This is a genomic window from Marinilactibacillus sp. XAAS-LB27, assembly GCF_036039175.1.
Classification (GTDB): domain Bacteria; phylum Bacillota; class Bacilli; order Lactobacillales; family Carnobacteriaceae_A; genus Marinilactibacillus.
This window is the reverse complement of sequence record NZ_JAYXKP010000008.1, coordinates 1-57,671: the sequence shown is the minus strand read 5'-3', so window position 1 is coordinate 57,671 and position 57,671 is coordinate 1. Positions and strand designations below refer to the sequence as shown.

General features: G+C 37.8%; 52 protein-coding genes, 1 riboswitch and 1 other annotated feature (1 of these 54 running past the window's edge). Of the genes, 2 read left to right on the top strand and 50 right to left on the bottom strand.

Translation table 11 applies throughout. The annotated features are described in order from the left end of the window. The 11 genes from VXN63_RS10350 to VXN63_RS10300 form a co-directional block, all read right to left on the bottom strand. A protein-coding gene (locus tag VXN63_RS10350) for a phosphoglycerate kinase (RefSeq protein ID WP_327758000.1) crosses the window boundary here: on the bottom strand, nt 1-683 show its 5' portion. 505 nt of this gene lie to the left of the window's left edge; the window shows 683 of its 1,188 coding nt (coding positions 1-683); it begins with the start codon at nt 681-683; its stop codon lies beyond the left edge, outside the window. Nucleotides 684-980: 297 nt separating this feature from the next. Further along, nucleotides 981-1,982, bottom strand: a complete 1,002-nt coding sequence (gap, locus tag VXN63_RS10345) for a type I glyceraldehyde-3-phosphate dehydrogenase (RefSeq protein ID WP_327757999.1) — start codon at nt 1,980-1,982, stop codon at nt 981-983. Nucleotides 1,983-2,079: 97 nt separating this feature from the next. Then, on the bottom strand, nt 2,080-3,072 hold the full coding sequence (gene gap, locus VXN63_RS10340) for a type I glyceraldehyde-3-phosphate dehydrogenase (RefSeq protein ID WP_327757998.1): 993 nt from the start codon (nt 3,070-3,072) through the stop codon (nt 2,080-2,082). A 29-nt stretch (nt 3,073-3,101) separates the two neighbouring features. After that, entirely contained in the window at nt 3,102-4,139 is a 1,038-nt protein-coding gene (locus VXN63_RS10335) for a sugar-binding transcriptional regulator (RefSeq protein WP_327757996.1), read from the bottom strand. Nucleotides 4,140-4,408: 269 nt separating this feature from the next. Continuing rightward, nucleotides 4,409-4,960, bottom strand: coding sequence for a DsbA family protein (locus tag VXN63_RS10330; protein ID WP_327757995.1), 552 nt, complete (start codon nt 4,958-4,960; stop codon nt 4,409-4,411). Nucleotides 4,961-5,166: 206 nt separating this feature from the next. Further along, entirely contained in the window at nt 5,167-5,763 is a 597-nt protein-coding gene (gene clpP, locus VXN63_RS10325; protein ID WP_327757994.1) for an ATP-dependent Clp endopeptidase proteolytic subunit ClpP, read from the bottom strand. A gap of 126 nt (nt 5,764-5,889) precedes the next feature. Continuing rightward, nucleotides 5,890-6,228, bottom strand: coding sequence for a hypothetical protein (locus VXN63_RS10320; protein WP_327757992.1), 339 nt, complete (start codon nt 6,226-6,228; stop codon nt 5,890-5,892). Nucleotides 6,229-6,238: 10 nt separating this feature from the next. Then, nucleotides 6,239-6,727 (bottom strand): nucleoside 2-deoxyribosyltransferase, encoded by a 489-nt coding sequence (locus tag VXN63_RS10315; RefSeq protein WP_327757990.1) that lies wholly within the window; start codon nt 6,725-6,727, stop codon nt 6,239-6,241. Between the two features lie 142 nt (nt 6,728-6,869). Then, entirely contained in the window at nt 6,870-8,030 is a 1,161-nt protein-coding gene (locus VXN63_RS10310) for a MalY/PatB family protein (RefSeq protein WP_327757989.1), read from the bottom strand. Nucleotides 8,031-8,043: 13 nt separating this feature from the next. Next, nucleotides 8,044-9,615 (bottom strand): maltose/glucose-specific PTS transporter subunit IIBC, encoded by a 1,572-nt coding sequence (gene malX, locus VXN63_RS10305; protein WP_327757987.1) that lies wholly within the window; start codon nt 9,613-9,615, stop codon nt 8,044-8,046. A 120-nt stretch (nt 9,616-9,735) separates the two neighbouring features. Then, complete coding sequence (locus VXN63_RS10300; RefSeq protein WP_327757986.1) at nt 9,736-10,506, bottom strand: MurR/RpiR family transcriptional regulator; 771 nt, start codon at nt 10,504-10,506, stop codon at nt 9,736-9,738. 162 nt (nt 10,507-10,668) lie between these two features. On the opposite strand from VXN63_RS10300, the gene VXN63_RS10295 reads away from it, so the two are divergent. Beyond that, nucleotides 10,669-10,881 (top strand): glycine zipper family protein, encoded by a 213-nt coding sequence (locus VXN63_RS10295; RefSeq protein WP_327757985.1) that lies wholly within the window; start codon nt 10,669-10,671, stop codon nt 10,879-10,881. A gap of 49 nt (nt 10,882-10,930) precedes the next feature. Here VXN63_RS10295 and VXN63_RS10290 read toward each other — a convergent pair whose 3' ends face one another. The 11 genes from VXN63_RS10290 to VXN63_RS10240 all read right to left on the bottom strand — a co-directional run bounded on the left by VXN63_RS10290 (nt 10,931) and on the right by VXN63_RS10240 (nt 22,834). Continuing rightward, nucleotides 10,931-12,553 carry a Mur ligase family protein gene (locus VXN63_RS10290; protein WP_327757984.1) on the bottom strand — a complete coding sequence of 541 codons (1,623 nt, stop codon included), beginning with the start codon at nt 12,551-12,553 and terminating at the stop codon, nt 10,931-10,933. Between the two features lie 181 nt (nt 12,554-12,734). Then, complete coding sequence (rbsK, locus tag VXN63_RS10285; protein WP_327757983.1) at nt 12,735-13,625, bottom strand: ribokinase; 891 nt, start codon at nt 13,623-13,625, stop codon at nt 12,735-12,737. Nucleotides 13,626-13,641: 16 nt separating this feature from the next. After that, on the bottom strand, nt 13,642-14,238 hold the full coding sequence (locus VXN63_RS10280) for a TraX family protein (protein ID WP_327757982.1): 597 nt from the start codon (nt 14,236-14,238) through the stop codon (nt 13,642-13,644). Between the two features lie 152 nt (nt 14,239-14,390). Further along, the gene (locus VXN63_RS10275) at nt 14,391-14,990 is read right to left on the bottom strand and encodes a class I SAM-dependent DNA methyltransferase (protein WP_327757981.1); all 600 of its coding nucleotides are present in this window, start codon (nt 14,988-14,990) and stop codon (nt 14,391-14,393) included. Between the two features lie 12 nt (nt 14,991-15,002). Next, the gene (locus tag VXN63_RS10270; protein WP_327757980.1) at nt 15,003-15,908 is read right to left on the bottom strand and encodes an NAD(P)/FAD-dependent oxidoreductase; all 906 of its coding nucleotides are present in this window, start codon (nt 15,906-15,908) and stop codon (nt 15,003-15,005) included. A 70-nt stretch (nt 15,909-15,978) separates the two neighbouring features. Next, nucleotides 15,979-16,392 carry an RrF2 family transcriptional regulator gene (locus VXN63_RS10265; RefSeq protein ID WP_327757979.1) on the bottom strand — a complete coding sequence of 138 codons (414 nt, stop codon included), beginning with the start codon at nt 16,390-16,392 and terminating at the stop codon, nt 15,979-15,981. A 231-nt stretch (nt 16,393-16,623) separates the two neighbouring features. Continuing rightward, entirely contained in the window at nt 16,624-18,405 is a 1,782-nt protein-coding gene (gene spxB / locus VXN63_RS10260; protein ID WP_327757978.1) for a pyruvate oxidase, read from the bottom strand. 641 nt (nt 18,406-19,046) lie between these two features. Continuing rightward, entirely contained in the window at nt 19,047-19,406 is a 360-nt protein-coding gene (locus VXN63_RS10255) for a DUF2200 domain-containing protein (RefSeq protein ID WP_327757977.1), read from the bottom strand. Nucleotides 19,407-19,426: 20 nt separating this feature from the next. Beyond that, a complete protein-coding gene (locus tag VXN63_RS10250) occupies nt 19,427-20,875 on the bottom strand; it encodes an amidase family protein (RefSeq protein ID WP_327757975.1) in 1,449 nt (482 codons plus the stop codon). Between the two features lie 13 nt (nt 20,876-20,888). Then, a complete protein-coding gene (locus VXN63_RS10245; RefSeq protein ID WP_327757973.1) occupies nt 20,889-21,278 on the bottom strand; it encodes a GFA family protein in 390 nt (129 codons plus the stop codon). A gap of 122 nt (nt 21,279-21,400) precedes the next feature. Continuing rightward, nucleotides 21,401-22,834, bottom strand: coding sequence for a 6-phospho-beta-glucosidase (locus tag VXN63_RS10240; RefSeq protein WP_225744552.1), 1,434 nt, complete (start codon nt 22,832-22,834; stop codon nt 21,401-21,403). 306 nt (nt 22,835-23,140) lie between these two features. Here VXN63_RS10240 and VXN63_RS10235 point away from each other — a divergent pair, with 306 nt between their 5' ends. Beyond that, on the top strand, nt 23,141-24,418 hold the full coding sequence (locus VXN63_RS10235; protein ID WP_327757972.1) for an NAD(P)/FAD-dependent oxidoreductase: 1,278 nt from the start codon (nt 23,141-23,143) through the stop codon (nt 24,416-24,418). A gap of 56 nt (nt 24,419-24,474) precedes the next feature. On the opposite strand, the gene recQ is transcribed toward VXN63_RS10235, so the two are convergent. The 28 genes from recQ to tmk all read right to left on the bottom strand — a co-directional run bounded on the left by recQ (nt 24,475) and on the right by tmk (nt 57,505). Then, complete coding sequence (gene recQ / locus VXN63_RS10230; protein WP_327757970.1) at nt 24,475-26,622, bottom strand: DNA helicase RecQ; 2,148 nt, start codon at nt 26,620-26,622, stop codon at nt 24,475-24,477. 132 nt (nt 26,623-26,754) lie between these two features. Next, nucleotides 26,755-28,389 (bottom strand): ribosomal protection-like ABC-F family protein, encoded by a 1,635-nt coding sequence (gene abc-f / locus VXN63_RS10225; protein ID WP_327757968.1) that lies wholly within the window; start codon nt 28,387-28,389, stop codon nt 26,755-26,757. A gap of 434 nt (nt 28,390-28,823) precedes the next feature. Then, nucleotides 28,824-30,629: an oligoendopeptidase F gene (gene pepF, locus VXN63_RS10220; RefSeq protein ID WP_327757967.1), complete on the bottom strand. Its 1,806-nt coding sequence runs from the start codon at nt 30,627-30,629 to the stop codon at nt 28,824-28,826. A gap of 324 nt (nt 30,630-30,953) precedes the next feature. Next, nucleotides 30,954-32,342, bottom strand: a complete 1,389-nt coding sequence (gene argH, locus VXN63_RS10215; protein ID WP_327757966.1) for an argininosuccinate lyase — start codon at nt 32,340-32,342, stop codon at nt 30,954-30,956. Next, nucleotides 32,332-33,255: an ornithine carbamoyltransferase gene (gene argF, locus VXN63_RS10210; protein WP_327757965.1), complete on the bottom strand. Its 924-nt coding sequence runs from the start codon at nt 33,253-33,255 to the stop codon at nt 32,332-32,334. Before argF ends, argH begins: the two co-directional genes overlap by 11 nt. Further along, entirely contained in the window at nt 33,255-34,430 is a 1,176-nt protein-coding gene (locus VXN63_RS10205) for an aspartate aminotransferase family protein (protein ID WP_327757964.1), read from the bottom strand. Before VXN63_RS10205 ends, argF begins: the two co-directional genes overlap by 1 nt. A 38-nt stretch (nt 34,431-34,468) precedes the next feature. Continuing rightward, the gene (argB, locus tag VXN63_RS10200) at nt 34,469-35,377 is read right to left on the bottom strand and encodes an acetylglutamate kinase (RefSeq protein ID WP_327757963.1); all 909 of its coding nucleotides are present in this window, start codon (nt 35,375-35,377) and stop codon (nt 34,469-34,471) included. Continuing rightward, nucleotides 35,340-36,590 (bottom strand): bifunctional glutamate N-acetyltransferase/amino-acid acetyltransferase ArgJ, encoded by a 1,251-nt coding sequence (gene argJ / locus VXN63_RS10195; protein ID WP_327757962.1) that lies wholly within the window; start codon nt 36,588-36,590, stop codon nt 35,340-35,342. The genes argB and argJ overlap by 38 nt, the downstream gene beginning before the upstream one ends. Nucleotides 36,591-36,606: 16 nt before the next feature. Further along, the gene (gene argC / locus VXN63_RS10190; protein ID WP_327757961.1) at nt 36,607-37,647 is read right to left on the bottom strand and encodes an N-acetyl-gamma-glutamyl-phosphate reductase; all 1,041 of its coding nucleotides are present in this window, start codon (nt 37,645-37,647) and stop codon (nt 36,607-36,609) included. Next, complete coding sequence (locus VXN63_RS10185) at nt 37,644-38,915, bottom strand: argininosuccinate synthase (protein ID WP_327757960.1); 1,272 nt, start codon at nt 38,913-38,915, stop codon at nt 37,644-37,646. The genes argC and VXN63_RS10185 overlap by 4 nt, the downstream gene beginning before the upstream one ends. A gap of 63 nt (nt 38,916-38,978) precedes the next feature. Further along, nucleotides 38,979-39,235, bottom strand: a binding site (T-box leader). A gap of 221 nt (nt 39,236-39,456) precedes the next feature. Beyond that, a complete protein-coding gene (locus VXN63_RS10180; protein WP_327757958.1) occupies nt 39,457-40,407 on the bottom strand; it encodes an NAD(P)-dependent oxidoreductase in 951 nt (316 codons plus the stop codon). Nucleotides 40,408-40,549: 142 nt separating this feature from the next. After that, nucleotides 40,550-41,398: a hypothetical protein gene (locus VXN63_RS10175; protein WP_327757957.1), complete on the bottom strand. Its 849-nt coding sequence runs from the start codon at nt 41,396-41,398 to the stop codon at nt 40,550-40,552. 63 nt (nt 41,399-41,461) lie between these two features. Further along, nucleotides 41,462-42,337, bottom strand: coding sequence for a 16S rRNA (cytidine(1402)-2'-O)-methyltransferase (rsmI, locus tag VXN63_RS10170; protein WP_327757956.1), 876 nt, complete (start codon nt 42,335-42,337; stop codon nt 41,462-41,464). Next, on the bottom strand, nt 42,315-42,668 hold the full coding sequence (locus VXN63_RS10165) for a GIY-YIG nuclease family protein (RefSeq protein ID WP_327757955.1): 354 nt from the start codon (nt 42,666-42,668) through the stop codon (nt 42,315-42,317). Before VXN63_RS10165 ends, rsmI begins: the two co-directional genes overlap by 23 nt. Then, nucleotides 42,643-43,365, bottom strand: coding sequence for a tRNA1(Val) (adenine(37)-N6)-methyltransferase (locus tag VXN63_RS10160; protein ID WP_327758078.1), 723 nt, complete (start codon nt 43,363-43,365; stop codon nt 42,643-42,645). The genes VXN63_RS10165 and VXN63_RS10160 overlap by 26 nt, the downstream gene beginning before the upstream one ends. A 197-nt stretch (nt 43,366-43,562) precedes the next feature. Next, nucleotides 43,563-44,321: a 3-oxoacyl-ACP reductase gene (locus tag VXN63_RS10155; protein ID WP_327757954.1), complete on the bottom strand. Its 759-nt coding sequence runs from the start codon at nt 44,319-44,321 to the stop codon at nt 43,563-43,565. A gap of 129 nt (nt 44,322-44,450) precedes the next feature. After that, nucleotides 44,451-44,564, bottom strand: a riboswitch (TPP riboswitch). Nucleotides 44,565-45,107: 543 nt separating this feature from the next. Further along, entirely contained in the window at nt 45,108-45,983 is an 876-nt protein-coding gene (locus VXN63_RS10150) for a YtnP family quorum-quenching lactonase (protein ID WP_327757953.1), read from the bottom strand. A 316-nt stretch (nt 45,984-46,299) separates the two neighbouring features. Beyond that, nucleotides 46,300-47,664 carry an APC family permease gene (locus VXN63_RS10145; protein WP_327757952.1) on the bottom strand — a complete coding sequence of 455 codons (1,365 nt, stop codon included), beginning with the start codon at nt 47,662-47,664 and terminating at the stop codon, nt 46,300-46,302. Between the two features lie 179 nt (nt 47,665-47,843). Further along, nucleotides 47,844-48,404 (bottom strand): anaerobic ribonucleoside-triphosphate reductase activating protein, encoded by a 561-nt coding sequence (nrdG, locus tag VXN63_RS10140; protein WP_327757950.1) that lies wholly within the window; start codon nt 48,402-48,404, stop codon nt 47,844-47,846. Next, the gene (gene nrdD, locus VXN63_RS10135) at nt 48,394-50,586 is read right to left on the bottom strand and encodes an anaerobic ribonucleoside-triphosphate reductase (RefSeq protein WP_327757949.1); all 2,193 of its coding nucleotides are present in this window, start codon (nt 50,584-50,586) and stop codon (nt 48,394-48,396) included. The genes nrdG and nrdD overlap by 11 nt, the downstream gene beginning before the upstream one ends. A gap of 98 nt (nt 50,587-50,684) precedes the next feature. Next, complete coding sequence (gene nrdF, locus VXN63_RS10130; RefSeq protein WP_327757948.1) at nt 50,685-51,647, bottom strand: class 1b ribonucleoside-diphosphate reductase subunit beta; 963 nt, start codon at nt 51,645-51,647, stop codon at nt 50,685-50,687. A 123-nt stretch (nt 51,648-51,770) separates the two neighbouring features. Continuing rightward, a complete protein-coding gene (gene nrdE / locus VXN63_RS10125; RefSeq protein ID WP_327757947.1) occupies nt 51,771-53,957 on the bottom strand; it encodes a class 1b ribonucleoside-diphosphate reductase subunit alpha in 2,187 nt (728 codons plus the stop codon). Beyond that, nucleotides 53,947-54,315: a class Ib ribonucleoside-diphosphate reductase assembly flavoprotein NrdI gene (gene nrdI, locus VXN63_RS10120; RefSeq protein ID WP_225744577.1), complete on the bottom strand. Its 369-nt coding sequence runs from the start codon at nt 54,313-54,315 to the stop codon at nt 53,947-53,949. The genes nrdE and nrdI overlap by 11 nt, the downstream gene beginning before the upstream one ends. A 5-nt stretch (nt 54,316-54,320) precedes the next feature. Then, nucleotides 54,321-54,554 carry a glutaredoxin-like protein NrdH gene (gene nrdH / locus VXN63_RS10115; RefSeq protein ID WP_327757946.1) on the bottom strand — a complete coding sequence of 78 codons (234 nt, stop codon included), beginning with the start codon at nt 54,552-54,554 and terminating at the stop codon, nt 54,321-54,323. Nucleotides 54,555-54,966: 412 nt separating this feature from the next. After that, the gene (locus tag VXN63_RS10110; RefSeq protein WP_327757945.1) at nt 54,967-55,311 is read right to left on the bottom strand and encodes an initiation-control protein YabA; all 345 of its coding nucleotides are present in this window, start codon (nt 55,309-55,311) and stop codon (nt 54,967-54,969) included. A 196-nt stretch (nt 55,312-55,507) separates the two neighbouring features. After that, a complete protein-coding gene (holB, locus tag VXN63_RS10105) occupies nt 55,508-56,491 on the bottom strand; it encodes a DNA polymerase III subunit delta' (protein ID WP_327757943.1) in 984 nt (327 codons plus the stop codon). An 18-nt stretch (nt 56,492-56,509) separates the two neighbouring features. Then, nucleotides 56,510-56,839 carry a cyclic-di-AMP receptor gene (locus tag VXN63_RS10100; RefSeq protein WP_208560255.1) on the bottom strand — a complete coding sequence of 110 codons (330 nt, stop codon included), beginning with the start codon at nt 56,837-56,839 and terminating at the stop codon, nt 56,510-56,512. Between the two features lie 6 nt (nt 56,840-56,845). Continuing rightward, the gene (gene tmk / locus VXN63_RS10095; protein ID WP_442915310.1) at nt 56,846-57,505 is read right to left on the bottom strand and encodes a dTMP kinase; all 660 of its coding nucleotides are present in this window, start codon (nt 57,503-57,505) and stop codon (nt 56,846-56,848) included. Nucleotides 57,506-57,671 lie beyond the last annotated feature (166 nt).

The following is a 57,671-nucleotide window of genomic DNA, read 5'->3' as shown; positions in this document are numbered from 1 at the left end:
TAAGTCATTCCGCCACCGATTAATACTTTATCTGCTTTAGACAGTAAGTTTTCGATTACGCCGATTTTATCTGAAACTTTTGCTCCACCTAAAATCGCTACGAAAGGACGTTTCGGTTCATCAACAGCTCCACCAATAAAGTTGATTTCTTTTTCTACTAAGAAACCAGCTGCCGATTCAACGTTAGAAGCGATTCCTACGTTAGATGCGTGTGCACGGTGAGCTGTACCGAATGCATCGTTTACGAATACATCGCCAAGACTTGCCCAGTATTTACCTAATTCAGGATCATTTTTACTTTCTTTTTTGCCGTCAACGTCTTCAAAACGAGTGTTTTCAAACATCAAAACGTCGCCGTCAGATAAATTGTTTACAGCAGTTTCTAGTTCTTCTCCACGAGTTTGAGCTACGAATGTTACATCTTTTTTCAACAATTCGCCTAAACGCTCAGCAACAGGTGCTAAAGATAAACCAGCTTTGTCTTCTTCCGTTTTAACACGTCCAAGGTGAGAAAATACAATTGCTTTTCCGCCTTGTTCAAGTACGTATTGAATCGTTGGAAGTGCTGCTTGGATACGGTTATCGTTAGAGATTTTACCGTCTTTCATTGGTACGTTAAAGTCAGCACGAACCAATACTTTTTTTCCTTTAAGATCTAAATCTTTTACAGTTTTCTTAGGCATCGTTACTCTACCTTCCTTTAATACAAGATTTTGTCGTTCATTAATATTTAAAATAAGAGTTAAAAGTTTCGTAATTACGTCAATAAAAGAAATATGAACCAATCTTTTTACAAAATAAAAAACGGGGAAGCGCGATACTCTAGCTGATAGAGATCTGAAAAGAATCCGTGCTAAAACGATTGTAATCGTTAACCCGTTTCTTACATAGTCTACCGCATAGAGTGAGAGCTCCCCCGCTTATTCATTCTTGTTCTGTTTGATTAAAAATCAGTTTACTATTTGAATTTTAACTTCTTATTATAGAGAAGCGAAGTATTCAAGAGTACGAACTAATTGTGCAGTGTATGACATTTCGTTATCATACCAAGCAACAGTTTTAACCATTTGTTTTCCGTTTGCAGAAATTACTTTGGTTTGAGTTGCATCGAATAATGAACCAAAAGTCATTCCTAAGATATCAGAAGAAACGATTGGGTCTTCAGTGTAACCGTAAGACTCGTTAGCTGCTTCTGCCATTGCTGCGTTAACTTCTTCAGCAGTAACTTCTTTAGAAAGAAGAACTTGTAATTCAGTTAATGATCCAGCTGCTACAGGTACACGTTGAGCTGATCCATCTAATACACCTTTAAGTTCAGGTAATACTTCACCGATTGCTTTAGCAGCACCAGTAGAGTTTGGTACGATGTTTGCTGCAGCTGCACGAGCACGACGGAAGTCACCTTTAGGGTGTGGTCCATCAAGAGTCATTTGATCTCCAGTGTAAGCGTGGATAGTAGTCATTAAACCAGTTTCGATTCCAAACTTGTCGTTTAATACTTTAGCCATCGGAGCCAAGCAGTTAGTCGTACATGAAGCACCAGAAATTACAGTTTCAGAACCATCTAAAACTTCGTGGTTAGTGTTGAAAACAACAGTTTTGATGTCACCAGTTGCAGGTGCAGAAACAACAACACGTTTCGCTCCAGCTTTAAGGTGTAATTCTGCTTTTTCTTGAGTAGTGAAGAATCCAGTACATTCAAGAACGATATCTACTCCAAGGTCTCCCCATGGAAGATCTTCTGGATTACGTTCGCTTAATACTTTAACTTCACGACCATTTGCAGTGAAGCTGTTGTCTCCAACAGTTACTTCTCCGTTGAAACGTCCTTGAGTTGTATCATATTTAAGCAAGTGAACCAACATGTTAGGATCTGTTAAGTCGTTTACTGCAACAACTTCCAAACCTTCTACTTCGTTAATACGACGGAATGCTAAACGTCCAATACGTCCAAATCCGTTAATAGCTACTTTTACTGACATAATACGATTTCCTCCTGTGAAAATCAAAATTTTTTATTTTAAATCTTAATCGAAACCAATCAATTAAGTCTTAAACACGTTATGATAGACCGACTTATTATAAGTTAGCCATGTAATCTAATGTTCTCACCATGTTACCAGTGAAACCATATTCATTGTCGTACCAAGCGACAGTTTTAACCAGTTGTCCTGAATTACCTTCGATGATTTTAGTTTGAGTAGCATCGAATACAGAACCAGCAGGGATACCAATAATGTCAGAGGAAACAATCTCGTCTTCATTATATAGATAAGCATCTGAAGCATAATCTTTCATTGCTGCATTAACCTGTTCAACTGATACTTCTTTATCCAAAACAGAGTATAACTCAACCATAGATCCCGTTACAACTGGAATTCTTACAGCAGTTCCGTCTACTTTCCCATCAACTTCAGGTATAACTTTACCTACTGCTTTAGCAGCACCTGTTGAAGCAGGAATGGCATTTTGAGCTCCAGCACGACTTTTACGTCCGCCTGGTGAATCTTGCAGTGTTTGCGTTGAAGTATATGCATGTACTGTACTCATTAATCCGTGGTCAAGTCCAAATTCTTTATTCAATACATTAACCATCGGTGCCAAGCAGTTAGTCGTACATGAAGCTGCTGAGACGATTTTATCATCTGATTCTATTGATTCGTGATTAACACCGAATACGATTGTCTTAAGATCACCTTTAGCTGGTGCTGAAATCAACACGCGCTTAGCTCCAGCATCAATATGTGCTTGAGATTTTTCTGGTGAAGTGTAAAATCCTGTACATTCCAAGACGATATCAATACCGAGGTCACCCCATGGCAATTGGCTAGCATCTTTTTCAGCGTAAGCTTTAATCTCTTTTCCTGCGACAGTTATTGCATCTTCCTTCGCTTCTACTTCATGCGGGAATCTGCCTTGTGCAGTGTCATACTTCAATAAATAAGCTAGATCATTATTATCCGTTAAGTCGTTAATTGCCACAACTTCTAGTCCTGTATCTGCCTCTAAAATACGACGAAGTGCTAAGCGTCCAATACGTCCGAATCCGTTAATTGCTACTTTCTTTGCCATTAATGATTTCCTCCTTGGAATTTTTATTTCTAATTTTTTAAAGGGTTGCCCCCATTTAAAATCTCGTTTGCGGCTGCCTCATCCGTCACTAACCATGTGTGAGGAGGGACAGTTTTTACGTAAGACTCAATTGCCTTGGCTTTATTTCTGCCACCAGCTACTGCGACCACATGTGGAATACGTCCCATTTGACTTGATTGCAAGCCAATACGAGAGAGTTTGTAAACAATCTCTCCTTCAGGGTTAACGAATTCTCCAAATGCTTCTGCTACAGCGTTCTGATTTTTCAGTAATTGAAGCGTCTCTCTATTCATGCCTCGTCTTTCTGCCATTTCGAAAGCACTACCTATACTGTACAAGACTAAGGAAGCATTTTCAACTAATTGAAGTGTTTCTTTAATTTCTGGCTCCTCTGATAGTAATGAATACGTATCAGAACGGACATGTTCAGGAGCATATAACGCTCTACTTTTTCCACCGGATTTTCGAGCCATTGTTTCTGCGATCACGTTAGCTTGGATATCAACTGATTCTCCGAGCCCACCGCGTGCAGGTACAAACAGCAACTGCCTTTTCTCACCAAACTTTTCGTCCATTGCGTGGGCAACTTCGACCATTGTCGTTCCACCCATTACTGCAACAACGTTTTTTCCTTCTGGAAGAAGAAAGTCCAGTGCTTTAACCGCAGCTAAACCAATATCTTCTAATATCGCGGGGTCTTCGTCTGAGTTTCCAGGTACAATCACACAATGGCTGATTCTCAATCTGTTCGCCAATATTGTTTCCTGGTCTTTTGATCTGACATGATGCCCCATCATACGTTCAAGCTGACGAAAAACTTCTAATCCTGTAGACGTACATTCCATTCCCGCAGAAGATATGTCTATCAATCCTTGGTTCCGTAATATATCAACTTCGCTTCTCAAAACACGTTCAGTAAATCCTAGTCTTCCTGCAAGAGATCTTCTTCCGATTGGACTGGATTTTTGGATTTGCTTTAAGATATGATATCTTCTCTTCAGCGTTTGAAACATATCGGGTGCAACTTTTTCAATAACTGACAGCATCCTAGACCCTCTCTCTCGACTACTTTTACGCGTATTCAACTGAGAATATCATCTCGACCGAAAGCGCAAAGGTTCGCAGCGAAAAAGTGCCAGCGTTTAAACTGCATAATATCGAAATCTTTTTTCATAGTTGACAAAAGATTTCAACTGCTCGCGATCTTGTGAACACTTCTTATCTGATTGCATATTTAGTTTAACAAGATGCGGGGCAATTTTCAACCCATAATATCAAATTAGAGGGACGTTTTTTGTCCACTATTTACGAAAACTTACTGGTCAATGTTTCCACGATTTAATTTTGTTTCAATGATTTCTATTAGCTCTTCATTTGTAATATGCTCATCGAAAATGTAGTCTTCAATAAAGACAGAAGGAACTAGTGTTACATTAGCTCTTTTAGCTTCAGCAATCACCTGCTCAGCTTCTTTTTCACTTGTCTGCTTGTTTAAACCTCTTCTGAGGTTAGCATAGTCCACGATATCATTCTCTTCAAGATTACCCCATTCGTCTTGGCGTGATAGGAAGTAGGAAATATCTTCTTTTACTTTTTCCCCAGCTGTATAATCTAAGTGATGATGAATAACATTTCCTCTTTTCAAGCTTGGTTTTTCCTTGTCAAAGAGTTTAACAATTCGTTCTACTTTTCCTTCTGATACATATTTATCGAGTACAGGAGCAGACTCTTCCCACCATTGCTTACAAAACGGACATCTTAAATTCATAAATTCTACGATTTTGATTGGAGCATTCTTATCCCCAATGTGTATACCGCCTTCAGTCGTCACTTCTGATGCCTTGATCGTTGAAGTATCCAATAACATCTCTCCTTTTCTTCATTCTTACCCGTACAGTATAACGCTAGATGTCTTAGATAACCAGCCAAACGGTTGTATTATACCAGTTTATTGAATCTTACTTTGTATATCAGAAGTAAGACCAGAATAACTAGATTTCCTTTTTTTAGTTTCCTATGTACAAAAAAGGACATCCTGTTTTGGATGTCCTCGTTTCTATTAAAATTTTAAAATTATTTGTTTAAGTCAGCAGCGCTATCCATGATTTGGTCAACCAAACCATAATTTTTAGCATCTTCAGCCATCATGAAGTTATCGCGATCTGTGTCTCGCTCAATCACTTCTAGAGGTTGTCCAGTACGTTCAACTAAAATATCATTTAATCTTGAACGTGTTCTTAAGATGTGTTTAGCAGCAATTTCAATTTCAGTTGCTTGTCCTTGAGCGCCACCTAGTGGTTGGTGAATCATAATTTCTGCATTTGGAAGTGCAAAACGTTTCCCTTTTTGACCTGCTGCAAGTAAGAAGCTCCCCATTGAAGCAGCTAATCCGATTGCGATAGTCTGAACGTCAGATTTGATGAAGTTCATTGTATCGTAAATTGCTAGTCCTGCTGTAACACTACCACCTGGAGAGTTGATATATAGATAGATATCTTTCTCAGGGTCTTGTGCGTCCAAGAATAATAATTGGGCAATGACTGAGTTGGCAACTTGATCATCAATTGGTCCGCCAAGCATAATAATACGGTCTTTCAATAAACGAGAGTAAATATCATAAGCACGTTCACCACGTGGTGATTGCTCAATAACTGTTGGTACTAAATTCATTTTTATTGTCCTCCTCTAATTCTGTCAAACTTATTTTATCATGTTTACTTAATTTCGTGAAACTATTGATATTGTACTCCAAAGGTCAAGAAAGGTCAAATAGTAAGTTTGATCTTTTAACTTATTTTAAGAAGTCACTATTTCCCAAAACCCTATGAGTAAAATAACAGCCATTACGAGCGCAACGATACCTTGAAAAACAACTGAGATCGCATGAATCGATACTTGAAATACTAAAGTGAAAATCAAAATATAGAGAATCAATTTCTTAAACATCTGATCATTGACCACTTTTTTGATATTAAATAACGCATAAACAAACAGGACTATCGCAATGATTACTATGCTTATATTAAGAAAATGGTCATTTGTATCTACTACATATATCCAGATAGAACCAATCAATGCAGCAAATAGCGGAAAAAGACATTTTTTGTAGATGAAATCATTTGATTTATTGAACATATCTTCCTTTCTAAGCATCTAACTCGTTTAAATTTATTTTTAAAACGTCTAATAGATCTTTTTTCGACTGTACGATTTTACCACGTTTCTTGATGAGTCCAACGATATACAGATTTACATAAGAAAATTGAGACTCTGCAACTTCGTCGACTGCATCTAGTTTTTGTTGATTACCGAAACTTCCTTGTCTAGAGTCCGTGTACAATCCAATAATCGGTTTGTTCATTGAATAGAAGTAGCCAATTTCTGCTGCGAGGCCTGGATCAATGACCGGGCCATCTAGTAAAGCTACTAAGATGTCTGAAGCCTCAAGATGTGCATTATCACCTTCTGCGATCATGATGCTATCTGCGTAACCTGACTTATCATTAATGGCTTCATTTTCAACAGGATTATATACCTCGATATTAAATGCCTTTCTCATTTCAGTTGCTAATTGTTTGTTGTATTTAGCTTCCATTTCACTAAAAAGGGGGCCGCCTAAGTAGATTTTCTTCATATGTATTCTCCTTCGGTATATGCAATACTTTTATTTATCTTAACACGCATACTTGTATTTCAATAGATACAATCGCTATAATTTTATACGAAAAAGTCTAACTACCCTAAAGTTTGGATAGTTAGACTCTTTCCTAAATGATTTAGCTTAAACTAGTGACCAATCGTTCTAAGCCTTTTTCCAACTTTGAACTTGGGCAACCTATATTTAATCTTAAAAAATGTTTCCCGTTCCCTCCATATATTCCACCGTCCATAATCGCTACTTTACCAATACTCCTTAATCTGTTTTGTATCTCGTTCATCTGTTCGGGATAAGCTGTCATATCTAACCACATCAGATAAGTAGACTCTGATTCAATAATTTTTATCGCAGGAAAAGCTAATTCTAGTCTTCTTTTAACGTAATAACTATTTTGATCAATATAATTATTTAATTCTTCCACCCAACTTCCACACTCATTGTATGCTGTTATTGTAGCTTCCAAACCTAGTATACTCGCCGAAGATAAACCATCTTGATCTTTTAGTTGGTCTAAAAACATTTCGCGATCATACTCGTTCGGAATGAGTGTATAAGAAAAAATGAGCCCTGGAAAATTAAAGGTTTTAGAACCTGATGTAACTATAGCCACTTGATCTTCACCAAATTTCAAAAGTGGATTGTGCTTTAATCCCTTTCTAACGACATCCATGTGAATCTCATCAGATATAATAAAAACATCATTCTTTCTACAAAGATGAATTAAAGTTGTTAGCTCCTTTTCACTCCAGACACGTCCCGTAGGATTATGTGGTGAACAAAAAAGTAAAATCTTATTGCTTTTATTCGATAGTTTTTCCTCAAGATCATCAAAATCAATTTGATATTCTCCTTCTTTATACAGTAATTGATTTTCAACAAGCTTCCGCTCATTTCCTTTTATTGTTTTAAAAAATGCATCATAAGCAGGTGTTTGGACAATTACACCTTCTCCTTTTTTTGAATGCATTTTGATTAAAGCTGAAACACTATATATGACAGACGGACTATATTGTATCCATTCTTTATTTATCTTGAATCCAAATCGATTTATATACCAATTTTCTACAGCTTCTTTGAAATCGTCATGATTCCAGCGTGTGTAACCAAAAACACCATGATTCAGCCTTTCAGAAAGTGCATGAATAACTTGGTGTGGCAAAGCGAAATCTGTATCTGAAATCGTAAATGGTAATAAATCTTTCTCTCCGAATCGATCTTCGACATAGTCCCATTGAGTACAATGTGTTCCTCTGCGATCAATAACTTGGTTGAAATCCATTTCTTCTCACAACCTATCCATACAGTAATGTATCCAATTCATTTCTAACACTGGTTACTTTAGTTCCTATAATGACCTGTACATTATTTTCTCCTAAGTGAATGACCCCTAATGCACCTAACTCCTTCAGTCTATCGTCATTAACGATTTTTCCATTTTTTAAAACTAATCTTAATCGAGTGATACAATTGTCAACCACTTCAATATTTTCAGAACCCCCGAGCGCATTAATCATACCGTTTATATCGTAATGCCCTTTTTTTGAATAACTGACTTCTTCCTCAGTGTAGTCAGTATCTGTTGTTAACTTTTCTCTTCCTGGTGTTTTCAAGTTAAATTTTAGAATAACTGTTTTAAATACAAAGTAATAAATTGTAAACCACATAGCTCCAATAACAATGACCATCCACCATCTTGTGTAGCTACCTTGCATAATTCCAAAAATCAAGAAATCTAACAATCCACCATCTGTATTCCCGATAACAACTCCAACTAATGGCATTACCATAAACCCTAAACCTGTCATAATCACGTGAAAGATCCATAGGAGCGGACTGACAAATAGAAAAAGAAATTCAACAGGCTCCGTAATTCCTGTAACAGCTGTTGCAACTACTCCTGATATTAATAAGCCTTTTATTTTATGCCTATTTTCAGGAGTCGCTACATGATACATAGCTAGTGCTGCTGCAGGTAAACCAAAAATGAAAGTAGGCATTTTACCTTGAGATAAGAAAGCTGTAGCATCCCCAGATATTGGTAGTCCTTGTTGCAATTCAGCATAAAAAATATTTAAAGCACCAAATACTTGATTCCCATCAATGATCGCTGATCCTCCTGCTTCTGTGAATCTAACCATCGCTACAAGAATATGATGCAGTCCAAAAGGAAGTAAAAGTCGCTCTCCTGCTCCAAATAAAAAAGGTCCAAAAATCCCGGCACTCTGTATCAACGTACCTATACCTGTTATAACCACTGCAAAGATTGGCCAAATAATTGGTATAATCAATCCCACAATGGCTAGGACTAGAGACGTAACGATTGGAACAAATCTTACCCCTGAGAAGAAAGAGAAGCTATCTGGCAATTGCACTTTATAGAACCGCTTGTGGAGTTGATAAACGATTAATCCCGCAATAATGCCTCCTAAGACGCCCATTTCAATCGTTTGAATACCAAATACCATTCCCTGACCGGCTTCTCTAAGCGCTTCTGGATCAGCTAAGGCATTATTCTCTGTTAAATAGAAATTAATTGCTAAATTCATAATTGTATAGCCGACAAAGCCAGAAAAAGCAGCAATTCCTTTTTCTTTTCTAACTAAGCCTAACGGAATGGCCATAGCAAACATAACTGGTAAATAACTAAAAGCAAACGAACCAATAGTCGACATAAATCTGAATAATATCTGTAAAATAGGATTTCCTAAAAATGGCAAAGCTTCAATAGTCGACTCTGTTGAAAAAGAACTCCCAATCCCTAACAACAATCCCATAAATGCTAGTAGAGCTACCGGCAACATAAAAGTCTTTCCTAATCCTTGAAAAAATTCCCAGAAGCTCACTTTTTTCTTGTTATCCATCATTTATCCCTTCCTTTACTTCTTATTGTGCCTACTCTTGAAGTATAAGGGGATAACACCGTAATTGCTACCGCTTACATTATTCTGTATTTCCTTACAGCTTTTTGTATAGCTTTACAAGTTTCACTTTTTTTCTTCAGCCATTCTAATTAATATGAAATCTAATATACTGTTCAAGGCAGCTCTAGAACTTAGATCTACATCTTGAAAGTACACTGGCTCCACAAAAGCTTTTAAAGTATATGTGGCAATTTTTTCTAGAGTGCTGTCTGAGACACCTACTACAGCAATGATTGGAACACCTCTTTCCATATAGTTTGTTGCGTACTCAATAATGTGAATTGTCTCTCCACTTAAACTAACTAATATTGCTAAATCATTTTTGTTCAAAGATTTGGATATTGCTCTAAGTTCATCCCAGTCTGTTCGAGCTGTCGCTTTTTTACCCAAAGCCATTAATTTTTTTGATACATCTATACAAGCTGGTAAGCTTCCTCCTACGCCAACTACCTCAATCGTATTGGTCTGGAGCAGAATTGAAACAATTTCGTCTACCTGACTTTCGCTTAAAGATTCAAATGACTTTTCAATTTGCTTTGATATATTACCTCCAAATACAGTAGCTTCCTTTGCTAGCTTAGTAGTATTCTGTTCTCCCCGCTCGACATCATAATAATTCAATATAGCGTATTTCAATTCTTGAAACCCTTTAAACCCTAAGTGTTTAGCTGTTCTAGAGATTGTAGCTGTAGAAATGAACAGCGTCTCTGCTAATTGCTCAATAGTACTTTCAGAGACTTCTTTTGGATTTGCAAGAATATATTCAAGTACTTGGTTTTCTAAATTACTCAAAGTTGATTTCCGTTTTTGTAATTTGCTAATCAATGCGTCCATATATGCCTCTCTCTTCTATTTATTATAAAATGAATGATACCATATTTGTCTCAGAAAAATTCTCTTTACTCTTTCAATTTACTTTCATCTATTCTTATTCTATACTTCAATTATTATAATCGTGACTGTTCTTAAAACAAGAGTTGAAGGAGGTTAGATGTAGTGAGCGTTAATGACCAAAAACCAGATAAAGATGAAGATACTAACAAGAAGAACGCTACCGAGGCTGGCTCGTATCTCGGTATTGGTTTAGCAATTGGTACTGCACTTGGTATACTAACGGACAACTTGGCCATTGGAATCGCGCTTGGCATAACGTTTGGTTCAGCCTTTGGCGCATTCAGTTATTCAAAAAAAGAAAAAGAAGATAAGTAAAAAATAAGCCTAATCTACAATTTACGTAGATTAGGCTTATTTTGTGTATCTAGCTATTTTCTCGTTCAGAACTATATTGTAGAAGTTTCTTAGTAACATCCTCAGGATCCATGCCGATCAATTTACGATCGAGGACTTGATTAATTGCTTCGCGGTCTACATTGGGATGTATTTCTTTTAGTAGTTCAAGCGTTTTTCTTGCGCCTTGATCCATTGAATGTGCCCCAGAAATTAATAAAATGTCATCTGGTTTCACTTGTTCAACACCGAAGCGTAACGTTTCGTCCAATTCTTCATAAAATGTAATATCAATGTTATTTTGTTTCATTACTTTTAAGAAGGCATCCAATTCCTCTTCTGATACTTTATCTTTTTTTTCTACATGCGAAGGTGCCGTCGTCAGAATGATTTTGCTGACTTTCATTTTATTAAACCATTCTACCAAAGAAGTCGCAATTTCTGTACTATGTTCTGGGCCATTGCTTCCTCGGATTGCATGCACAAGATGCAAGTTGTTGTAGTCTAGATGACTAATGGTTTCCATACATGAATCAATATTATTTTGGTTTAATAACAAATCATCTATGACTTTAAATTCCTCGTCATAAAGCATTTGAAAACGTCTTTCGACGCCCGTGAAATTTTTGATACCTATTTGAATCACATCAACGGGTATATCGTTGACTAGTCCTGTAACGACCGCCGTCAGTGCATTAAAAATAGAATGGTATCCTTGAACCGACATCTCCAAATCGAAACTCATCTTATCAATTTCTTTCCCCGTTAAAGAAGTAAAAGATTTCATAATATTCACTTTGAATTTAGGCTTTCCAGAGACAAAGCTGAGATCTGAAACTGTGATTGTACCCGATTGATTTTCAACTCCAAATGTTACCACTTGTGCTTTCGTTTGTTTTTCTAAAGGGACCAGTAAGGGTTCATCAATATTTAAAATAGCTGTGCTTTGCTCAGAAGCCTCTCTGATTAAGGCAGCTTTCGCATTAAAATACGCATCAAAAGATTCATGCAGTCGAATATGTTCGGGGCTGATGTTCATAAATGCCACTACATCAAACTCAGTATTATAAACTCGCTTCAGTTCAAGCGCTGAAGATGAAACTTCCATAGATACATGGGAAATTTGACGGTCTCTCATCTTTGCAAAATGCTGCTGCAAATCATAGGATTCAGGCGTTGTTAGCCGACTCATTTCAATCTCTTTATCCATTTTCACTAAAATTGTTCCGATCAGACCCGATTTCAGCTGTTGTGCTTTAAAGATTTCTTCTGTCATATAAGTAATCGTTGTTTTACCATTGGTCGCTGTAATCCCAAATATACTTAAAGATTTAGATGGATTCCCAAAAAAATTGCTGGATATAATCGCTAATGCTTCACGGCTATCTTTAACTTTAATCTGTAGTACATCTAAGTCTTCAAGAAACTGTTCGACAATTACGACTTTTGCGCCTTTTTTTACGGCATCTCTTGCATACTGATGACCATCTGCTTGGTGCCCTTTTATACAGACAAATAGTGTCTGTGGCTTTACTTCTTTTGAATGATAAGCTATTTTCTCAATGTGAATATCGTTTTTTTCTGTTTCAAGCTGAGCTGGACGGCTAGAGTCGATCTCTACCGAGGTCAATAGGTCAGTTAGGTTCATGTTCATGTTGATCTTGACTCCTCCAATGAATGCATACAGTGTCTAATAGTAAGGTGTTCGTTCATTTTATGTCTTTACGTAACTTCAAGTTTACTATCTTTTCTATTTTATGTCATATCATTTGCTCACGGATGTCAGAAAATAAACCTTGTTATAATTTTTTATTTAGTCCCTATAATTCAATATGTTACAAAAGTTTTTTAATCTCTTCTTTAGTAGGCATGCCGTTTTGTGCCCCTGGCTTCTGTATTGAAATCGCGGCGGCTTTATTTGCAAATCGTACACACTCTTCTACTGTCCGACCCTCCATATACGCTACTGCAAAGGCTCCATTAAACGTATCTCCGGCTCCAGTAGTATCCACTACATGTTCTATTTCGACCGCAGGCACTGTTATGATTTTATTTCCATCATGAAATTGTGCTCCGTTTTGTCCCAGCGTAACGATCAGCTTATTGGGATATTTCTTAATCATCTCGCTTATTGACTGTCCAGGAAACATTTCTTGAAATTCTGTTTCATTTGGTGTCAGGAAAGTAATGAATTCCATCAAATTCTCTGGTAGCTTTCTAGCCGGAGCTGGGTTGTACAATACAGGGATACGATTTTGATAGCTTTGATTAATCAATTTTTCAATCGTAGCTTGTGGTAATTCATTTTGGACTATGACCATATCCCTTTGTTTCAGCATATCTAGTTGTTGTTGATTTTGAAATAGACATTCAACCGTATAGGCATCATTTGCTCCTGCTACATAAATAATCGTGTTATTTCCATTCATTACGGTTATAACTGCCGACCCTGATGGAGATTCCTTAACGATTTGCACGTGGTCGACTCCGATACCATTACATTTCAGGTTGTTCAAAAGTCTTTTTCCAAACTCATCTGAACCAACAGATCCAAACATTTCTACTTCAGCTCCTAGTTTAGCAGCTGCAACTGCCTGATTAGCGCCTTTACCTCCAAAATTGGTTTGAAAAGTTTCCCCAAAAATCGTTTCACCTACTTTGGGCTCTCTTTTTGTTTCTACGACAAAGTCCGTTGATATACTGCCGACTACTAATAATTTTGACATATCATTTTATTCCTTTCTAGTAAATCATCCACATGGATAAGAGGATAAGGGTAACTTGATGTAATGGGTAATACCAATAGAAAAAATATTTGGGTAATCTAGGCAACTTGATGGCCTTTTCTGATAAAAATAGTGGAATAGACAGTACAGAATAAGCTTGTAAAGAAATCCCTATAATAAACTGGACAATTCCAGCAGCCACTATGCCTTGCACTACATTATGTTCTTTTATCCAGTAAATACTCCAGCCAAACAAAAATCCATACACACTGTACTCAGTTGGTACGCTTAGTAATAAAAACACTAAAAAATACCGTTGATACTTTATGGAAAGTGAGAAGACGGCTAATAAAAATACAACATTAATGGTATTAGGCGTAATCGGCATAGAGATAACCCCTAGCAGTAATAATCTTGTGATGTACTTTTTATAATCTCTGGTTCGCAAGGTTCCTTCTACTGTGCTATATAAAAAACAAGGAAAAGCGATTCGTCCAATTAATCTTAACCATAAATATTGAGGGAAAAGAAAAGCGCCAGCGTGGTCTATTGTCATTGTGATGATCCCAATCCACTTGATCATATTCAGTTTATAATCAAAAGTTTTCTGCATCGTTTAAGTCCCTCCTATGTATATTCTTCTAGTCCACATTATACCAGTTTAATTGTTGAAACGGTTTTTCATCGCGCACAAAAAAGCTTAAAAGGATGATTTGATGCTATCATCCTTTTAAGTATTTGACTCTATTAGAAATCAGTCAGAAGTTACACTTTCTCAGCACTAATAATATAAAGAGAAATAGAGTTTCCTCCGTTTTCGTTAACAGTTTGATAAAAAGTTTCCGTATAAATATTTTTGAACTTGTAATCGGGAAGTTTTTCTACGAGTTCTGTTTGAGAACATGTTTGATGATGGCGACTTGAACCTTCGCTTCTTTCCATCTCAATAATCATCAATTGTCCACCTGAATAAATTGCGTCAGATAGTTTCACTAATAGGCTTTCTCGATCAGCGATATGGTGTAAGACTAAGGACATAAAAATTGTATCTACTTTTTGGGGAAGTACATGGTTTGTTTCGATATTCAAGTATTTTGTAGTTAAATGACTAAATGACGGATCTTTGATCTTCTTTTCTACTACGTTAATCATTTCAGCTGATGAATCAATCATTAATATCGATTCAAAATCTTTTGATAACTCTAGGCTTAGTAATCCTGTTCCGCAGCCAAAATCAATTGCTGTTTTAGATGTTTTTTGATTCAATAGTCGATGAATTGCTTCTGCAGAGTGTTTAGCCACTATTTTTCTATCAGGTGTATCATAAGTGGCTGCCATTTTATCGAATGCTTCAATATGTCCCATTAGGTTCTCCTTTTATTTTGTTTTTTTGTAAGAGGCTGCGCTTGAATCTGCTATGATGCCTATTCCAGCCATGTGCCCTTGACTAGCGGATACAATCAACTGAGAAGGTCCAGTGATTTCTCCTGCGGCATAGACTCCTTTTATATTGGTGTGTCCCATAGTATCTGTTACTACAAATCCTGTCTCGCTGACTTCGATACCTAACTGTTTAATAAAAGGGAAGTTTCTATCCATTGTTGGTGTACAAAATCCGCCCGTTCTATTGATTTCTTCTCCGTCTTCAAAGACAACACTTTGTAATAGACCATTGTCGCCTCTAAGCTCTGCAACTTCTTTTTCAATCAGTAAAATCTGGTTCAATTCTAATGCCTTTTTCTGCTGATGGTCAAAAATGTCTACACCGTTCGTTGCAACGATTAAGTCATCTGTCCAGTTTTTAAGTAATATCGGTAGATGAGCGCCTTCTTTTGAGTCAATAATCAAAATCAGTGATTGGTCTTTCATTTCCCAGCCATCACAAAATGGACAAGAGAAAAGACTTTTCCCATAATAAGCTTCAATATTGTTAACAACTGGTAACGTTTCTTTGAATCCTGTTGCTAATACGATTGATTGCGTCATCACAATTTCACCAGATAATTTTGTAAGTTCAAAGGAATGATCAGGTTTAGGATTAATGGATATAATTTTAGTATTTTCTACTTTGATTGTTGGATATCTCGACAAATCTCTTCTTCCTTTTTCTCTAAACTGTTCAGGTGACACACCGTCTCTTGTCAAAAAAGCATGGGATTCTTGAGTCACTCTATTTCTAGGTTGTTCTTCATCAATTAGTAAAACTTGCTTCCTACCTCTTCCAGCAACTAGTGCTGCACTCATTCCTGCTGGACCTCCACCAATTACTACAACATCTAACATATTAACCTCTCCCTATCAAATCTATTAAAGACCTTTAATATCTATAATTAAAGTAAAAATTAGTGATTTACTAATTTTTTTCAGGCATTTGTGAAAGAATTCCTGCGATTGTTTTGCTCGCTAATTCTTCTTTCATTTTATCTTCTACTTCTGACATTGTACGCTCAATTAAACACGTTTGACTCCATTTTCCGTCATGTGACATTGTGCAATTAAGTAAAGATTCATATCCTTCTGTAGCTTGAATTACGTCCAAAAATGAACAGTTCTCAGGTGACCTTACTAAACGATAACCACCTTTCACTCCAGGAGTCGATTCGATCAAACCGGCTTTAGATAGTTTTGTTAAAATCTTTGATAAATATGTTGGAGATAATTTCTGGCGCTGTGCTAGTGTATCAACCCCCACCGCTTCATTCGTATTATCCATAGCTAAGTGGACCATAGAATGTAGCGCATAGTTCGTCGCTTTAGAGAACTTCATAACCGTCACCCTTTAATTATAGATTCATTTTATCTTTAATTGAATAGTAAAGATATCTCGAAGTAAAGTCAACAAAAATATGAGGATGATCCGAAAGCCCCAGTAAAATAAGAAAAACCCCTAAAAGGATTGTACAAGTACAACTCTTTTAGGGATTCTCTGTAATTTAGGATCTTCAAAAGACTTCTATTTCAGTCTTTTAATATTAAGCGATACGTTATAAGTCAAAAATTACTTAGCTACTTTAGATTCAAGACCTTCAGCTTTTAAGAATTCACTGAATGGTACTAATTCTTCAGCTTCATATTTCGCTTTATAATCGTTAATTACTTCTTCACTATACAATGTTGAGTCTAATTTCAGTGTCTCAACTGGAATTGGACGGTCTTTTGTAATTTTACAATCTACAACGACTGTTTTGCCTTCTTTATAAGCTTTAACAGCATCAGCCATTACTTGGTCCATATCTTCAATACGGCTTACTGTGAAACCAACTGCACCTTGAGCTTCCCCAATTTTCGCGTAGTCTACATCAGTAAAATCAGTACCGAAAGTATTTGTATTTGTATCTTCATATTTGTTCTTGATAAATGCATATTCAGTGTTCGTGAATACGATGTTGATAACAGGCATGTTGTAACGTACGTTAGTGACAATATCTTGATAGTTCATTGAAAACGCACCATCACCCATGATGTTAAAGACTTGACGATCAGGATATACATTCTTAGCACCAATACCACCAGGAAGTCCGATTCCCATAGTCGCAAATAATGGAGAAGTTCTCCACATATTTTTAGGTGTCATGTGTAAGTGACGGATAGATGTTTGAGTAGAGTTCCCAACATCGATTGAATAAATTGCATCTTCATCAGCGTATTTGTTGATTGCATTGTATACTTGATAAAGTTGTAACGCGCCACTTTCTTTTGTTTCCAACTTAGTCATGTAGTCACGCCAGTTTTGAATATTTTTCAAGTTAGCATTCCACCAAGCTGATTCTGGAACAGCTGTTACTTTTTCAAGTAATGAGTGAACTGCTTCGCCTGCATCTCCAAGAATCGCAACATCTGCATTGTGACGTTTACCAAGCATTGTTGGGTTGTTATCAATTTGGATGAAGGTTTCAGTGTTTGAGAACGTACCTTCAATTTCAGCAAACGGGAAGTTTGATCCAACGAATAAAATTGTATCTGCTTCTTTAACTGTTTCGTTAGCTGGTTTCCAACCTACACGGTATGTTGAACCAGTCAACGCTTCAAAATCATACTCAAAAGTTTCAAAGTTTTTACCAGTTGTAATGACTGGCGCTTTAAGTTTACGAGATAATTCTTGAACAGCTGGACCGTGTCCCATCGTTCCAACACCCGCATAAATCGCAGGACGTTTAGCATTGTTTAATAATTCAACTGCAGCGTCAACATCCGCTTCGTTAAGTGCTGGGGATACATAATCACGGTAGCTGTGACCTGAAGAGTAGAATGCATCGTTATCGATTTCGTGGTAACCGAAATCACCAGGTAGTTCGATTACCGATACACCGCGTTTAGAGATAGCAGTACGGATTGCATCGTCAATCATTTTTGGTACTTGTTCAGCATAAGCCGCACGACGGTTGTATACTGCAATACTTGCGAACATTGGATTTTGGTTCAATTCTTGGAACGCATCCATATTCAACTCTTTTTGAGGACGAGAGCCTAAGATAGCTAAAACAGGCGTGTTATCCATTGCTGCATCATAAAGACCATTAATTAAGTGAGAAGCACCAGGACCACCAGATCCAACACATACAGCGATGTTTCCGCCGAATTTGCGTTGCATTACGGCTGCCATTGAGCCAACTTCTTCATGTTTTACTTGAATAAATTTAATATCAGTATCTTTTTGTTCACCTAAAGATTCCATTAAAGGAGCTAGTGTTCCTGAAGGAATTCCATAAATTGTATCAATTCCCCATCCTTCTAAAACTTTTAGTGAAGCTGTACTGACTTTAGTTTTTCCACTTGTCATTTAAAAATCCTCCTAAAATAAATACACAAATAAATCCTTAGACATTTTAGCACGATTATATTAAAAATCAAAGTTCGTATTTTAATGAAAAACATAATTCAGCAATTAATCAAAAAATAACGTCACTTATTGTACATATTTTCTGTTAAAAACGATAACCAATTTAACTTTTACAGATAAACATGAGTTTATTTTTAAAGTGATACGTTGTATACCATTAGGAAATATTGTTGGAGATATGCTTAAAAGAAGGTTGATTTGCTCCAAAAACCAACATTCCCTAGTGGAGCAACACCTTATTTAGTTAAAAAAATCGGTTTTATAATTCATGACGTAAATGTTTTCTCACTAGCGGTATATATTATAAAAACGATTTAAGCTAACCTAAAATATTAACTAGATACTTCTATTAAACAATATTGTTTTTTTGAAAGATTCCTGGTACGTCTACGTTCGGATAAACTAGAAGCTCAAACACTTCATACCCATTTCGTTTTATAAAAATCTTCACCTAGATAATTGAATGTTTCTAGACGAATAATGTTGCATCTAAATTTTTTCAGAAGTGTTCATTGACCCATAATATATTGATATATCCAATTTTATAGTAGGATGGATATCCGAATATTCCGCGCTTTAAATTAAGATTCTGAATTACGCAATATCTTTTCCATCTTCTTACCTTTCGCCAATTCATCTATCAGCTTGTCCATATATCTGATTTCTTGCATCAGCGGTTCTTCGATTTCTTCTACCCTAATACCACAGATGACACCTTTGATGAGTTCTCTATTTGGGTTTAGCTGAGGGGCATCTTTGAAGAATGTTCTAAAGTCTTTTTCTTCATCTATGATCTGTTTTAGTTCCTGATCGTCATATCCCGTTAACCAAAAAATAATCTGATCAACTTCTTCTTTGGTTTTTCCTTTTCGTTCTACTTTTTGTATATACAGTGGATAGACTTTCCCAAAACTCATCGAATAAATTTTATGTTCAGTCATGATGATTCCCCACTTCAGATTTAGATTTTTGGTACCTTTCTGTTATTCGTTGCTTGTTCATAAGCATAGGCACATTCAAACAGTGTAGGTTCAGAAAAAGCATTTGCTGTAAAGGTCAAACCAACTGGTTCTCCTTCTGCAGTATATCCAGCTGGAACTGTAATGGACGGATACCCAGCCTTAGCAGGGATCATCGCACCTGAGTTATTAGGTGTAATGATTGCATCCAAGTTGTTCTTTGAAAGCACTGCATCGATTCCTTTTTCTCTGGAGTGCTCCTGATCAAAAATCAGACTATCCAAATACGCCGTTTCTGTTAATCGTCCACTTGTTGCAGCAGATTGATGAAATAAAGCTTGTCCATACTTTAGAGCCTTGCTACCTAGATTTCGATTCTCATTAATCAAATCTGCTAATGTTCTCATTCCTAAACTAGAATCCACAGTCTTCAAATATGCTTCAAGTGCTGGTTTAAATTCATATAGCATGACATTGATATTCCAATCTTCTGCTACTGAAGGCATTTCAATATGCTCAATTACTTCTGCACCTTGAGCGGTTAAAATCTCTATTGCTTTATCAATCAGATCTTGCTTCTCTTTTTCTACATAATCAAAATAAGGTTTTCGGGTAACACCGATTCTTTTACCTTTTAGACCGTCTATTTTGAGATAATCTGTATAGTTTATCTCCTTTGAAGAACTCGTGTAGGTCACTGAATCTTTTTCATCTATTCCTTTCATTACTGAAAGTAAGATTGCCGCATCTTCTACTGTTCTTGTCATTGGTCCAGCAGTATCTTGAGTGTGAGAAATCGGAATAATACCGCTACGACTAATCAAACCAACAGTTGGTTTGACACCAACTAGTGAATTCTGACTTGCCGGGCTTAAAATGGACCCTGAAGTTTCTGTCCCAATTCCTACGACTGCCAAGTTGGATGCAATAGCGGCTCCTGTACCTGCACTAGATCCTCCAACCATAAAGTCTTTTCCATAAGGATTCAACGTTTGTCCCCCGCGTGAACTATAGCCCGTTGGCATATCTTCTGCAATAAAATTTGCCCACTCCGTCATATTGGCTTTTCCTATTATGATGGCACCTGCTGCTCGCAATTGCTTGACGATAAACGCATCTTCTTTTGCAATATGATCTTTCAACAGTAAAGAACCTGCTGAGGTATGCATTTTGTCATTTGTATCAACGTTATCCTTTATGACTACTGGTAGCCCGTGTAAAGGTCCTCTGGTTTTACCTTCTCGTCTTTCTACATCCAGTTTATCTGCAAGATACAATGCATCTGGGTTCACTTCCAACATACTATTCAATGTTGGACCTGACGAATCAAGTTTTGAAATACGTTTAAGATAGTTCAGAACAAGTTTTCTAGAAGTAATTTCTCCCGATTCTAATGCTGCCTGTAATTGTTTGATTGTTTTTTCTTCGATCCAGTTCATTAGCTCTGTCATCTAGTATCCTCCATTAAAAATGTTTTTCTGTCGTGTTTGCAAATTCATAATAGTCCGGTTTATTTCCATAAAAGATTTGTTCTCTAAAATGCGCCTCTTTTAACCAGTCATCAAAGAGTTCAACATTCAAATGAGCCTGTTTTTCTTTGCGGTAACGATAGAATAAAAACGTACCGCATCGATTACAGAACCCCCTCTCTGCCCACTCTGAAGAAGGATACACACTGATTGTGTCTTCTTGGTTGAATGTTAGATTTTCTGCTGCTACTTCTTCAGTAAAAAAAGCCGCAGAAGCGTTTTGTTTTCTACACATTTTACAGTGACAGGCGGTTATGTGATTCCCAAGTTCTGTAACAGTCATGATCGTCTCCCCACATAGACAAGTTCCTTTGACCTGTTTCATCTTAATCACTCCTTAGCTATCTCTTTACTGATAGTTTATCTAAAAGCCATTACTGATACAATAAGAAAAAGCCTATCAACTCAAGAATCGTTGATAGGCTCGATCGTTCATTTAATAAAGAATTAACCGTTACTAACGTCTTCACCATTAGAGGCAATGACTTTTTTGTACCAGTCAAATGATTTTTTCTTCGTACGTTTTAAAGTTCCATTACCATCGTTATCACGATCAACGTAGATAAAGCCGTAACGTTTTTTCATTTCACCGGTTCCAGCACTTACAAGGTCAATACAACCCCAAGAAGTGTAACCCATCAAATCAATACCATCTAATTCGACAGCATCTTTCATTGCTTTGATGTGTTCCGCCATGTAAGAGATACGGTAATCATCTTCAACGTATCCATTTTCATCTGGCTCATCCACAGCACCTAATCCATTTTCTACAATGAATAATGGTTTTTGATAACGATCATAAATATCGTTCATTGTAATACGTAGTCCAAGTGGATCGATTTGCCATCCCCATTCACTTGCTTCCAAGTATGGGTTTTTGATTGAAGCAAAAATATTTCCGGCCGTTTTTTCATTTACTTTCGGGTCACCTGAAGCTACACGAGAAGAGTAATATGAGAATGAAATAAAGTCTACTGTGTTTTCCATCAACAGTTCTTTGTCGCCTTCTTCAAATGGAATTTCAATCCCTTCACGTTCAAGTTCTTTGATCGCATACGCAGGATATTGTCCACGAGACTGTACATCAATAAAGAAATAGTTTTCGTGATCTTCTTGCTGCGCCGCAAATACATCTTCTGGGTTCGGTGTATTTGGATAGTATTTACCAGCTGCTAACATACAACCGACTTGGTTATTAGGATCTACTTCGTGCGCAATTTTAGTTGCTAAAGCACTAGCCACTAACTCATGGTGCGCTGCTTGATATTTCACTTGTTTCTGGTTTTCGCCTTCTTCAAACGCTAATCCAGCGCCCATGAATGGTGCGTGTAAGATCATGTTGATTTCATTGAATGTTAACCAGTATTTTACTAGACCTTTATAACGAGAGAAAATGGCACGACAAAGGTTCTCGTAGAAGCCAACCATCTTACGGTTACGCCATCCACCATACTCTTTGATCAAGTGCATTGGACAGTCAAAGTGAGTAATGGTAACTAATGGTTCGATTCCATATTTATGACACTCTTTAAATAAGTCTTCATAGAATTTTAGCCCTGCTTCATTAGGCTCTGTTTCGTCACCGTTCGGGAAAATACGAGTCCATGCGATTGAAAGACGATAAGTTTTGAAGCCCATTTCTCCAAACAATGCGATATCTTCTTTATAACGATTGTAATGATCAATTGCACCTTTTGCTGGATAGAAATGTTCATCATCAAAATCAAAATGCTTTACTTGTCCAGTAATGATCGGTCCACGGTCTTCTCCGACAGGCACAACATCTACGTTTGCTAGTCCACGTCCGTCTTGATCGTATCCACCTTCAAGTTGATTGGCTGCAGTAGCGCCGCCCCATAAAAAGTCTTCTCTAAATCCCATTATTGATTTTCCTCCTTGAGTCTATTGTATTCGGTTTCCTCATGTTCTACTCTTATTGTATAGAGTGTAATCCATTACATACAAGCGCTTTATTGTAAAATTTGTAAAGTATTTTTAAGCTAGCTTTAAAAATGCATTCAGCTTATCATTTTATAAATTCTAGGTATCCGCTAAAAATGATCTAATTATTGACTTTTTGACATATTTTCATTAAATACCTGCTAACAAATCGCTGATTATCTGGTTTAACGCTACTAATTGTGATACAGTTACGGATAGCTTAATGAACAAGTAGGAGGAAATTACATGGCTCACTACGATGTACTCGTCGTTGGAGGCGGAACAAGCGGTATGATGGCTGCCATCTCAGCTGCAGAAGCCGGTGCCAAAGTCGCTGTCGTTGAAAAAAATAAATTACTAGGTAGAAAACTTTTAGTAACGGGAAATGGTCGCTGTAATGTGACGAATAACCGCGATAAAGAGGAAATCATCACCCATATCCCTGGAAACGGACGCTTTTTATACAGCGCGTTCTACCAATATGACAATTATGATATTATGAAATTTTTCCGATCAAATGGTATTGCTTTAAAAGAAGAAGATCATGGAAGAATGTTTCCAACAACTGATAAATCAAGAACGATTGTGGATGCTTTGAAACGAATCATGGATGAACAGGAAATCGAAGTCTTTTTGAATGCTCCTGTAGAAACGGTCTTATATGAAGATGGACAAGCAACTGGTGTGCTATTAAAAGATGGACGGACACTTTTATCAAGAAGCGTCATCTTGTCTACTGGCGGACGTGCCATGCCAAAAACAGGTTCAACTGGAGACGGTTATCAATGGGCTAAAAAAGCTGGACATACATTGAAACCTTTGTATCCAACTGAAGTCCCCATCACATCAGACGAACCATTTATAGAAGAGAGAGTCTTACAAGGGCTTGCTTTAAGAGACGCGGATATGAGTGTCTTGAACAAAAAGGGTAAACCCGCGATTTCACACCGTATGGATATGATTTTTACCCACTTTGGAATATCTGGACCTGCCGTTCTTCGTTGTTCTATGTTCGTTCATCAAGTTATGAAGAGAGACAAAACGGACCATGCCACTATCAAGATCGATGCATTACCGGATCAATCTGTTGGTGAGTTGAAGCAAGATATGGCTAAACTCATCAAAGACGCTGGAGATAGAAGTGTGAAAAACTCACTTAAAGGACTCGTTCCTGAGCGTTATCTCTTGTTTGGATTAGAACGACTTAATATAGAAGACAACATGCCTTTAAAACAATTAACGCCGACTCAAATCGATTCTATTATTACCTTTTTCAAAGACTTCCAGTTCACAGTAAATGGCTCTCTTCCGATAGAGAAAGCCTTTGTTACAGGTGGTGGAGTGGATACGAAAGAAGTGAATCCTAAAACTCTGGAAAGTAAAAAGATGCAGAATCTTTACTTTACTGGAGAGATTCTTGACTATAACGGCTACACTGGTGGCTATAACATCACCGGTGCCTTTATTACTGGACGTGTTGCAGGAATGCATGCGGCTAAAGCCACTATGGCAGTTGCTCAATAATCACAAAAAGACAGTAGAATGATAGAAGTTACCTTCTATCCTCTCTACTGTCTTTTTTACTCACTTTTAATTTTAGCAAGTACAAACTTGATTTCGTCATAAGTGACAGAATCCGCTACAGCTTCTTTGATTGGCTTTAGAAATTCATCACCTACTTGGTCGATGGCTTCTCTGATTTCCTTGTCTGATTGTTTGGAAACAAGTTGATTATAGTCTATCTGTTTGTGTTCTTCAATCGCTTTACACAGATGATTAATAATCGTATTGGTCGACAACCCTCTCATTTCAGAAATCGCCTCAACGTCTTCCCCTTCATTAAACAATCGCAGTGTTTCTTCAACTGTATTCTTGCTCGATGACTTAGTCGGTTTCGTGACTTCCTTGACGGAAATGTTTTGTTCTACTTGTTGTTCTGTATCGATATCCTGTTCTTTTACGTACTCTTTGATCACCGAAAGGAACTGTTCTCCGTATTCAGCCAGCTTCGCTTCCCCAACACCATTCGTTGCCAGAAAAGCTTCATCCGTTTGTGGAAACTTAGCCGACATATCGATCAAACTTCTATCCGTAAAAACGACAAATGGTGGTTTCCCAATTTCTTGAGCAATCCTCGTTCTCAAGCCTCTTAATTTTTCAAACAGTTGTGCATCGTAATTTTCAATATTTTCCATTGCTTTGGTTTTATGCGTGGGCTCTTGCTTTAATTGTTTTCGAATAGCTAGAGTAGTTTGACCTTTGAGTAATTCTGAGGTCTTCCCCGTAAATTCCAGTATAGGATACTGATCCCCACCAACTTTCAAATAATCCTCACTGATCATGATCGAAATCATATCTTTGATATCACTATCCGTATAATCAGACATAATTCCATACGTACTCAACTCATCAAAATTCATCTGCTCAATTCGACTCGTCTTCTTCCCTCTCAAGACATCCGTAATCAAACCTGTTCCATATAGTTGATTCATTCGGTAAATACAAGACAAAATTTTCTGGCATTCAACAGTAATATCTGTTGTAACCGTTTCTTCATCACAGTTAGTACAATAATCGCATGCTTGCCAATCTACTTCTTGATTAAAGTATTTTAAAATGCTTTTACGAAGACAGTTACCGGTTTTACAATACGTAATCATGGAATTCAGATTTTTCTTAGCATGAGGTGAATTCCCTCGTTCAATCAGCATGGTATTCGTGATGATATCTTGCGCTGAATAAAATAGGATCGCTTCTGCAGAAGCACCATCTCTCCCAGCACGCCCAGCTTTTTGATAATAACTTTCCATATCAAGTGGCATATTGTAATGAATCACACGACGAACATTGGATTTATCTATCCCCATACCAAATGCATTTGTAGCTACCATAATCGGTTTTTCATCATATAGAAATTGAACTTGGTTGGCAGCACGCGTTTCTGGTTCAATACCTGCATGGTAATAAGTGACCGGGAAGCCTTTCTTATTCAAGTTTTTATAAACGGTATCGACATTTTTTCTTGTATTACAATAGATGATACTCGACTCTTTTTTATCTAAAATCCGGCTCAGCTCATTCAACTTTTTATCAGGCTTGATCACTGAAAAATAAAGATTCGGACGATCAAAACTCGCGATATGCTGGAAAGGTTGCTCCAGATTCAATTGTTGAATCATATCTTCTTGAACAATATTTGTAGCCGTTGCTGTGAAAGCCGCAAACGGTGGTCTATTGGTCAAAGCATTCATAATTTGTGGAATGGCCTGATAACTTGGTCTAAAATCGTGTCCCCACTGAGACACGCAATGCGCTTCATCTACTGCAACTAAGTTTACATTCATCTGTCTCACAGCATAAAGAAACTGATCATTTCCTAGTCGTTCTGGAGAAACATACAGTAGATCCAAATCTCCTCTGATGGCTTCATCTATAATGGCTTGTTGTTCAAAATAAGACAACTGACTATTAATATAAGCTGCACGCACACCCATTGTTTGTAATGTATCGACTTGATCTTTCATCAACGAAATTAGTGGAGAGATAACTAGCGTCACGCCTTCCATACATATGGCTGGAATCTGGTAACAAAGAGATTTCCCGCCTCCAGTAGGCATAACGCCGAGCACATCTCTTCCTTCCATAATGGCATCAATTAGTTCTTGCTGCCCTGGACGAAAAGCTTCATATCCATAATACTGTTTCAATGTTTTAAAGATGGTTTCCATACTGCCTCCAACACTCTTCTTCCAATTCTATAGTCAAAATTCCTTTGGTTCTTTTTTCTGCTTCATAATTGTAACATAGTTGTTCATTCTTTTTTCAGTCGATTCAAAGGTCAAATATCTCTATATTTATAATCATTCCTTTAAGCGTTCTGCTTTCTTACTTTTAGCCCAAGAGTAGCCTCCATCGAATGCTTCTACCTGATGATTCTCTACCCAATAAATTTTTTTAAAGGTTTTATCCAAAAAATAGCGATCATGAGAAACGGCTATAATCGTCCCCTGAAAACGTTCTAACGTTTCTTCTACTAGTTCTCTGGACTCAATATCCAAATGATTTGTTGGTTCATCCAAGACTAAGAAATTAATATCTTCGAGCATGAGTTGAGCTAGCCTTAACCTCATTTTTTCTCCACCACTTAATCCGGATATACGGTTAAACACTTCATTTCCATAAAACATGAAGTTTGCTAGATGATTTCTAGACTGACCTTCATCAATTTGAAGTGGTTCTCTAAAAACATCGATCAGTCTTTCTTCTCTGTTTTCAGTAAATAAGTGTTGCGAAAGGTAGCCTATCTTTAAATTCTCTCCTCTTTTAATGTAACCAGAGTCCGGTAATTCATCTTCAAGTAACAACTTCAACAAGGTCGATTTCCCTGCTCCATTATTTCCGATTAGTCCAATCTTTTCTCCGAATCGAATGTGTATATCTACTTCTTCTATAATCAAACGACCGTTGTAGTTTTTAGATACTGCCTTAGCCAGCACGACATCTTTACCACTACGTTCTGAAGCTTTGATCTCTAAATTCATTTGTTTATGCTGAATGGGTTTCTTTACTTTTTCCATTCTCTCAATCATTCGTTCCATATGTCGCGCTTTTTTGTGCAATCCTGGATTAGGAGGAACAGCTCGATTAGCCCATTCCCTGAGGGTTTTTGCTCGTTCTTTCATTTTCTTTATTTTCCGCTGCTGTTCTTCGTACTCTTGAAATTCTTTCAGCACTTTTTCTTCTTTTTCTTTTACATATTTAGAAAAGTTTGCGTGATAAACTGTGCACTCACCATCTTCTATGTCTATTACCTTATGAATCGCCTCATCTAGAAAATAGCGATCATGAGAAATGATAACGACCGTCCCTTTATAATTAGAAATAAATTGTTCTAGCCATTCAGTCGCAGCAAAGTCTAAGTGATTTGTTGGTTCATCTAGTAATAACAAATCTGGATTTTTCAAAAGCGTCATGGCTAATCCAACCTTCGTTTGCTCGCCACCACTTAAAAAAGTGAATTTCGAATCCATCAAATGGTCTATATTCAATCCCTGCGATACTTGATGGATACGGGCATCGATTTCATAACCGCCATCTTGAAGATACTGCTCTTGAACTTGTCCGTATTGATCCATCAGTTGCTGGAGGTTATTTTCGTTCTCTTTTTGACTCATCTCTATTTCTAATTGTTTCATCATTGCTTCTTTTTCCATTAATGTTTTGAAAACTGTACGCAAAACATCTTTGACATTCATTTTATCTGAGTAAACTGGAATTTGTTCTAGATATCCGATTGAACAGCCTTTTTTCCAGTAAACACTTCCGCTACTTGGAGATTCAGTTTGTGCGAGTAGTTTCATTAAAGTCGTTTTACCGCTTCCGTTTCTTCCAACAAGTCCGATTTTTTCTCCTTGTTTTATTTCCAATGTGACGTTTTCAAAAATTGTTGTTCCTCCATATTGTTGAGAAACTGTGTTTAAATTACATATAATCATTTTCGAGCTCCTTTTGTCTTACACCCTATTCTTCAGACAAAGTTGAAGCATACAAAAATAGCCATAGAAAAGAGTCTTCTCCTATGACTATTTTTCAACAAATTTGAAGGTAATGGATTACTCTCAAATTTGTTTATAAATGGTAGGGGTAAGATGTTTTTTCTGCGATTCTACTATTCGATTGCTAAAAATGGACAGACTGATCCAATTATGCAATAACAGTAGAAAATTCAGCACGGCATATATATAAATATAATTCTTCTTTTCCGTGCTCTTTCGCAGTTAGAAACATCTAACCTCCACCTCCGTTCGTTTAAGATATTCTTATTTTATATTCTTTTGACATTAAAAACAATACATGATTTTGTTTAGTAATCTAACTATTAAAAAGATCTCCACGCTATGAACGTGGAGACCTTCTTCGAATCATTTAGTTATTTATCTAGTTCACCAGTCAACTCAATAATACGGTCTACGGATTCATCTAGATATTTGATCGTATCCGATAACGGACGATCTGTTGTAATGTCAACACCCGCTACTAGTGTTGCTTCAGCTGGAACTTTCTGTCCACCTAATGCAAGGAACTCTAACCAGCCATCCACTTTTTCTTCTCCACTTTTGATTTTAAGGAATGCTTGTGTCGCAATCGTTAAACCAGCAGAGTAAGTGTATGGATACAATCCCATGTAGTAGTGAATTTGACGCATCCAAGTCAATTCTGCTCCTGCTTCAAGTTCAACAGAATCACCCCAGAATTGTTCTAGTACGCTTAGTTTCAGTTCGCTCAATTTCTTAGCATCGAAACTTTTACCTGCATCGATCAGTTTGTATACTTCACGCTGATATGCTGCTTCAAGTAAATGCGTTACAAAGTTATGGAAGTACGTACGAGAAATCATTTTAGAAAGAATAGAACGCTCCATACGTGGATCGTCCGTTTTATTTTTCAAGTAGTCTGTTAATAATAACTCGTTAAATGTAGAAGGACCTTCAATTAAATAAAGGGATGGACGTGCACTGGTTAATGGATTATTTTCATTTGATAATACACCTTGTCCAGCGTGTCCTAGTTCATGGAATAGTGTGTATGCATCTGTTAATTGCCCTGTCCACGTTACCATAACATAAGGATGTTTTCCGTAAGTCGTTGAGCAGAATGCACCCGAGCGTTTACCAATGTTTTGTGCAAAGTCAGTCCAGCGCTCAGGATAAGAGCGCATAATCATGCTCACATATTCGTCTCCAAGAGGCGCCAAGGCTTCTTGAACAAGATCTTTAGACTCTTCAATGGTAACCGGCATTGTATACTCAGGATCTAAGTCCACTTTCAGATCCGCATAAGTCATTTTTTCTAAGCCATGAACGTCTTTCAAGTGAGTGATGAATTTACGCATAACCGGCGCGAAGTCATTCATGATCATATCAATTTGGCGGTGGTATAGCTCTTGGTCTACTTCTTGACTTTCCAATAAGTAATCAAAGATAGAATCATATCCACGCATGGTCGCTAGCGTTTTTTCGCTTTGTAGGTGTGTATAATAAGCTGTTGCGACAACATTTTGATATTTTGATAGAACTTCATTAAATTTATCGTAGGCTGCACGACGAATTTTTGGATTCTCGTGATACATATAAACTTCTTCATATAGTACGAAGCTTAGTTCATATTCTTCACCATCCACTTCGAACGTTCCATAATCAGCATCGGCAGAACGAGCTTGCTCAAAAATTTCTGACGGGGCTTCAAAGACAGGGTCTAGTTGCGCTAAAGCTTTTTCAACTTCAGGAGCTAGCTTCGCTTTTTTAGCTGCTTTGACTTCTCTAATGAATGGTCCAAATTGCGCTTCTTTTTCAACCACTTCGTTTAGCGTTGATTCGTCTACTTCTTGGATTTGAGAATTAAAGAAACTCATCCCCGCACCAAAACTAGCAAGCACGTTGGATACGTGACGAGCTTGTTGTTGAGCTTCACTATCTGAAATATCTACAGATACGGGTAACATGCCGTATTGTCCTAAATGAGAGCCTTTAGCCATCAAACTTTCGTATTCTTTGATTGCTGCAATCAAAGTATCTACGCTGTCTAACTTTCCATCAAACTGATCTGCGAAAGCTTGAACATCTTTTGGAAGTTGTTCTGCTGCTGCTTCAAAACCTTCCTGCGTTTCAAAGATTGCAGATAAGTCCCATGTTAATTCTTCAGGTATTTCTGTACGTGGTTTCAATTGTTCAGCCATTCTGTTCTCCCCTTTAATTTCATAAGTATATCGTGATTAGGTCTAGTTATAAAAATATAACTATTTAAGATCTATTAAAGACATGATCAAGATAACTTCTACATTTCAATAAGTTATTTATCTATCCTCATTAAACTAATCACTATTTCTGACTATTATAGCATTCTTTTTAATAGTTGTGTGAGAAATTTCGCGATTTTTCAAATTAAATACTTAGAATCAATTTATCATAACAGAGTTAAGTTATTACTTTAAGTTATAATCTTCTCCATAATAAACAAGTATCCGTCACTTCTCCCCATTTGAGAAATAGCGGATACTTGTCTAAAGATCGATTTGATTTTTAAGTCTTGAGATTTGTTTTTTGACCGCTTCTGGCGCAGGCCCACCTTCAATACTTCTTTTAATGACACATTCGTCTAGATCAATCGCTTCGTAAATATCAGCTTCAAATACCGGATGTAACGTTTGATAGATTTCTAAAGAAACGTCTTCTAGCGTTTGATTTTTTTCAATACAGGCTTGTACGAGTGAGCCAATCACCTCATAAGCCTCTCTAAAAGGCACACCTTTTTTAGTTAAATAATCTGCGCAGTCCGTAGCATTGATAAAGCCTTTTGAAGCGGCTGTCCGCATCCGCTCTCTATTCACTTGCATCGTTTTTACCATCGGAATCATAGCCGATAATGCAATATCGACTGTACGGATGCTATCGAATAGGGCTTCTTTATCTTCTTGCATATCTTTATTGTAAGCCAACGGAATACCTTTCATCATGGTAAGTAGCGTCTGAAGATTCCCGTAAGCTCTACCCGTTTTGCCACGAACGAGTTCAGCTACATCAGGATTTTTCTTCTGCGGCATGATCGATGACCCAGTCGCAAAAGCATCATCTAACTCAACAAAGTGAAATTCCTGTGTACACCAAAGAATGATTTCTTCTGATAATCGAGAAAGATGCATCATAACCATACTTAATGCATAGGCTGTATCCAGTACAAAATCACGATCAGAAACCCCGTCCAGACTATTCGCGGTCACTTCCTTAAATCCTAACTGTTCCGCGACAAATTGACGGTCTAATGGATACGTTGTTCCAGCTAATGCACCATTTCCCAGTGGCATCGAATCTGTATGTTCGCTGGCTTCATCTAGTCGCTTTATATCTCTTGCAATCATTTGAGCGTAAGCTAGAATTTGATGTGCAAATGTAATGGGCTGAGCAATTTGAAGATGGGTATAACCTGGCATTACGGTATTGAGGTGCTGTTCAGCTTGTTGGATGATCACTTGTTCAAACTGAATCAATTTTGCTTTAATCTCAGCAATTTGCTTTTTAACGTATAGTCTTAAATCCAAAGCTACTTGGTCATTTCGGCTTCTTCCTGTGTGAAGTCGTTTCCCAGCATCTCCTATCCGATTCGTAAGCTCTGCTTCAATAAACATATGAATATCTTCAGCTTGTTCATCAAATAGGAGTTGCCCACTTTTCAAGTCTTTTAAAATCGTCTCTAAACCCTCAACGATTTTCTGTGTATCTTCACTGGAAATAATTTTTTGCTGTCCAAGCATCTTGGCATGAGCGATACTTCCAGCGATATCCTCTTCAAATAAGACATAATCAAAACTGATCGAAGAATTAAAGACATCAACTTCTTGGGCACTCTCGCCGCTGAAGCGACCTCTCCAAACTTTATTTGTATTAGCTGACATATGCGGGCACTCCCATCAAATGAACGAGGACGGCTTTTTGAACATGGAGACGATTCTCAGCTTCTTCAAAGATATAAGCCGCATGCTGTTCAAAAACTTCTGTCGAGATTTCTTCTTCTTTATGCGCTGGAAGACAATGCTGAACCATCACTTGAGAATCTGCAACAGCTAGAAGATCATGATTAACTTGATAGATATTCTGGAAAACTTTTTTTCTGATCTCAGCTTCTGCTTCATCTCCCATACTCGCCCACACATCGGTAAAAACGACATCCGCATCTTTTACTGCTTCGTAAGGATCTTCCGTCAACAGAAATCCTGGATGATCAATGTAGCGCTCTAAAAGATCGTCATTTGGTCGATAGCCTTTTGGTGATGCAACAGCGATTGAAGCACCTACGAGTAATGAACCAACGATCAATGAGTTCGCCATGTTATTACCATCTCCGACAAAAGCGAATTTTAAGCCTTCAAGCGATCCTTTCACTTCTTGAATGGTCATGAGATCTGCGAGAATTTGGCAGGGATGATAAAGATCCGTCAAACCATTGATGATCGGCACCGTTCCGTACTCCGCAAGCGTTTCAACGTCTGCTTGGTCGAAGGTACGAATCATAATGGCATCTAAGTAGCGTGACAGTACTTGCGCCGTATCTTCAATCGATTCCCCACGGCCCATCTGAAGATCGCTCGCACTTAAGTAAAGAGGATGTCCACCTAACTGATTCATTCCCACTTCAAAAGAGACACGCGTACGTGTAGAAGCTTTCTGGAAGATCATTCCTAAGGTCTTCCCTTTCAAATAAGGGGTTTCAATACCAGATTTGAGTTTCTTTTTCAAATCGTGTCCAGTTTCAAGAATGGAAAGCAGCTCTTCTTTTGTCAAATCTGATAGTTTCAGTAAATGTTCCATTAACTGACCCCCACTTCTACTTTTAATATATTTTTGATACAGTTTACCGCTTCATCAATCGCTTGTTCGTCGATTATAAGGGGTGGCAATAATCTCACTTTTTCTTTAGCCGTTAGAAATAGTACCCCTTCCTCTTTAGCCTTAGCGACTACTTCCTTGGCTGATAATGATTTGAAAGTCACACCAATCATCAACCCTAAACCTGAAACAGACTCAACGCCATCTAGTGCCAGCAGTTTTTCTTTCAGCCAGTCACCGTTCTCTGTAATCTGAGTCAGAAAGTTGTCGGTCATCGTATCTAAAACCACATTAGCTCCTGCTGCTACAACTGGATTCCCTCCAAATGTCGACCCATGATCTCCTGGCTCCAAAACATGTTCTACCTTTTCTCCAAGTAAGGCCGCTCCAATCGGTAGTCCATTCCCTAAACCTTTCGCACTTGTCACCACATCTGGTTTCAGTCCAAAGTGTTCATAGGCAAATAGTTTCCCCGTACGACCAATCCCCGTTTGAACTTCATCGATAATCAATAAACAATCATTCTGTTCGCAGACTTCTACGACTGCCTCCACAAATGTCTGATCTAGGGGTACGACACCGCCTTCTCCCTGAACAAGTTCAATCATGATTGCGCAGACGGATTGGTCGATTTTTGTACGAAGATCTTCTAGATTGTTCGTTTGAACAAACTCGAAACCTTCTGTGAATGGATCAAAATACTGATGAAAAACATCCTGACCAGTTGCCGACAATGTGGTCACGGTACGCCCATGAAAGGAATTGCTCAGTGTAAGAATTTTATGTTTATTGGGATCCTTTTGATGACCATATTTTCTGGCCACCTTGATAGCCACTTCGTTTGACTCTGCTCCAGAGTTGACGAATAAAACATGTTTCATCCCTGTTCTTGTACACAACTTTTGCGCCAGTTGAGCACCTGGATTTGTATAGAAAAGATTTGAGGTATGCTGAAGCAAGTTGAGCTGACTTTGAGTAGCTGATAGCCATTCTTTATGTTGATAGCCTAATGAGTTAACACCAATACCGGCTGTGAAATCTAAATACCGATTTCCTTCTTCATCGAACACATAATATCCGTTTCCTTTTTCGAGTGCGATTTCTATACGCGAATATGTCGGCGTGATGTACTCGTTGGTCCAAGTTATACTGGTCATTTTTTTGCACACTCCCTTTCTTATTTGATCCGTTCAATTTATTTGTAGAATAATGTCCCAATTCCACTATCTGTTAAAAATTCTACGATCAGAGAATGTGGGATACGTCCGTCTAAAATAACCGCTTGTCTAACAGATTCTTTGACCGCATCTACGCAGCATTGAACCTTTGGAATCATGCCACCACTAATGATTTGTTGTTCGTTTAATGACTCGATATTCTCAATATCGATTTGTCTGATTAAGGTACTTGGATCTGTAGAATCTTCCAGTACACCCGCAACATCTGACATCAATACAAAGTTATCTGCCCCTAGTGCCTTGGCAATTCCGCTAGCCATTTCATCTCCATTTATATTACAGCTTTCCCCGTTCTCATCTGTTCCAATACAAGCAATGACAGGTATATAGCCTTTATATACAAGATCTTTGATAACTTGTGTATTGACTCCTTTAATTTCTCCTACTGAACCTAAGTGTTCTGGGTCTTTTAACGTTGCTGAAATCATTCCGCCATCGATTCCGCTGATCCCTATGGCTTTACCTCCCAAACTATGAATCATGCGTGTTAGATCCTTATTGATCTTACCGGCTAGAACCATCTGAGCAATCTCCATCGTATCCGCATCAGTTTTTCTTAATCCATTCACAAAGGTACTCTGAACATTTGCTTTATCTAGCCAATGATTGATATCTGGACCACCACCATGAACAATGACCACATTGATTCCTACTTTTGCTAGCAATAAAATATCTGAAAGTACGGCTTGTTTTAATGTTTCATCTTGCATTGCCGATCCACCATATTTGATGACGACCATTTTCTGATCATAGCGTTGGATATAAGGAAGTGCATTTGTCAGGATCTCTGCTACTTTAAATGAATCTAAATGATCTGACTGTAATTGATCATGTCCTGTAAGCACTGTTGATTTTGACATAGTCATAAGTAAGGTCACACCCCCAAGCCGTCGCTTTTTCCTGCCCTTGGTAAAGATAAATATCGATACTAAGCTGATCTGTGCCTAATATTTCGAAAGCTTTGTCTTCATCAAAGGAAAGAATCGATCCTGCTTCACATACGCAGATACTCTGATAGTTTTGGGCACGCAAGTAGATGTCTATGATCTGCTGATCAAAATCTGCTTCACTATAGCCAATCGCGCACAGCAAACGTCCTACATTAGCATCTCTTCCATGAACAGCGGTTTTGACCAAGCTGCTACTGATGACTTCCTTTGCCATAAATTTTGCATCTTGTTCTGTATTCGCTTCAAATACATTGCAAGTGATCAAGGTGCTTGCCCCTTCCCCATCTTCAGCTATTGCAATCGCAAGTTCTTTGCAAACTTGATGAAGTGCCGCTTTAAACACCGCATAACTAGGATGAAATTCTGAATCGATGATGGCATTACCAGCTTCACCATTTGCCAAAACGCTTACCATATCGTTTGTAGAGGTATCCCCATCTACACTAATCATATTGAAGGTATCTTTAACGACCGATTTCAATGCAATAGATAACATTTCTGGTTCGATAGCCACGTCGGTTGTAACAAAACCGAGCATTGTAGCCATATTCGGATGGATCATGCCACTGCCTTTAGACATTCCGCCGATTGTAACAAGTGTATCTTCTAATTCAAAAGCCACAGCACTCTCTTTAATATCCGTGTCCGTCGTTAATATCGCTTCGGCAGCTGCTTGATCGCCTGCGAAATTTAGTTGATCGACCAACTCCGGTATCCCGTATTTAAATGGTTCTATATCAAGCGGTTGTCCAATCACACCCGTTGAGGCAACGATGATATTTTGGCTTGAAATATCCAGAGACTCTCCTAATAGATCACAGACTTGATTCGCAATCTCAATACCATTCGTATTACACGTGTTCGCATTGCCGCTATTACAGATGATGGCTTGTGCATAACCATTCGCGCTATGTTCTTGCGTTACAATAATTGGTGCGCCCTTGACCTTGTTTTGTGTATAAACACTGGCTGTCGAACAGAGTTGCTTACTGTAAATCAGTGCAAGATCTTTTCGTTTACGCTTGAATCCTGCATGTAACCCTGATGCCATAAATCCTTTAGGTGCACAAACATTCCCTTCGATCCATTTCCATTGCTGTTCAGTCTTCTGTTTCGTACTAATTTGCATCCTATCACCTCTCCTTTCAAAACGATGGTGCAACCATCGCAAGACCTTTCGTTTCATCTAGACCTATCATCAAATTAAAGTTCTGTACAGCTTGTCCAGCTGCACCTTTTTGCATATTGTCGATCACACTAACGATGATTAATCGATTGGTTCTTGTATCTACCGTCAGTCCAATATGACACTGGTTGGAATGACTAACGTGACTGATATCGGGCAGCTTCCCTTTTTCAAGCACCGTAACAAAAGGCTCCTGTTCGTAGAATGTTTCATAGGCGGTATAGATATCTTCTGGGGTTACGTCAGGATTGATATCCGCATACAGTGTGGATAAAATCCCTCGATTGACCGGTAGCAGATGCGGTACAAAAGAACATTGGATCTGTTCTCCACTTATTAACTGAATGATCTCTTCAATTTCTGGGGTATGCCTATGACTAGCTATTTTGTACGCATTAAATCCTTCATTTTTTAAAGCAAAATGTGTTACTTCCGATAAAGTTTTTCCAGCTCCTGTTACGCCCGATTTAGAATCTATAATCAAATTGCTCGGATCAACCAGCTGATTTGCAATTGCTGGATATAGTCCTAGTAAAATACTGGTCGGATAACACCCTGGATTAGCAACAAGTTGGCTTTCTTTGATTTGTTCGCGGTTCAACTCCGGTAAGCCATAGACCGCTTCATTTCGTAACTCTGGATATTCTACGGAAACGTCATACCATTCCTGATAAGCATCTAGATTTTTCAGTCTAAAATCTGCTCCAATATCAATCACTTTTTTACCTTGATCGATACATTGTTTAACCAAAGCTTCACTCTTACCATGTGGTAAACAAAGGAACAGCACATCTGCCTTTTCAATAACCGTTTCATTATTTAAAAAAACTTGATCAAATGACCCTACGAAAGCTGGAAAGACCGTTGAGATTGATTGTCCTATATGATGAAGAGAAGATAAACCAGTCAGCTGAACGTTTGGATGTGTGAGTAATATCCTTGTCAGTTCTGCTCCGACAAATCCACTCGCTCCAATTACGCCTACTTTTACTAGACTCATGCTTTGATCCCTTCTTGCTTAGTATTGAACGGATGCTGGGCTTCTTTAGCGAATTGAGTTTTCTGTTTCATTTCAGCTTGGATGACACTGGATAAACCATAAAGGTTAATGAATCCTGCTGCATCTCCCTGATCATATACCTCATCTTCGTCAAACGTCGCAAAGGCTTCTGAGTAAAGACTGTATGGCGATTCAACGCTTGAGATAACCATGTTTCCTTTATACAATTTCAACTCCACCGTTCCTGTAACAGTCTGTTGTGTTTCATCAACAAAAGCGTCCATTGCTTGTTTTAATGGTGTGAAAAATTGACCATTATAAATGAGGTTCGCATATTTCTGAGCGAGATCTTGCTTGTACTGCAAAGTTTCCTTATCTAACGTGATCATCTCTAGTTGCTCATGTGCAAAGTAAAGAAGTGTCCCGCCTGGTGTTTCATAAACTCCACGACTTTTCATTCCAACTAAACGGTTTTCAATCATATCAAGGATGCCAATAGCATTTGCGCCCCCTACTCTATTCAATTGTTTGATCAGCTGAACACCATCCGTTTCTTTTCCATTGATTGCAACTGGAATCCCTTGTTCAAAGGAAATACTAACATACGTTGGCTGGTTTGGAGCTTGTTCTGGCGTGACGCTCATTTCTAAAATCGAGTCATATTTCGGTTCATTCATTGGGTCTTCAAGGTCCAATCCTTCATGAGATAAGTGCCAAAGATTTTTGTCTTTAGAATAATTGGTTTCACGAGAGATTTTCAGTGGAATTTTATTTTTCTCTGCATAATCGATTGCTTCTTCACGAGACGTAATATCCCATGTTCTCCAGGGAGCAATAATGTCCATTTGCGGCGCAAGTGCTTTGATGCCCATTTCAAAACGGACTTGGTCATTTCCTTTTCCAGTACACCCATGACAGATTGCGTCTGCTCCTTCTTGTTTCGCAATATCAACCAATGCTTTCGCAATGATTGGACGTGCAGTCGCTGTTCCAAGAAGATATTTATTTTCGTAGATTGCTCCAGCTTTTAGAGTTGGGAAAATAGAGTCATACACAAAAGCTTCTTCAATTTCAGCTAGGTGGAATTTTGAAGCACCTGTTTTTAAGGCTTTTTCTTCTAGTCCTTCCAACTCATCTTCCTGTCCTACGTTAGCAGTAACGGCAATGATTTCGCAGTTATAGTGTTCTTTCAACCAGTGAATAATGACCGATGTGTCTAACCCACCTGAATAAGCTAGTACGATTTTGTTGTAGTTTTTTTCTGTCATGTTGTCTGCTCCTCTTCTTGAAATGATATTTTTGGGTATAAAAAAAATCGTCTACTGTTTTTACACAGAGACGATTGTTCATCGCGGTACCACTCTACTTGCAGACGACTATTAATCAAACCATTTTGGGTGTCTGCCACCTCAGTGCATTAACGCTGCATGACGGCTTTTTCTCATAACCATAAATAATTATGGGAAAAAGCATCTTCCAAGTGCGGTTCAGTGAACTCTTTATGCCGACCTTCCACTCTGTGTCGACTCGCTGACTGCCTTAAGCATTTATAAAGTGATTCACTTACTCTCTTGTTCATTGATGTTATGATGTAGTCTACAATAGCTCAAAATAGAAGTCAACACTTTTTATACTAATTTTTGAATAAATATATAATAAATATGAGTTATAACGGTTATTTTTAAATTTTTATACACAATATTTATTGATATACAATTCTCCTAATCGATTTTATTCTAAAAAAAGACAAGAAAAAGCTTTTAAATAGCTTTTTCTCGTCTTTCAGTATACTCGATTCTAATTACGTGATTAATATCCTTTTGAATAATCAACCACGTTCACTGGCAAAGATTCATTTTCTACAAATGCTTTAAGATTTTTTTCGAAAATAGGGAAAAGATGACGGTCATAGTTTTCTAAATGACCTGAAATATGTGGCGTAATCAATACGTCGTCTCTTTTCCATAAAGGATGATCTTCTGGAAGTGGCTCTTCGTGCAATACATCTAACCCCGCATAAGCAAGATTTCCATTTTCTAGTGCATCGATCAGATCATCCGTAACAACTGATCCACCTCTACCCACATTGATGAAGATTGACTGTTCTTTCATGTTGCTGAACCGTTCTTTGTCGAAGAAGTCTTCCGTCTCATCTGTAAGAGGTAAAATATTCACAACAATATCCGCCTGACCAATGACTTCTGACAAATCGTCTTGAGTATGTTGTTCGTCCATATGATCTGCATGATCGCCACTTCGATTAATTCCGATCGTTTTCATATCAAAAGCTTTCGCTAGTTTCCCGACTTGCTTACCAATTTCTCCTGTTCCAACGATCATAATCGTCTTTTCTTCAAGTTCAATCAAGGTCTCTAGTTCAGACCATTCAGCGTTAAGCTGTGCTTTCAAAGAATGTCCAATTCCTCTAGTATAATTCAAAATCATGGCCATAGTAGATTCTGCAATACCTTTTGCATGAATTCCACTCGAATTGGTTAAAATAATTTCTTGTTTCTCGAGTTCTTCAAGATCTAGATAATCGATTCCTGCGGAGGCTGTTTGAATCCATTTGAGCTGATTTTTATCGTTATTAAGTAGTTCCGTTCCTTGATCTTTTTTCCAACTATAAAGAATTTCAATATCTTCAATGGCATCCGCTTCTTCTATTGAACGAATCACCTTATGATCTGGTGCGATTTCTTCCACACGTTTTTGATGCTCTGGCTGAAGTTCTCTTAATGCTAAAATATATTTTGACATAAGTTCTTCCACTCCCTTTTTTCTATTATGACACAGGGCGCTTCAAATTTCTATTTTCCACTTCCGTAAGTTTAGAACTAAAAAAAGACACTGACGATTGACTCGTCAGTGTCGCTTTCATTTTTCTAAGAATCTAGGCCTCTTACCGTACGCTTTCATATTCCCCTGTTATAGAATCCAATTTTTCAATGGAATCATTTTCAAGGTTATAACGGTACATCCCAATCATGTTCGACCATTCTACGCCGTCTTGTTCCATTGACTCTCTTGCTTCAATTGTTACCCACTGATCATCTGTTTTATTCACAAAATAAGAGTAGTTTTCATTCGACAATCCTAGTCTTCCAATTAGTTGATCGAATGCATAATCTTCCGCTTCTTCGTCAGTAGCAAATTCATTTTCTGGTTCAGCTTCTGTTTCTGTCGTTTCTTCTGCGTCTGTTTCAGAACTCGAACTTGTTTCTTCTGCTTTCTTATCTTGAGCAGATAACCAGCTTCCCAATTCTTCGTCTGTTGCAGCTTCGATAGACTGACCTGTTTCAGCTAAGTATTTTTCTGCAAGCACAGAAGAGCTACGCTCTGTCTGATACTCAGTTTTGTCAGAAGAGGTTCCCGCTACTTGTCTTGCTTGTTCCGCTTGAGCGAGCGTGACTTTTTCTAAAAGTCCTTCAGCTTCAACCTTAATGGCTTGATATTCCGTTAAATCTTCTTTAAGTAAAACAGACAATGTTCCAGCTGATTCATCCAACTGTTCATTATCATATTGCGCTTGTGCTTGATCTAGTTCAGCTTGATACGCTGCTCTTTGATCTTCGGTTTCATCGACTGGTTCAGTTTCTTCAGTCGTTTCAGTAGTTGTTTCCGTAGCTGTCTCAGTAGTCGTTTCTTGTTCTGTTTCAGGTGCCACTACAGCTTCATCATTATCGTTGCTACACGCAGCTAGCGCAGCCCCAACAGTTAAGAGCGTGATTATTTTCGTCCATTTTTTCATAAAGACTACCTCCTTCATTTGATTATAGTATACTGTATCTTTTTTAAGAATACTATAATTGTCTTATATCTCGTGATACTCAGAATAAATGTCTCTTTTAGGTTGTTCTCTTAAAATAGATACTTCTTTTATTGCCTGTTTACTATTTAACCCGTCTGATTCCATTAATTTTTCGACATGTTCTTTTACAGACCAATTTTGCCATTCTGCGATTTCTTGGTCTAAAATCGGATGAGCATTTCCTTCAAGAATCACACAGAATTCTCCTCGAATCTGCTCTGCTTGCGCCCATTCAGACACTTCAGAAACTGTTCCTCTGATAAATTCTTCATATCTTTTCGTTAATTCTCTAGCTAAAACAATCTTTCGATCTGGCCCCATGACTTTTTCAATTTGTTCCAGTAGCGCTTTTAATCGATGTGGCGATTCATAGAAAATGATGGTTTCCTGGCGTTTATTCAGTGTTTCCAGTTCAGTATGCAAATCTTTTTTCTTCCTCGGTAAGAACCCGTGAAAGTAAAACGGTTGGGGTGAGATACCAGAAGCAATGAGTGCTGGCAGTGCAGCATTTGCTCCCGGTAATGGGACAACTGCAATCCCCGCCTCAATAGCTGCTTTAACCAAGTCTACACCCGGATCGCTAATCGAAGGCATACCTGCGTCACTCACCTGAGCAATCGTTTCTCCGGCAATCATTCGTTCAATCAGTTTTGGTGTACGTTCATTTGAGTTATGTTCGTGAAAGCTAATCTGACTTGTCTGAATTTCAAAATGATTCAGTAATTTCTGGGTGTTTCTGGTATCTTCAGCAGCAATTAAATCTGCTTCTTTCAACATTCTGATGGCTCTAAACGTCATATCTTCTAAATTCCCAATCGGTGTCGGTACGAGATATAACATACCTGTTTCTGTTTTCTCATAACTCTTTTGCGTCTGCATCAACTGCATCCTCTCTTCTTACAATCTTGCATCGTTCTTGTTGACTGAATGGTAACCCCACTCCGTTTTGTTTCAAATATCGTTCTTTACTAATTCTTGTTCGTTTTTTAAAGGCTGCTTCGGCTTTCGTCGCTGCACTTCTCGTTGGATGAATTTCAGCATAAATCATTCTAAGGGGGCGTCTATAGGCTGGTTTGGTGTATTTCGCACCTGTACCAGAATTATGTTCATCTAGTCTTCGCTCTAGGTCTGTGGTATATCCACCATAAAACGAACCATCTTTACAATGTAGGACATAGAAATAGCTATTCTTTACTTCGTTCAGTTCCATAAATCATCCTTCTCACTTCTGGTAAATATTGGTCATTTTGATCAAACACAAATAAAGGGGGGAGCACAGAGAATCCTGTTTCTTTTCCATTTTTGATGCCTTCAATCAATATCATGTTTGCTTCTTTATGCTCTTTAGGGTAAACGAATCGGACTCTTTTAGGCGCAAGGTTAACGGCACGCATAGCATCCAAGATTTCTAAAAACCGATCCGGTCTGTGTACAAAATAAGCTTTCCCTTTTGTTTTAAGTAAAAAAGCCGTTGCTTTCATCATTTCCTCCAGAGACAAAAAGATTTCATGTCTGGCAATCGCAAGGTGCGTGTTTGGATTCTGAAGGCTTTCTTCTGTCACTTTGAAATAAGGTGGATTACAAGTTACGACATCCACCGAATCGTGACGAATCATTTCTCTGATTTCTTTAACATCAGCCTTTTTCATTGTTACTTGTTCCTCTAACTGATTCAACTTGATACTTCTATTTGCCATATCTACAAGTCTTTCCTGAATCTCTATCCCCATCACCGGACTAGCCGTCTTTTGACTAAGCATAAGGGCAACCGCACCGTTCCCAGAACAAAGATCGATAATTTTAGCGCGATTATGCTTGGGTACTTGAGCAAACTCTCCTAATAATACGGCATCTAGTGAAAAAGAGAAGACTGAAGGGCTCTGTATAATTTCTATATCGTATTGCATCAACTGATCAATACGTTCGTCATCTTTAAGTAAGTCTTTCAATCGCTTAGCTTCCTTATCTATCAGTTTCTTATAGTATACCAAAATTTTCTAGTGAACATTACCCCGAACAAGTAAAAAGCTACACCCACTAAGGCGTAGCTTTTTGCTTCTAATCAATAAAATGATTAATCACTTTCTACAAAACTATTTATTTCTTAATTCATTGTCAGTCCGCTATCTACAACAATATTCTGCCCCGTGACGCCTCTTGAAGCTTCAGACCCCAAGAAAACAACGACTTCCGCTACATCTGTTGGTTCTGTCACACGATTTAGTGCAGAACTAGCTGCTATCAAATCAAAAACTTCTGGCGTAGTCACTGCACTAGCATCTGTCCGTTCTAATAATCCACCAGACACCATATTGACTGTGATCTGATCTTTCCCGAGCTCTTTTGCCATATTCCTAGTAAAACCAATGAGTGCCGCTTTCGCAGTTGTGTATTGGTGATAAGGTACTACGGGATTTTGAAACAAGTTTGTTCCAATATTGATTATACGACCATATCCTTGTTTTTTCATTCCGGGAAGGACCGCTTGGATTGTATTCAAAGCAGATTGGACCGTTCCTTGAAGCTGTTCATTGTAATTTTCCCAAGTCAATTCTTCCACCGCTCCTTGGGTGACTGGATTAAATTCAAAATTGATTAAAGCATTGTTTACGACGATATCGATAGGTCCAAATTGTTCTGTTGCTTTTTTTACCATGGCTTCTACTTGTTGTTTATTTCTGACATCTGCTTGGATGGCGATTGCGTTTCCTTCCCCTATCTCTTCAACAACCTTAAGCGCCTTTTCCTTACTTTTAAAGTAATTGACTACTACTTTATATCCTTTTTCACCGAACTGTTTCGCAATCACAGCACCTAGTCCTCGACTTGATCCTGTCACTAAAACGGTCTTCTGTTCACTCATTGCTTTTCCTCTTTTCACTTTTTTTGAACAAATAAAAAACACCCCTTCACTATCCTTTGCGGACAGAAAAGTGGTGTCGGCTTATTTGCAATCTCAATAAAGCCTTCTCAAAAGAGAGTGCTAGAGTCAAAATCGTTCATTCCACTTTTCCTACGCTGGCTTTATCCAGATCAGGTCCTAAGGGTCAGGTTTCTACCTATCTCAGCCTCAGCATTTCAGCAATAAGCTCCCCTAGTGGTCTTTTTATGTATTCAATTACATAAATCATATCATAAGCTTTTAAAATAATATACTATATTATTTTAAAAAACATTCACCCAATTTCCCTTTAAGTATTGGATTAAATTGCCTTAAAATTGACAAAAGCCCCTCCCAGTTAAGGGAGCGGCTCTCTGATTAAAAATAAATGACTTATACAGTTAATTCGTGCTAAATTACTATTCAAATTATATGACTGAGTTTCTCATTTAAACAACACAGTCCCTACCTCTACTGTGTCCTTACAACTCTATAGTTGCGCCAGATCGATTAAACTTCGTTAAAACGATTTTATATAATACTTCATATTTATTCTTAATGTAGTAACATTATACCACATATATCAAAAGAAGCAAAATTTAGGCATTTTAGGACTCGACTTTCGTCCTTTAGATTCAACGTTTTTAACCAACCGTATCAACCTTACGTCATTCTTAATTGTTTTGAAAAGAAAAGCTAATCTAGAGTTAAAAATGATTGAGCACATCAAAACAAGCAAGTAAATGATTACTAATTGTCTTTTTCTTTTTAAAATTGAATGTAAGCTTGTTTCGTTCTTTTAAGGTCATCGATAATTTGCTTCCCACTATAATCCCACTGCACCATTCTATAAAAAGCATCATGGTAAAAGATGAATTTTGCATTGAGCTTACGCGCTTCTTCCATCCAGTATAGCTTGGCGTCAATAGAATCCATCGGATAATCATCAAATCCAAGCACCCATAGGGGGTTTTGATGAGCATGCGTAGGCATGATGTCCGCTAGATGTAAAAGCGTTTCTTGGTTCTGTGTCAGTTTTACAATAGCATGTCCCTTGCTGTGTCCGCCGGTATGGATTAGTTCAATACCCGGGACGATTTCAAGACTCTTATTAAATGTTCTGACTTGCTCCTGAACCGCTTCCCAGTTTTCTTTCCAGTACGTACTTTTTGAACGGATATTGGGATGGCGAATTTCTTCCCATTCAATATCATTTACATAGATCACAGCATTTGGAAAGGTCGATACATATTGCCCTTCTTTCAACTGAGTTAAGCCTCCAGCATGATCGAAGTGCATGTGGGTCATGATTAAACCGTCAATATCTTGAACGGCTAATCCAACTTGATTCAGACTTTCTTCGATCTTCGTTTCTTCTCGCACACCATAATTTCGAATTTGCTTATCTGATAGCTTCCCAGTGCCGACTCCTGCATCAATTAAATAATTTTTATTTTTATATTGTATTAAAATCGCATCCGTTGGTAATTCAATCTGGTTCTTTTCATTAGCTGGATATTTCCTTGACCAAAGTGGTTTCGGGACGGGGCCAAACATCGCACCTCCATCCATTGAAGTTATGCCTCCGTCTATCCAAGTTAATGTCATATCATGGAATTTGAATGTGTCTAATTGGTCAGTCATTTTGTTTACCCCTTTTCCTTTTAATTCGACCTATTCCTTAAATCTAGTTCTTTTTTGTTAAAGCAAAAATCAATATGGGAACTGAATAATTTTTTTTAAATACTGCTGATCAAAAGTTTTGATAATTTCTTCTGCATAGTCGATTTTACCTTAACATAGAAGGGCTGAAAAGTTATTAGTCAAAATCAGATGAAAAAGTTACGTTTTTGGAATCGGGCTATCCATTAAACTAACTTCATTATTGGTCATTCAACATAATAATAAACCATCCTCTTCGCTTTCAGCTGAGCTGTAAGATAGAGGATGGTTTATTTTATTATGATGCGATTTGATTTTTCTTTTGATAATAAACGAATCCAGCGATACAGACAAGTAAAGAGAAAATCAGGAAAAAGGGTACAAAAGTCGGATTAGAGAAGATTCCTCCTACTAAAATGACCAGCGAACCAAGTGTTCCAAGTACTGGTGCAACATAGCCTAAGAAGACATTTTTGATGACACCTTCTCGTTTCAATTGGATCACTTTCAAGTAAAGAACAGCGTATGCCAAGTAACTGAATACAATCGCGATTTCACTGATATCTCCGCCTGATAACAAGGACGTTTTTTGTGAGATATAATGTAATCCCATCCATACCAAGCTAACTACAAAAGCAAAAATAGTCGAAGCTGGTGATAATTCTCTTTTTGCATCCATGACTTTGATACTGTCACTCATTGGAATCATGTTTTTTGTCGCAAGTGCTTGAGGCAGACGGATATATCCTAAAGTCAATCCATTGACTACACCTAAAACAGCAATCAAAACAAAAGTAAGCATGATCGATTCACCATTTGCCCCAAGTATAGCTGTACCAATCTGACTGATTGCAGCATCTCCTGTGGACAAGATATACTCTTCTCCAACAATCGATACTGTTCCTAAGAAGTAAGCTAGGTAGACAACGAGTACAATTAAAGGTCCAATGGTTAAAGCAATTGGCATATTGCGTTTAGCATTTTTAACTTCTGGTGTGATGGTTGTCGAGATAACCCATCCTTCAAAAGAGAAAGCCATTGGCGCTAAGGCTGCAAGCCAGCCGAGTCCTACAGAGCTTGTTCCGATTACAGCCACTTCGTTTGGAATTTCAGGATTTGGTGCACTCCAGAACAACCCTACAAGTCCAATCCCAATTAAGGGAATCAATTTAATGAACGTCGTAAGATTTTGGAAACGTCCACCTGCTTTAAGCGAAATATAGTTCATTCCAAATAAGAATGTTAAATAAATAAGTCCTATACCGACTTGTGTTTCAAGTGTTGATGGTAAGTTAAACAGCATTGTGGTGTAAATTCCAGCTACCCATGCAACTACTACTGTGATTGTTGGGAAATAAACCCATACTTGGAACCAGCCAAATGCACTAGCTGCCGCAGGTGAAATGAACTCTTCAAAATACCCCACTACGCCACCAGTTTTTTCTGTTCTACTAGCTAATTCAGTTAAAGTGATACTCCCAAATATCACACATAAAGCCCCAATACAGAATACAAGCACGCCTAGTAAAACATCGCCACCCGTATAAGCTAGGATATCATCTGATTTGAAAAAGATTCCTGAACCTACACAGATACCGACAATCATAGACAATGCTGTCAGTAATCCATAATGCTGTTTTATTTCTATCTTCTTATCTTCCACTGTTTCTCTCCTTTTTACTGTTGAATAGTATTTTTTTATTATACTTTATTCATATTATAAATAATTATACTGAATACAGTATAATAGAGAATATAACAGAAATCACAGTTTAAGAAAAGAATGTTTTGCTTTATTCACTTAAATAGTCTATCCCCTCTGTTTAGCATACCTATTTTAAATCATAAGTAGTGTCCATCTTGCCACAACACACACTCTCCAGTCTTTAATGACTTTTGAACGTCGATGATTTTTTGATTCGAACTCCCTCTAAAGGCCAGACCCAGATCCTTTTTCTCCAACTCAAATCGTCCGTCTACTACTACGTCCAGATAAGACAACAATGTTTGTTTATCTTCTGTTCCGGTCATCAATTCTTCCCAAGTATATCCCGTCCACGACCAGATATCTTTTTTGTTTCCAAACTCTTCTTTAATGCGTTTGCTCAACTGGATTGTAACTCCAGTATTCAAGAATGGTTCTCCTCCTAGCAAGGTCATCCCTTGACAGTACTCAGCGCGTAAATCTTCGATGATTTGATCTTCCAGTTCAATAGAATAAGGCTTCCCATATGCAAAATTTTGCGCGACTTTGTTGTAGCACCCTTTACAAGCAAAGGGACAGCCACTGACATAAATACTGCACCTTACGCCTTCTCCGTCCACAAAGTTATAGGGTTTATAATCTGCGATATAGTGTTTGCTGAATTGTTCAGATGTCCACGCTGTTGGATCAGTTTTCATTGATTTCACAACTTTCCATATGCTTTATTCTAGCAGCAATTTCTTTATGTCTACCCTCTACCATTGGGCGTTTCTGTGGATTACCAAGATAGCCACACGTTCTTTTCACTACATCACACGTCTCTGGATCCGTATTTCCACATTGTGGACATTTGAAACCATATTCTGTGGGTCTAAAGTCTCCCTCAAAGTCGCACTGATAACAGCGATCAATCGGTGTGTTCGTTCCTAAATAACCGACTCTATCATATGCAAAGTCCCAGACAGCTTCCAAAGCTTTAAGATTGGTCTGGAGTTTGGGATATTCACAATAATGGATGAACCCTCCGCTCGTAAAAGGTGCATAGTCTTTTTCAAATTCAATCTTTTCAAACGGTGTCGGATTCTTTCTAACATCATAGTGGAAGCTATTGGTGTAATACCCTTTATCTGTAATCTCTTTTATTACGCCAAACTTCTCTGTATCTAGTCGACAGAATCGGTCCGTCAGACTCTCACTTGGTGTTGCATAGACACTGACATGGAGATCCGTTTCTTCACTCCACTCATCCGCTGCTTGTTTCAGTTCTTTTAGTATGCTTAAAGTGAAGGTTTTTGCCGTTTTGTTATGCTCCCAGTCACTACCAAAGAAAGAAGCAGCGACTTCGTACAAGCCAATATAACCGACCGATGCAGTCGCTCTTCTATTTATAAACAGGCTTTCGACAGCTTCTTCTTTATTTAGCCTCTTGCCAAAGGCACCATGCATATAAAGAATCGGTGCGTTCTCAGGCTTTGCTTCCATGACCCTTCCTGCTTTAAAGACTAGACCGTCATGCAAGACTTCTAGACGTTCTTTCAAGATAGACCAAAATTTATCCTGATCTCCCTCTGCTTCCAAAGCCACTCTAGGAAGATTTAAAGTCACAACTCCTAAATTCATTCTTCCCGCAGTGATTTCTTTGTTTTCTTCGTTTTTCCATCCTTGTAGAAAAGATCTACACCCCATCGGCGCTTTAAAGCTACCTGTCAGCTCTACGATTTTATCGTAAGATAAGATATCTGGATACATCCTTTTAGCAGAGCACGCTAATGCGAGCTCCTTAATTGCATAATTCTGGTCATCCTTCTCTAAATTAATACCTCTTTTCAATGTGAAGATCAATTTGGGAAAAATCGCTGTTCTTTTCTCCTTGCCAAGCCCATTTAATCGTACCGTCAAAATGGCTTTTTGAATCTCTCGCTCAATCCAAGAGGTGCCTAGTCCGAAACCGATGCTCGTAAAAGGTGTCTGTCCTTGGGATGTGTACAAGGTATTGATTTCATATTCCAGACTCTGCATAGCGTCATAGATGTCTTTTTTTGTTTGCTCCTTGGCAAATGCCTGTTGTTCTATAGGAGTTTTCACCCATTTCGCAGCTATTTTCTGATGCTTCTTGTAATTCAATTCTGCGTAAGGTGCCAGCACCTCATCGATTCGGTCAAAACTACATCCCCCATACTGACTGGAAGCTACATTTGCAATGATCTGGGCTGTCTGAGCAGCTGCAGTTTGAATCGATTTAGGAGACTCTACATCTGCGTTTCCGATTTGAAATCCTTCTTCAAACATTTCTTTGAAATCAATCAAGCAACAATTACTCATAGGTGCATAGGGGGTGTAATCTAGATCATGGTAATGGATATCTCCTTTTTCATGAGCATTTGCTACATGTTCTGGAAGCCACTTCAACCCTATCGCTTTTCCAACCACCCCCGCTGTCAGGTCACGTTGTGTATTAAATACTCTACTATCTTTATTCGCATTTTCATTTACAATACTTTTATCCTGATTTAAAAGATTCTGAATCATTTGATTCACATCTCTTCGCTTCTCTTTGTCTCTATTTTTCTGTTCTTTTTGAGCATTTAATTGAAATATCAGCTTTGGTTGACCCAATTCATTTAAAACGCTTTTTAAAATGTGTTCTATTTCACAAGAATGTATAACAGAATGTGCTTTTTTTCCTATTTTTTCTTGGAGTCTATTTTTTAAAAGCATCTGCTGCTCTTTTGTAACTACTATACTACCTTTATTGATATTTATGTATACGTTCAATAGCTTGTCGATTGAAAAATCTTGTATTCTTCCGTCACGCTTTTCTACTTTCAACTCTTTCAGGGTTTTTTTACTCATTGTTCTAGTTTTATCTACTGTTTCCATAGTGATTTCCCCTTTCGACTTTCGTAACTTTGGTTGTTTTTTCACAAGTGACGTTAAAAGCAAATCCCACTTTTCAGCAGGAATGCTTGTTTATGGATTTAAGAATACCATTTTACGTAATCTTCATCTTCCATCGATTCTACCATACCTAATAGATAACCATTTCCAACTTGCGAGAAGAAATCATGGTTACTTGTACCTGTAGAAATTCCGTTCATAATGATTGGATCGACATCGTTTGCCTGATCCGGGAACAACGGATCAAATCCAAGATTCTGTAAAGCTTTATTGGCGTTATAACGTAAGAATACGCCAACTCTATCCGTCCAACCAATTTCTCCATAAAGATACTCTGTGTATTCCATTTCGTTCTCATAAAGTTTGAATAACAAATCATAGGTCCAGTTTTTCAGTTCTTCCTGTTCTGTTTCAGAAAGTTGATTGTATCCAATCTGGAATTTGTATCCGATATATGTGCCGTGAACCGATTCGTCTCTTAGAATGAGCTTAATGATTTCTGCAATATTCGTCATTTTACTATTTCCAAGGTAATGTAGCGGTGCAAAGAACCCTGAATAGAATAAGAAAGACTCAAGAAATACACTTGCTACTTTTTTCTGAAGATCTGTACCTTCTTGATAAATTGCATTAACAATTTGCGCTTTCTTTTGAAGCATTTCGTTTGAGTGTGTCCACTCAAAAATTTGATCGATTTCTGATTTTGTATTCAACGTACTGAAAATCGCGCTATAACTTTTAGCATGCATCGATTCCATGAATTCGATGTTGTTATAAACAGCTTCTTCGTGTTGTGTACGAATATCTTTTTTCAGTGCTTCAATACCATCTTGAGATTGAAGTGTATCTAGTAGTGTCAGTCCACCGAAAACTTTTGCAACCATATCTTTTTCTGCAAGAGGCAATTTTTGCCAATCACTTAAATCATTAGATAGTGGGATTCGTGTATCTGTCCAGAATTGTTCAACCAGTTTTTCCCAAGTCAGTTTATCGACCATATCTTCTATCTGGTTCCAGTTAATTGCTTTATAGGTTTCAACCATTCTTTATTCTCCTTGTCCCATCGTTTAGTCTGCTATTTGGTATCTGTACATCAATCCATAGCTAATGGTGTATAGCTGGATCTTATCTTTACTTTGCTATACACCAATCACCTATTCGATAAATTAAATTGTACAGCTCTCACATGCATTTGATCCGATTTCTTCTGCATCATCTGTAAACGTACGAACATAATAAATAGATTTGATCCCTTTTTTATGTGCATAATGTCTTAAAATATTTAAGTCACGAGTCGTTTGTTTTGTTGTCTTGCCTTCTTTCCATTCGTAGATTCCTTCTGGGATATCTGAACGCATGAAGAGTGTAAGACTCATACCTTGATCGACGTGTTTTTGAGCTGCCGCATAGATATCGATTACTTTACGCATATCCATATCATAAGCACTCTGATAATAAGGCATCGTTTCGTTTGATAAATACGGTGCCGGATAGTAAGTTTTTCCAGTCAGTTTTTCCTGACGTTCTTCTACCAGACGTGTAATCGGGTGAATACTTGCTGATGTTTCATTTACATAGCTGATAGATCCAGTCGGTGCAACAGCCATTCTATACTGGTGATATAGCCCATTTTCTTGAACATCTTTTTTCAAAGCATCCCAGTCTGCTGCTGAAGGAATGTGGATACCATTATCCGCAAAAATTGCTGCAATTTTCTCATATTCAAATACATGATCTGTCGTTGTATATTTGTCAAAATAAGAACCATTTGCATAGTCTGATTTTTCAAAGTTAAAGAATACTTGATTTCTTTCTGTTGCTAACTTGTTACTTGCTTTAAGCGTGTAATAGTTTAAAAGCATAAAGTAAGCATCTGTGAATTCTACTGACTCAGGTGAGCCATAGTGCATTTGATTCAATGCAAAAAACGTGTGTAAGCCCATAGCGCCAAGGCCGATCGTGTGGTATTTGTCGTTACCATTTTTTACAGACGGTACAGCTTCAATATTTGATTGATCCGTAACAAACGTTAATGCTCGAACCATTGCATCTACTGATTTTTCAAAGTCAGGTGTCTTCATTAGGTTCACTACGTTAGTCGAACCTAAGTTACAACTGATGTCCGTACCCAATGTTTCATATTCTTGGTTATCCTTGATGAGTGAAGGCTCTTGTACTTGAAGAACCTCACTACACAAGTTACTCATCGTGATTGTTCCGTAAACAGCGTTTGCTTTGTTTGCAGTATCGATATTAATTACATAAGGATACCCTGATTCTTGTTGAAGCTTAGAAATTTCATTTTCAAGATCACGCGCTTTTACTTTTGTTTTAGTAATTTCTGGATTTGCCACCATATTGTCGTATTCTTTAGTGATATCAATATAAGCAAATGGCTCGCCATAGATGCGTTCAACATCGTACGGGCTAAACAGGTACATATCTTCATTATGTGCTGCTAGTTCGTAAAATTTATCTGGAACAGTAACACCTAAAGAAAGTGTCTTCACACGAACTTTCTCATCCGCATTTTCCTTTTTAGTAGAAAGGAAGCTCATGATGTCTGGGTGGAAAATATTCAAGTAAACCGCACCAGCACCATTTCTCTGTCCTAACTGGTTGGAATAGCTAAAGCTGTCTTCTAATAATTTCATGACAGGTAAAACGCCACTAGAAGCATTTTCGATTTTCTTGATGGGATCTCCAGCTGCTCTAAGGTTTGTCAGGTTTACACCAACGCCCCCGCCAATACGAGACAATTGAAGCGCTGAGTTAATTGCACGTCCAATACTATTCATATCATCTGTTGTTTGAATCAAGAAACAAGAAACGAGTTCTCCACGACGTTTTCTACCCGCATTCAAGAATGTCGGTGTCGCTGGTTGATAACGCTGATTGATGATTTCTTCAGCGATACTCGTTGCCAAAGCTTCATCACCGTGTGCTAAATACAATGCATTAAAAGCGATACGGTCTTCAAATCTTTCCAAGAAACGTTTACCATCATCTGTTTTCAAAGCATATTGAGTATAGAATTTATACGCAGACATAAATGAGCGGAAACGGAATTTCTGGTTATAAAGTCCTTCAATCAATTCTGTAATGAATGTTCTTGAATACTTTCCAATAAAACCTTCTTCAATAAAATCGTGCTCAATCAGATAATCGATTTTTTCGTTAATACTATCAAACGAAACTGTATTAGGATTTACATGCTCGATAAAATAAGCTTTTACAGCTTCGCGATCTTTGTGAAGGGGAATCTGATTATTTACCGGGCGATTGATTTCATTGTTTAGTTGAAAATATGTTACTTCTTTAGGTTGTTCTTTTACTGGACTATTAGTAGCCAAGATCATCCACCACTTTCTTTATTTTTGATACGTCGTCTTCGTTTCCCTGAAATTCAAAACTATGAATGAGCGGAACGTTATACTCTTTTGCCAAATCTTTCGCGGTAAAAACAAATAGCTGTGCAAAATTAAGATTTCCTCCGCCAGCTACTCCTTTTAAAAAAGATTGGTTGTTTTCTGTTTCAATGAAATCATTTAAGATTTCAGTCATTTCTTTATCATACGTTGGTGTTATCACGATGTAGGGTTCGTTTACAGGAATAAATGGATTAGTTGGCGTTAATTCCAACGAATCCATCTCGAGTTTGTTTACGAATTTTCTGGTCTGTCCTGTCAGAGAAAAATACACTACCTTCATAATGATTACGCTAATTGACTAAGCATGTCTGGACGGAAGCCGTTAAACGCTTCTAGACCTTCGGCAAGAACAACGGGTAAAGAGCTGAACCCTAAACTTTTAACTTCTTCAATTGCTGCTTCGTTTTCAGCGATATCTTTAATTTCAAATGGGATACCTTTATCTTCTAAAAATTTCTTTGTAAAGTTACATTGCATACAATTCGGTTTTGAATATACGATGACTGCTTTGTTTGACATGGTGTTTTCCTCCTATTAAGTAACCTGCTGATTGTTAAGCTCAATGTGATAAGCGACAGAATTTCTTGTCTTAAAACACAAATTCTGTTCGCTTCAATGCAGAAGAGCTGAACTATATATAGTATCACTTCGTTATCGAACGTGTGTACTTTTCAGTGCTCATCTCTTCTTGTATCGTATCTATTATTCTACATGACTATAGAAAAAATTCAAGTCTAAAACACTGTATATGGGAAAGATTTTTAAACCGAACACTACATGTTGTGTCAAGGCACAAAAAGACACTCTCGTTATTTTGCTCAACAATACGAGCAGAACGAGAGTGTATAAGGTTTTGCACTTCAAAAATTCTTTTTTGTTTTTTTGCCTCACAACTATATATAGTGGCATTTTTTTTTGAAGCAGATAGACTTTATTTTCGTTCACCATAAATAACTTCCAAACAAAATGCACAAGGCTCATCGCCATCTCTTCTAGAACCATAAAACAGATTACATACATGAAAACCATCTTCATATATTTTCTCAAGATTCATTCGAGATTTTGTCATACCCGTATCACTTAATTGTTTTTCAATCGACTGCTGTTTGATGACTTCAGCTAATCTGTCTCTCAGATGCTGATTTTCCATACTTAATGCATGGTTTTCTTCAGTTAACTGAGACAGCTCTAGTTTCACTTGCTTGAGCGTCTTCAGAGTGGCTTCTGCTTGGGTTTCCAAATCAGAAAATGTGTCATGTAATTCTTTCTTATTCATTGTTCACCACTTTTTCATTCTCTACAGAGTGTTTATCGGTTTCAACTTTAACTTTGATTATCATTAGGCAGTCTATTTATAATCTACTGCCTTGTAATAGCATAACATGATTAGAATTGAAATGGCAAACCCTCAATGCATAAAGTTTGCTGTTTTTTGTAAAGGGACAGTTTTCGTGACAATTCATCGAATAAGTTTACCCAGCTATCATCTGAAGTGAAATATCTTCAAATACACCTTGGGCAGCTACATTGCTATTCAATTTCTTTTTTGCTTCAAGCAATTGTTCCAGGATATGGATGATTTGTCTGCTAGAATACTGTTCCGCTGTTTGTTTAAGTTGTACTTCATAATTTAGAAAGGCTACGATAACCGAATCAGAATAGGTTAAATTCAATAAATCTCGGTATAAAACAATGAGTAGATCGACTACGAGCTGGTTTGATTCTCTGTCATTGACGGTTCCCATTAAATCTGTCTGAACATATACGAAGGCCTGATCATCTTTTTTCGATAAAAACTTAAACCAGTTCCAAGTTGCTTTCACCAAATTCTGAAATGGTTCATCTCCAGCTAATTCAATTGCTTTCTCTGCATCATGAGTCACTCTTGCAGTCAACGCTGCTTGCGAATCCGTCAGTCCACGCTCTTTCAGTTCATCTATTCGATCTCCAAGCGGTTGGACTGGGAAATGAACAATCTGACAGCGTGAAAGGATGGTAGGCAATAATCGCTGCTTTGCTGTCGTGAGCAATAACGCTGTTGTCTCTCCATCTGGTTCTTCCAAAAATTTAAGTAAGCTATTTGCAGCATTCTGCGTCATTTTTTCAATATCTTCTATAATGAATAACTTTCGCTTACTTTCTACCCCACTTTTAGAGAACTCTTCTTTCAGTTCTCTTACTTGAGCAACTTTAATGGATAGTCCATCTGGTTTGATTTCAATAATATCAGGATGCTGATGCGTTTGAATCCTTTGACATTGGCTACATTCTCCACATGGACGCTGCTCTTTTTCAAAATTCTTACAGAAAAGAGCTTGGGCGATCCATAGTGCCATTTCTTTTTTCCCTGTACCTGCAAATCCCTCAAAAACATAGGCATGCTGCATGGTCTGATTGCTGATTAATTTAGAAAACAGCCGACTGATACTCGACTGTTTTTCAACGATGGTCGACATTGAACGTCTCCCTTACCTTTAATATTGTTGGAATTGCTCGATTGGAAGAACAAACAGTGTTGCACCACCAACTTCTACATCTACAGGATACGTTAAGTCTGATTCCAGAGTAAAGTCATAAGAAGGCGGACTCATCATTGTCTGACTTCTTGTAGAACAATTTTCCTTGATCAAGGCTAATACGCTGTCAACTTTTCGGTCTTCAACACCCATTAAGAAAGTCGTATTTCCTGCTCTTAAAAATCCCCCCGTAGAAGATAGTTTTGTTGCTCGTACACCTTTTTCTACGAATTCATCTGCTAACCTCTTACTGTCTTGGTTCTGAACGATCGCTACGATTAATTTCATTTTGATTCATCCTTTCTCATTCGTTTTTTTGAAGTCTTCAATAGCACTCTTCAATGCTTTCTCAGCTGCATCAAAAACACTATCTTGACTCTTAGCGGCATCGATTACAACAAATCGGTCCGGCTCTTTTTCTATCATCATCTGATATGCATTTCGAACTTCTTCATGGAAGGTTATAGCTTCCATCTCCAAGCGGTCTTGCGTTCGATTAGAATTTTTATCTTTGATTCTCTCAAGTCCGACCTCAGCTTCTACATCTAAATAAAGCGTCATATCCGGTGTTAATCCTTCAATTGCAAATTCGTTTATGGAAAGGACTTTTTCCATCCCGATCCCTCTAGCTTGTCCTTGATAGGCCACTGAGCTATCAACGAATCGGTCGCAAAGTACAATTTCACCTCTAGATAAAGCAGGTAAAATCTTTTCAACGACATGCTGTCTACGACTCGCTGCAAGTAGTAGGGCTTCTGTTCTAGGATCCATGGCTGTATGTGCTGGATTTAGTAAGATTTCTCGAATTTCTTCCGCGATCTCACTCCCTCCAGGTTCTCTTGTAACCACTAGTGGACAATCAATCATGGATTCAATTGCTGGAATCAGTTTTTGGACTAGACTTGATTTCCCTGCTCCATCGGGACCTTCTATTGTAATAAACAACCCTGTCACGTTCATTTCCTCAATTCTAATAAGTACTATTTCTTTCATTATACGGTAGAACTTACTGGAATGTCTACGGATTTTGTAAAAGGATTTTTTTTGTTGTGACCTGTCTCTTTTGAAAATAAAAGGTTCTATAATAAATAACGTTGGTGAGAATTCACCAACGTTATTT

Coding starts and splice junctions, on each gene's coding strand:
- gap (WP_327757999.1), bottom strand. CDS start 1,982: ATGTCAGTAAAAGTAGCTATTAACGGATTTGGACGTATTGGACGTTTA.
- gap (WP_327757998.1), bottom strand. CDS start 3,072: ATGGCAAAGAAAGTAGCAATTAACGGATTCGGACGTATTGGACGCTTA.
- VXN63_RS10335 (WP_327757996.1), bottom strand. CDS start 4,139: ATGCTGTCAGTTATTGAAAAAGTTGCACCCGATATGTTTCAAACGCTG.
- VXN63_RS10330 (WP_327757995.1), bottom strand. CDS start 4,960: ATGTTATTGGATACTTCAACGATCAAGGCATCAGAAGTGACGACTGAA.
- clpP (WP_327757994.1), bottom strand. CDS start 5,763: ATGAATTTAGTACCAACAGTTATTGAGCAATCACCACGTGGTGAACGT.
- VXN63_RS10320 (WP_327757992.1), bottom strand. CDS start 6,228: ATGTTCAATAAATCAAATGATTTCATCTACAAAAAATGTCTTTTTCCG.
- VXN63_RS10315 (WP_327757990.1), bottom strand. CDS start 6,727: ATGAAGAAAATCTACTTAGGCGGCCCCCTTTTTAGTGAAATGGAAGCT.
- VXN63_RS10310 (WP_327757989.1), bottom strand. CDS start 8,030: ATGGATTTCAACCAAGTTATTGATCGCAGAGGAACACATTGTACTCAA.
- malX (WP_327757987.1), bottom strand. CDS start 9,615: ATGATGGATAACAAGAAAAAAGTGAGCTTCTGGGAATTTTTTCAAGGA.
- VXN63_RS10300 (WP_327757986.1), bottom strand. CDS start 10,506: ATGGACGCATTGATTAGCAAATTACAAAAACGGAAATCAACTTTGAGT.
- VXN63_RS10290 (WP_327757984.1), bottom strand. CDS start 12,553: ATGAACATGAACCTAACTGACCTATTGACCTCGGTAGAGATCGACTCT.
- rbsK (WP_327757983.1), bottom strand. CDS start 13,625: ATGTCAAAATTATTAGTAGTCGGCAGTATATCAACGGACTTTGTCGTA.
- VXN63_RS10280 (WP_327757982.1), bottom strand. CDS start 14,238: ATGCAGAAAACTTTTGATTATAAACTGAATATGATCAAGTGGATTGGG.
- VXN63_RS10275 (WP_327757981.1), bottom strand. CDS start 14,990: ATGGGACATATTGAAGCATTCGATAAAATGGCAGCCACTTATGATACA.
- VXN63_RS10270 (WP_327757980.1), bottom strand. CDS start 15,908: ATGTTAGATGTTGTAGTAATTGGTGGAGGTCCAGCAGGAATGAGTGCA.
- VXN63_RS10265 (WP_327757979.1), bottom strand. CDS start 16,392: ATGAAGTTCTCTAAAGCGACGAACTATGCGCTACATTCTATGGTCCAC.
- spxB (WP_327757978.1), bottom strand. CDS start 18,405: ATGACAAGTGGAAAAACTAAAGTCAGTACAGCTTCACTAAAAGTTTTA.
- VXN63_RS10255 (WP_327757977.1), bottom strand. CDS start 19,406: ATGACTGAACATAAAATTTATTCGATGAGTTTTGGGAAAGTCTATCCA.
- VXN63_RS10250 (WP_327757975.1), bottom strand. CDS start 20,875: ATGACAGAGCTAATGAACTGGATCGAAGAAAAAACAATCAAACAATTA.
- VXN63_RS10245 (WP_327757973.1), bottom strand. CDS start 21,278: ATGAAACAGGTCAAAGGAACTTGTCTATGTGGGGAGACGATCATGACT.
- VXN63_RS10240 (WP_225744552.1), bottom strand. CDS start 22,834: ATGGGATTTAGAGAAGACTTTTTATGGGGCGGCGCTACTGCAGCCAAT.
- VXN63_RS10235 (WP_327757972.1), top strand. CDS start 23,141: ATGGCTCACTACGATGTACTCGTCGTTGGAGGCGGAACAAGCGGTATG.
- recQ (WP_327757970.1), bottom strand. CDS start 26,622: ATGGAAACCATCTTTAAAACATTGAAACAGTATTATGGATATGAAGCT.
- abc-f (WP_327757968.1), bottom strand. CDS start 28,389: ATGATTATATGTAATTTAAACACAGTTTCTCAACAATATGGAGGAACA.
- pepF (WP_327757967.1), bottom strand. CDS start 30,629: ATGGCTGAACAATTGAAACCACGTACAGAAATACCTGAAGAATTAACA.
- argH (WP_327757966.1), bottom strand. CDS start 32,342: ATGTCAGCTAATACAAATAAAGTTTGGAGAGGTCGCTTCAGCGGCGAG.
- argF (WP_327757965.1), bottom strand. CDS start 33,255: ATGGAACATTTACTGAAACTATCAGATTTGACAAAAGAAGAGCTGCTT.
- VXN63_RS10205 (WP_327757964.1), bottom strand. CDS start 34,430: ATGACCAGTATAACTTGGACCAACGAGTACATCACGCCGACATATTCG.
- argB (WP_327757963.1), bottom strand. CDS start 35,377: ATGACTATGTCAAAATCAACAGTGCTTACAGGACATGATCAATTACAG.
- argJ (WP_327757962.1), bottom strand. CDS start 36,590: ATGCAAATTAGTACGAAACAGAAGACTGAACAGCAATGGAAATGGATC.
- argC (WP_327757961.1), bottom strand. CDS start 37,647: ATGAGTCTAGTAAAAGTAGGCGTAATTGGAGCGAGTGGATTTGTCGGA.
- VXN63_RS10185 (WP_327757960.1), bottom strand. CDS start 38,915: ATGACAGAAAAAAACTACAACAAAATCGTACTAGCTTATTCAGGTGGG.
- VXN63_RS10180 (WP_327757958.1), bottom strand. CDS start 40,407: ATGTCAAAATATATTTTAGCATTAAGAGAACTTCAGCCAGAGCATCAA.
- VXN63_RS10175 (WP_327757957.1), bottom strand. CDS start 41,398: ATGAAAAAATGGACGAAAATAATCACGCTCTTAACTGTTGGGGCTGCG.
- rsmI (WP_327757956.1), bottom strand. CDS start 42,337: ATGCAGACGCAAAAGAGTTATGAGAAAACAGAAACAGGTATGTTATAT.
- VXN63_RS10165 (WP_327757955.1), bottom strand. CDS start 42,668: ATGGAACTGAACGAAGTAAAGAATAGCTATTTCTATGTCCTACATTGT.
- VXN63_RS10160 (WP_327758078.1), bottom strand. CDS start 43,365: ATGCAATACGATATAGAAATTATACAGAGCCCTTCAGTCTTCTCTTTT.
- VXN63_RS10155 (WP_327757954.1), bottom strand. CDS start 44,321: ATGAGTGAACAGAAGACCGTTTTAGTGACAGGATCAAGTCGAGGACTA.
- VXN63_RS10150 (WP_327757953.1), bottom strand. CDS start 45,983: ATGACTGACCAATTAGACACATTCAAATTCCATGATATGACATTAACT.
- nrdG (WP_327757950.1), bottom strand. CDS start 48,404: ATGAAAACTGATCCAACAGCGTGGACATCTGAACAATTCAGCAAACAC.
- nrdD (WP_327757949.1), bottom strand. CDS start 50,586: ATGGAAACAGTAGATAAAACTAGAACAATGAGTAAAAAAACCCTGAAA.
- nrdF (WP_327757948.1), bottom strand. CDS start 51,647: ATGGTTGAAACCTATAAAGCAATTAACTGGAACCAGATAGAAGATATG.
- nrdI (WP_225744577.1), bottom strand. CDS start 54,315: ATGAAGGTAGTGTATTTTTCTCTGACAGGACAGACCAGAAAATTCGTA.
- nrdH (WP_327757946.1), bottom strand. CDS start 54,554: ATGTCAAACAAAGCAGTCATCGTATATTCAAAACCGAATTGTATGCAA.
- VXN63_RS10110 (WP_327757945.1), bottom strand. CDS start 55,311: ATGAATAAGAAAGAATTACATGACACATTTTCTGATTTGGAAACCCAA.
- holB (WP_327757943.1), bottom strand. CDS start 56,491: ATGTCGACCATCGTTGAAAAACAGTCGAGTATCAGTCGGCTGTTTTCT.
- VXN63_RS10100 (WP_208560255.1), bottom strand. CDS start 56,839: ATGAAATTAATCGTAGCGATCGTTCAGAACCAAGACAGTAAGAGGTTA.